Here is a 57,005-nt window from a genome sequence, read left to right on the forward strand (position 1 = left end):
GGCCGCGATTTCGTGGTCGGTGATCTGCACGGCTGCATGGATGCGCTGCGCTTTCTTCTGCACGAAATCGGCTTCGATGGTGCACGGGACCGGCTGTTCTCCGTCGGCGATCTGGTCGATCGCGGCACGGATTCGCTCGCGGCCATCGATCTCATCGACAAGCCGTGGTTCCATGCGGTGCTCGGCAATCACGAGGAAGCGCTGATCTCGGTCGCGACGGGCGAAATGCGCCGTCAGTCGTGGTATGCGATCGGCGGCTCGTGGGCCGACACGATTCCCGACGATGAACTCGCCGTGCTCGCGACGCGGCTCTCGACGTTGCCGCTCGTGCGCATCGTCGGCGAGGGCGAGCGGCGCTTCAACGTGCTGCACGCGGAATTCTTCGGCAACGACGCCGAACTCGACGCCGGCGATTTCCACGACGACGTGCGCAACCAGATTCTGTGGGGCCGCGGCCTCGCGCTCGGTCACGCGGACCCGCAGCAACAGCTCGGTCTCTCGCCCACTTACTGCGGCCATACGCCGACGCGCACGGTGAAGCAGATCGGCTCGCAGATTTACATCGACACCTGCGCGTTCGCGCCGGAAGGCCGGCTGACGATCGTCCAGGCCGGCACCGAGGAGCGCTGGTCCGTGAAGGAGCGCTGGGCCGCTTCCGAAGGCGCGCGCGAACTCGCGCTGCCCTGACCGCTCCCGCGACCCGGCACGCACGTTGCTCGAAGCTTCGCCATGAATCGAAGGTCAATCAGGCGAGGCGCGCGGTGGCGAGAATCGGAAGGAACAACGAGACGGGCGGCGGAGCCAGCGACGGTTTGACGGGCGGCGTGCAAGGTTGCCCCGAGGATCTGCCGCCGGGCCTGCGCTACATGGACGACTCGCGGCGCGGCTACACGCGCGAGTGGATCGACGGCGCGTTCGCCTTCTTCAACACACAAGGCAAGCGTATCGACGACGAAGCCGAGATTCGCCGCATCAACGCGCTCGCCATTCCGCCCGCCTATATCGATGTCTGGATCTGCCCCGATTCGCGCGGCCATCTCCAGGCGACCGGGCGCGATGCGCGTGGGCGCAAGCAATATCGCTATCACGCGCAATGGCGCGAAACCCGCGACGCCAACAAGTACGAGCGCATGCTCGCGTTTTCCGTGGTGCTGCCGAAGCTGCGTTCACGCGTGGCGCGCGATCTGAAGCTCGACGGCATGCCGCGCAACAAGGTGCTCGCGACCGTCGTGCGCTTGCTCGACACGACGCTCATCCGCGTCGGCAGTGAGGAATACGCGCGGGAGAATCGCTCGTATGGACTGACGACCTTGCGAAAGCGTCATCTGAAGGTGTCGGCGGGGACGCTCAGGTTCAGGTTTCGCGGCAAGAGCGGCATCGAGCACGATGTCGCGGTGAGCGACGCGCGTGTCGCGCGCATCGTCAGGCGCTGCATGGACTTGCCGGGGCAGGATCTTTTCCAGTATCTCGATGCGGACGGCACGCGCCATACCGTTTCCTCGTCCGACATCAACGAGTATCTGCACGAGATCACGGGCGCGGACTTCACCGCGAAGGACTATCGCACGTGGGCCGGCAGCGTGTTCGCGCTCGCGGCGCTCAGACGGTTGAAATGGGAGACCGTGACGGAGGCGCGCAGGCATGTCGTCGGCACGATCAAGGAAGTCGCGCAACTGCTGCGCAACACGCCCGCCGTGTGCCGCAAGTGCTACGTGCATCCGGCGGTGATCGACGCATTCGAGGCGGGCGAGCTTGCCGAGACGATGTCCGCGTCGCGCCGGCATGGCCTCAGGACGGACGAGGCCGCGCTCGCGATCTTCCTCGAAAAGGACGCCAAACGCCGTACACGCGAGGCGGCGCGCAGGAATCGCAAGGGCGAGGCGCCAAGCGACACGCGTCTGACGCGGCTGCTCACGGAATCGAGCCGCAAGGCGCGCGCCGGCGGGCTCAAGTCGAGCGCCAAGAACGCGGCTTCGCAGGCGCTGGAGCACGTCGCGAAGAAACCGGCGAGGAAGGCGGCGCGACCGGCGTCGAAAAAGCTCGCGCGTACCCGCACCGAAACGGCAATCGCGATCCGCTGAAGCATGTGAAACGTTTGCTTTTCAGCCGACTTGATTCAGCTCGAATACGGAGTCGATCGTCTCGCCGTTCCAGTTGTATTCCAGATAGGCGGCGTGGCGGCAATCGCGCAGCATTGTCGTGCGCAGGGCGGCGAGGCATTCGCCTTCCGGATCGCGCACCGACGGATACACGATCCCAGGCGCGTTCGCCGCGCGCACCGCGTGTCCGAGCGACTTGCCGGGTGCGTAATCGTCGGGCGCGAGAATGCGCGGATCGAGGCCCGCGCGAGCGATCGCGTCGCCACGCAAATCGACGACTTCGCCATGCGCCAGCACCGTGTAGAGACGCATCTGCTGGCGCAGCGGCGCTTCGTTCGTCGCCGCGAGAAAGAGGCCGGCGTGATAGCGCGTTTCCGCGATCGCGGTCCGCCGTTCCCGGCCGCAATAGAAGACGCCGTAGCTGCCGTCGGAAAAGCGGCTGCCGTTCGGGTTCAGATGCGTGAACGCGGCCATGATCGGCCCGCAGCCCGGCCCGAAGCAGCGTTCGTCGGGCGGCACGAGATCGAGTTCGCCGACTTCGGTGCGCAGGCGGTCGTTGGTCATCGCTTCGAGCGCGTAGAGGGCTTCGAAATCCTGCGGCGACGCCACCCGATCGAACAGGTTGACGGCCGGAAAACGCGTGGGAATCACGCGATACGCGGGCGTCCAGTCGATCAGGCTGTGCGGCCACTGCTCGCGCCAGTTCGGTGTGTCCTTGCTGAATGCAATCCCCATCACGCCCAGCCGCCTCGCATTGCGTCGAGATACTGGCGCACGGCGACCAGATCGCTGATATTGCCCGCCAGCAGGCGATCGAGCGCCGGATGCCCGCCGAAGGGCGGCGCGGCGTTGGGGCGGCGAATCCAGGTATCGGCGGCTTTCGGGTCGGGCAGAAGGATTTGCAGCGCCTTGTAGATGCCGAGAATCAGCGAAAGGCGCTCCAGCGTGTCGCGCGCGAGCCGCGCGGAGTGCGGCGCGGCCTTCCATTTGAAGAACGTGGAGCGGCCGGGCGAGCCGAGCAGGGTGATCTGCTCTTCGGCCGACAGCCTCCAGTCGCGGGCGATGTTGAAGAACGCGCGCAGGCCGGCGGCGGAAAGATCGCCCGAATCCAGCGCCGGGCGCGGCGCCGGATGGCCGGCCGGCGCGAGTTCGGCGCGTGCGGCGTTGGACATATCGTTAAGTCTCCAAAGGAACTTGTTTCACATATTAGTCCACATTTGGATTAATACAAGCGCGTCATGATTGTTTTTGCTGGCAGCGCCGGATCAGCCGTCATCGTCGGTCGGACCGTAGCGGCGGCCGGGCACGTGCGATTTGAGCGCATCGGCGATCTGCGACGGCGTGCAATCGGCGGGAAGCACGCGGCGCTGCACGCGCTGATCGTTCTTCAGCACCCATTCGACCATGCGATACGCCGGTCCCCACGGCGGTTCGACCGGCAAGGAGAGACGGCATTCGCGCAGCGTGAGCGCGTACTGTTTTCGCATCGTCGGCGCGAGATTGGCGGAGCTTCGGCGCGCGGCAGTGTTGGCTGGCATGACACATTCCTCACGGTGATGACCCAGCCGTCCGATGCGGACGGCGGCAATTGAGCCGGATCGCGAGACGAGTGTGTCGGTCGAGAATTAAGAGCGACTTAATCGCGAGCGATGCCGCATCGACGCGCGACGATATGCCGCCGCAGGCGGTCCGCAACGCAGGTCAAGAGGCGCTTCGGCATTTTCACCACGCGGTGCGCCGCCTGTTTGCCGCAGCGGCGGCTTACTGTATATTCGTACAGCTTGTCTGCAACAGGGAGCTTGCCGATGATTTCACCCACCGATCCGCTCGAAGCGGCTGCGCTCGAACGTTTCATGCGCGCGACGCGCGCGGTCAACGCGGCGTTCGACGCCACGCGAGGCGAGCCCGATTTCATGCAGGGTGGGCAATCCGTCGCGCGCTCGCTCGAGCGTCTCGACGCCGCGTTGCGCGAACTGGAAACCTCCGAGCTGTCGCTCGACGCCATTCTCTCGCGCAGCGCGGGTCACTAACCGTTGGAGCGAATCACTTGAAGCGCGTATTCCTGATCGTCGTTCTTCTGATTGGCTCGTCGTCGCTCTTTGCGGCCGAGCGCTACACGGAAGTCTGGAATCCTCCCGAAGCACAGTCCGTCAAAGGCAAGAGCAAGGCGCACGCGGCCACGCAGACCGCGGCCAGGAAGAAGCACAAGAGCGCGACTTCGGTGAAGCAGGTCGCGGATAAAGCCGCCATCGAACAGCCGTCGGTGACGCCGCGTCCGAAGTCGGCATCGCCGAAGCCGGCCGAGCCAATGATCCCGCGCAAGATCGAGCCGAACGGCCAGGTGATGCGCGTGTAGAACGCGTGCGCGAGGCACGAACGACAAAGGGGCGCCCGGACGGAGCGCCCCTTTTTTTCGGCGGCCGACCGCGCCGCACGACGTCACAACTGGCCCATCAACAACAGAACGATCACCACGACCAGCACGACGCCGACGATCCCGCTCGGCCCGTAGCCCCAACTGCGGCTGTGCGGCCAGGAAGGAATGGCGCCGATCAAGAGCAGGATCAGGATGATCAGCAGTATGGTTCCGATCGTCATTCGATTTCTCCTTGTTCAAATGACCGCGGGACGGATCGGCGTCCGGCGCAGCCTCCCAACTGTCATCGACAGTCATGCGCCGGAGGGGCGGCGGTTCGTGGCCGCCGGCAGATCAGTGGTGCGATCGACGAGAGGAGAAGAGCAACGGCCGTGCCAGCGAGCCCGAAGGCCGTGCCGCAAGGCGTCCGGCGCGTCGAACGGACGCGCGCCTGAGCAGACGATTGTCGAAAGGGAGAGGCGAAGCGGGACAGGGCGGGCAAAAGTTGCACGGCGCGGGAAAGCCGCCGTGCATTCATCGCGAAAACGGATCAGAAGATGCCGCGGAACGCCCAGAACAAGAGTCCCGAAAGCGCGATCGACACCGGCAGCGTCAGGATCCACGCGAGCGCGAGGCTGCGCACGGTGCGCCATTGCAGGCCGGAGCCGTTCGCGGCCATCGTGCCCGCGACGCCCGACGACAGCACGTGCGTCGTGCTGACCGGCAGACCGTAGACATCGGCGGCACCGATGGTCAGCATCGCCACCAATTCCGCCGACGCGCCTTGCCCGTACGTCAGATGCGTCTTGCCGATGCGCTCGCCGACCGTCACGACAATGCGCTTCCAGCCGACCATCGTGCCCAGGCCGAGCGCGACCGCGACGGCGACCTTCACCCACGTCGGAATGAATTTGGTCGCGTGGTCGAGCTGCTTCTTGTAGTTGGTGAGCACGGCGTCATCGTCGGCGGAAAACGCGGGCGCCTTCTGCTTTTCCATGATGCGCAGCGCTTCGGACGCGATGTACATCTCGTTGCGCACGTTTTTGACCACGCCCTGCGGCACGGCGGCGATCGTCTCGTGCGGCCGCACCTGCGATTCGATCGAATCGACCACGCTCTTCAGCGATGAAATCGTGTCCGGCGCGAGCGTCTTCGTCTGCACGTACTTTTCGACCTGGTCGCGCGGGTTGGCCGCGGGCGGCGCGCCGTTGCTGTAGCGCTGCAGCACGTCGGACGCGCTGTGGCTCACCGCGACGAAGTTCTGCGTCTCGTTCGCCGTCACGGCCTTGTTGAGCGCGTAGGCGGTCGGCACGGTGCCGATCAGGATCAGCATGATGAGGCCCATGCCCTTCTGGCCGTCGTTGGAGCCGTGCGCGAACGACACGCCCGTGCAGGTGAGAATCAGCAGGCAGCGGATCCAGAACGGCGGCGGCGTGTTCTTTTCCGGCTCCTTGTAGAGCGCGGGCACGCGCACGACGAGCTTCAGCACATACAGCAGAAAGCCCGCCGCGACGAAGCCGACGATCGGCGAAAACAGCAGCGACTTGCCGACCGACATCGCCTGGCTCCAGTCGACGCCCGACGTGCCGTTGGTGCCATGCAGCATCTGGTTCATGAGGCCGACGCCGATCACCGAGCCGATCAGCGTATGCGAGCTCGAAGAGGGCAGGCCGAGCGCCCACGTGCCGAGGTTCCAGATGATCGCCGCGATCAGGAGCGCGAAGACCATCGCGAAGCCCTGCGAACTCCCCACGCCGATGATCAGTTCGACCGGCAGCAGTTGCAGAATCCCGAACGCGACCGCGCCGCTCGAAATCAGCACGCCGATGAAATTCCATGCGCCCGACCAGACCACCGCTAAATTTGGTGTCAAAGAGTGCGTGTAAATTACAGTGGCGACGGCGTTCGCGGTGTCATGAAAACCGTTGACGAATTCGAAGCCGAGCGCGATCAGGAGCGCGATGCCGAGCAGGACGTACGGAAATGCCGAGGTCTCGCGCACGGGCGCGAGATCTTCGAACAAATGCAGAATGCAGTACACCGCGCCCACGCCGATGGCGAGCAGGAAAAGCAGCAGCGCAAGCCGTTGTCCGAGCGTGCGGCCTTCTCGTGACTGGGGAAATGCCATCTGGTTCATGTCGCGTCCTTGTATGGTTTTGCGCGAGGCCGTGTCGGAAGGTGAAAAGCAGACGAGAAGTATTTCGGAAACTCAAATGGCCATGTTTCCCGGCGCGTGTGTCGATTTCATGAATCGGGAAATACGAGCTTTTCGTATGAATTGACGGGCGGCGCGAGCGCTTCGGGAGACTTCATGACGATGTGGGTCGAGGTGACGCTGCAATCGAATCGATCGGACGACGGATCGATCTGCTCGCTGGCGGAAACGTTGCAGCGCATCGGCGCATTTGCGGGCGCGACACCCCTCTCGACGCGCTTCGCGACGCGCGAAATCGCACTGGAAGCGCCGGGCTGGCGGCTATCCGTCGAAACGCAGGAAGGCGCGCGCACGCTCTGCGCCGTGCAGGCCGAAAGTGCGCCGATGCCCGGCTTCACGCGATACCGGACCTTCGCGCGGCCGGCGGGCGAGAATCTGGCGGCGTCGCTGATCGAATTCGCTCAAGCCGACGATGCGTTGCGCGCGCCGCTCGCGAAGGCGTACCGGTTTGCGGATCAGGACGTTCCGGCGGCCGAGCACGAGTTCGAAACCGAGCGCATCGAATGGCGCATCGACGCGAGCGGCGCGGACATTCTCGCGACGCTCGAAACGTCCGCGCAAATGCTGCCGACGCTGCGGCTCGCGGCGCCGTCGGTGAACGGCGCGGTCGATGCCGTCTTCAGCGTCGCGGGCGAGGTGATCGACGCCGCGCCGTTTTCCATCGTGCCGGACGACGAACACGCGCCGGATGCCGCACCCGTGCATGCGGCGACCCTCGATCTTCCGCGCTCCGCCACGCGTCGCGAAGCGTTTGTCGCGATCGCGTCGTCGGTGGCGGGGCAGTGGTTCGGCAACGGCGCGGCATCGCGCGCGGGTCTCGGCGACGAGCACGTGCACCAATTGCGCGTCGCGCAGCGGCGGCTCAAGACACTGCTGAAACTCTTTCGCGATTATGTCGACGATGACTGGAACACGCGCATCGCGCCGGATCTGGAGTGGTTCGGCGATCTTCTCGCCGATGCGCGCGATTGGGACGTGTTCGTCGACGACACGCTGCCCGCCTACGCCGAAGCGGACGACAGCGCCGAGCGCTGGCAGACGCTCATCGCCGCCGCCGACGTGAAGCGCCGCATCGCGCGCGACACGGTGCGCGACGCGCTCGCGTCGAAGCGCTACGCGCGTCTCACGCTCGCATTCGTCGAATGGCTCGCCCGTTTCGCCTCGCACGAGGACGATTCACCGATGTCCTTCGTGAGCTATGCCGAACAGCGCATCCGCAAGGACTACCGGCGCATCGCGTGCGTGCCCGATCTCGTGTCGCTCGAAGCGCACGAGCGGCATCGCGTGCGCATTCATGCGAAGCGGCTGCGCTATGCGCTCGAATTTTTCCGCTCGGTCACGTCGCGACGCACGCGCGAAGACACCGCGAAGCTGCTCGGCCAGTTGCAGACGGCGCTCGGCGAGGCCAACGATGCGGCCGTCGCCGCCGACCGGCTCGCGTCCCTTCCGGAAGCGAGCGAATATCAGCGCGGATTTGCGCGCGCGTGGGGCGCGGCATCGGCGAGAAAGGACGCACAGGAGGGCGAGCGGCTGCTTCGTTCGATACATCGTCCGCGGGTGAAGGCGTCGATATAATGCGTCACGCGTTCATTGATGCGGCACGATTCCGAGGCGAAAAATGAGTAAGACAGCACCGTCGAACGTGCGCGATTCGCTGGAACTCGACGGCTCCGTATGGCTGCGAAGCGGCACGGAGACGCTCGGCGGCGCGGCGCGCATCGCGCTTCTGGCCGCGATTCGCGACGCGGGATCGATCACCGGCGCGGCGAAAGCCGTGGGCATGAGCTACAAGGCCGCATGGGATGCCGTCGATACGATGAACAACCTGGCCGGCGAGCCGCTCGTGACGAGCGCGGCCGGCGGCAAGGGCGGCGGCGGCACGGCGCTCACGCCGGCGGCGCTGCGGCTCATCGGCACGTACCGCGCGATCGAACGCGAGCATCGAAAATTTCTGGAACGGGCGGGCGCGGCCATCGAAGGCTTCGCCCATGACTGGCAACTGATCGGGAGACTGGGCATGAAAACAAGCGCACGCAACCAACTGGCCGGCAAGGTCACGAAAGTCACGCGCGGTGCCGTCAACGATGAAATCGAACTCGGCTTGCCGGGCGGTCAGACGATCGTCGCGGTCGTCACGCATGAAAGCACGCAAGCGCTCGGGCTGAAGGAAGGCGGCGACGCGTTCGCGCTCATCAAGGCGTCGTGGGTCATGTTGATGGAAGACACGAACGCGAAGCTGTCGGCGCGCAATCAGTTGCGTGGGACGATTGCCAGTGTGACGAAGGGCGCGGTGAACGCGGAAGTGTCGTTGTCGCTCGACGGCGGCACGACCATCACCGCGATCATCACGAACCAGAGCGCCGACACGCTCGGCCTCGCGCAAGGTCAGAAGGCCGTGGCGGTGATCAAGGCGTCGAGCGTGATTATCGGCGTGAACGACTGAGCGGCGCACCGCGAGCGCGGCGGCTGCATCAGGCGGCCGCGCGCTGTTCCGGCGGCAGTTTCAATTCCGTCCGGCGATCGGGCGCGCGATAGGTCTTCGCCTTCCAGCTCGCCCGCACGTAAGGACGTTCGTGGCCCGACAGCCCGAGCGCGATTTCCGTGATCCAATGTTGCGTCGGCACGGGCACCCCATGCAAGGTGATGACGACGGCGGCCAGACTCGCGGCCACCGGTGCGGGCGAGAGCCTGCCGGACTCGGCCCTCCACGCGATGCCCATGAACGCGAGCGCGACCACCGCGCCGAGCGCGCAGCCGGCGACCACTTCCGAGACCGAATGCGCGTCGAGCACCACGCGCGACACGCCGACCCACACGCCCAGCGCCAGACCGAACGCGCCGCCGATGGCACGCACCGCGCCGCGCGTGGGCAGCAGCGCGACGAATATCGCGACGGGCAGGACCGCCGTCGACATCAGCGCATGTCCGCTGATGCCGGTGAAATCGAGATGACGCACGCCGATTCCCCAGCCGATGAACGCGATCTTGCTCAACGCGACAAGCCCGCTTGCCGCGCCGAGCAGCGCGAGCCACGCGCCGGCGTATTTCCAGCGATAGCCGAGCGCGAGCCATGCGGCGACGATGAGCGCCACCGGACCCATGACGCCGACGCTTCCGAGCGCGGTCACGAAAATCCAGGCGGAAAAAGGTAGGTCCACGTTCATTGATATTTTGGGAATGAGGGTTGCTGCAGTGCGGCGGCCATGCGTGCCTTGCTCGCGCGCCTCTGTTACGCCGCCGCAAAACAACGCAAGTATAACGCTTGGGATCATCCTGAATTATGCGACCTTCCCTAAAGCGACTTGTTCGTTACATCGCGTAACTTTCGTCTAATTTTGGCTATTTTGTTGAATTGCTGTTAATTAATCCCGATATGTAAGACGATGGCGCGCGTCGTGCAGCCGTTTTGATGCTATTGTGCAATGCACAACCGGCGCGGTTTTTCGACGCGCCATCCGATTGCATGTTTGTGGAGGACCCAGCCGAATGTCAAAAAGCCTTACCAAGCTCTGGCTGCGCGGCTTGAGACGTCTGGTCACCAGCCAGGTCGAATCGATTCGCGCACCGAAGCCCCGCGCGGCGGCCAAGCCCGTGCGCGCGAAGACCGCGAAACCGGTCAAGCCGAAACTCAAGCCGGGCACGGCCGCGAGAGCGACCGGAGCGTCCCGCGCCGAAGCGCGTCCGGCGATGCGAGAGTCGCGCGTGCGTCCGCGCGCGTCTGCGTGGGCGCGCGGGAAATGGGCGCGCTCGTATCACTCGGCGCCGCCCGTGGCCGGCCGGTTCGTGAATCACATGTCGTACGCGCTCTATACGCCGCCGAAGACGGGCGCCGAGCCCATGCCGCTCGTCGTCATGCTGCACGGCTGCAAGCAGAACGCCGACGAATTCGCGCAGGGCACGCGCATCAACCTGCTCGCCGACCGCTACGGTTTCGCGGTGCTGTATCCCGAGCAGTCGAAGCACGATCACGCGCACCGTTGCTGGCGCTGGTACGACGATTCCGGGAGCGGCGGCGGCGGCGAGGCGGCGTCGGTCGTGTCGCTGGTGAATTCGGTCGTCGAGCAGCACGATCTGGATGCGGAGCGCGTGTATCTCGCGGGGATGTCCGCCGGCGCGGGCCTCGCGGCGCTGCTCGCCGTGCGTTATCCGCACATGTTCGCGGCCGTCGGACTGCATTCCGGCGTGGTTTTCGGCGAGGCGCGCTCGGCCATCGGCGCGATGGACGTGATGCGGCGCGGCGCGCGAAGCGATCCCGTCGCGCTGATCGACGCCGCCGTCGACGTCCGCGATTATCCGGGCATGCCGGCGATCATCGTGCACGGAGAGCTGGATTCCGTGGTCACCGCCGCGAACGCAGCGCAACTGGCGAAGCAGTTTCTGCGGCTGAACGGTTTCATCGATGCGGCGGGCAATCGTCGCGCGGGCGAAACGCGCGAGGAAACGCATTCCGATGGCGTCGTGACCGACTATGTCAAGAACAGCCGGCGCGTTGTGAAGACGTCGATCGTGCGCGGCCTCGGCCACTCGTGGGCGGGTGGCGACGATACCGTCGCATTTCATTCGTCAAAAGGGCCGGATTCGGCGGCGGTCATGTGGGAGTTCTTCAAGCATCAGCGCCGTCCGGGCGAGGCCGCGCGCAATGCGTACGTCGCCTGAAGAACTCCGGCGGTGTTTCGAGTGTTGCAAATAAGTGTTTAGTATCAGCGTTCTAGCATGCAGGGCTGGTGTTTGATCAGGGATTACCCTATACTTCGCTTCATAGGTAGTAACCCTAGTATTCACGCGAGGCCCACCATGTTCCTGCTCAGCCGCATTTTCCTGTTCCTCACCAAGTCCGCTGACGAGCGCGATCGTGCGCGCGACGACGCCTATCTCGCCGAAGCCACGGACATCTACGATCTCGAATATCGTATGAAAAAGCTGGATCAGCGCTCGGCTGCGCGTCATCCGTCGTGGATGTCGAACTAAGCTTTTTGGTTTGAAGCGCGCCGCGCATTGTCGCCGGCGTGCTGAATGTGACAGTGAAATGCCGGCTTTCGAGCCGGCATTTTCGCTTCCGTTGCTTCAGATGACCTTCACGCGCACATCCACGTTGTTGCGCGTCGCGTTCGAGTACGGACAGACCTTGTGCGCGGCGTCGACCAGCGCGCGTGCTTCCGTCGCGTCGAGGCCCGGCAGCGAAACGCGCAGTTCGATATCGAGTTTGAAGCCGCCGGCATCGTTGGGGCCGACGCCCACATCGGCGGTTACCGTCGTCTCGGCGGGAATCGCGCGCTTTTGCTGACCGGCGACGAATTTCATCGCCGAAAGAAAGCACGCCGAATAACCCGCGGCGAACAGTTGCTCAGGGTTCGTTCCGGCCGCGCCCGAGCCGCCCAGTTCCTTCGGCGCGCTCAGTTTCACGTTCAGTTGCTCGTCCGAGGAAATCGCGCGGCCATCGCGTCCGCCGGTGCTCGTCGCCGTTGCCTTGTACAGAATGCTCATCAGTTTTCTCCGTTGGTTCGGTTGTCAGATCGACACTGCGTTCACCACGCCGCAAATATATCGCACTAATAATTATCGTACAAATTAAAATATGGCGATCGATTCATTAGCGAATCGCTATGACCGGCGCATCACTGATCGATGTATTCGTTGATCGATGCCCGCAGGCGCACGAGGTCGGCGCGCAGACGCAGTATCGCGTCGATATCGGAGCCCGACGCGCAGTAGATTTCAGTGGGAATCGCCCGGGCGGATTGCCTGAGCGCGCGGCCGGCGTCGCTCAGCCGGACGTGAACCTGACGCTCGTCCTCCACGCCGCGCACGCGCTCGACGTAGCCTTGCGCTTCGAGGCGCTTGAGCAGCGGCGTCATCGTCGCGGAATCGAGCGAGAGGCGCGCGGCGATTTCCTTGACGGTGAGATCGTCGGTTTCCCAGAGCACGAGCATCGCCAGATATTGCGGATACGTCAGGTTGAGCTTCTCCAGCAGCGGCTTGTACGCTTTCGTCATCGCGAGCGATGTCGAGTAGAGCGCGAAGCACAACTGCTGATCGAGTTCTAACGGAAAGTCCTGCAAAGCGTCGGGCGAAGTCATGGCGAAGGCGCGGCGGAAGGGCCGTGGCGGCCGATGCCGCTAGTGTACGTGCAATGCTTCGCGCGCGAAGGATCGCCACGCCCGTTCGATGGGCGCGGCAATCCGGTCAGGCATTGGGCGTGCCGGGCGCGTCGGGAATGTCCGGCGAATCGGACGACTGCACGCCGAAGCAGCCGCGATAGGTCGCGTAGAACGAGCAATACAGCGCCGTCGTGACGATGATCGACGCCGGCATGAGCACCGCGAGCGCCATTTCCTGACCCGCGCCGAGCGCCTGCATCAGCGCGGTCAGGCCGAACGACACCGCGAGCGCGATGGCGATCCACAGCACGCCGTAGTAAATGAACGCACCGCGATTGCGCCAGCACGACACCAGACTGAAGAACAGCGCCTTCGCGGGCGGCACGTCGTGCCATGCGACGAGGATCGGCGCGAACCAGAAGAGCATCGCGATCGGGACATAGCATCCCATCGCGACGAGCACCGCGAGCGGGCTGAAGCTCGCCGCGACCGTTTCCGGATCGCCGCTCGGACCGTCGCCCATCATGATGCTGAGCAGCGTGCCGCCATCGACGAGCGCGGACGCCGCGAAAATCAGCGCCATCGCGACGATATACAGCGCGCCCAGCGCCAGCAGCCGCCGCGCGACGACGCTGCCGTACGAACGGAATCCGTCGACGAGAATGGTCGGCCAGACGGGCTTGCCCGCGATCGTGTTGCGGCACGCCGCCATGAAGCCGACCGCGATGCCCGGAATGAAGAGCAGCGGCAGCAGCGGGCCGACGAGCGGCACGCGCGAGATCAGCGTCATCACGAACAGGTAGGCGAAGAACACCGTGAGAAACGCAAACGGATTGCGGCGGAACAGCCAGATGCCCTGACGGAACCACACGTAGCCGGCTTTGGCGGGAACTTCGATCAGTCGCATGTCGCTAGGTTATCGATTGACGGGAGAAGCGGCTTTGACGCGTTCGCGCAGAATGCGTTCGAAGTGGCCGGGATCGTGCGCTTTCAGCATCTCTGCCTCGCGCGGGCGATGGAAGTCGAAAAGGCGCGAGACCCAGAAACGCATCGCGCCTGCGCGCAGCATGTCGTTCCAGTGACGCTCCTCTGCGGGCGTGAACGGGCGCACGGTCTGATAAGCGCGCAGCATCGCGTCGACGCGCGATGGATCGAGCGCGCCCGTCGCGAGGTCGATGCACCAGTCGTTCACCGTCACGGCGACGTCGAAGAGCCACTTGTCGACGCCCGCGAAGTAGAAGTCGAAGAAGCCGCCGAGGCGCGCGTGCTCGCGGCCGTGCGCGAACAGCACGTTGTCGCGGAACAGATCGCAATGACACGGGCCTTCGGGCAGCGACGCGTAGTCTTCCGAGCCGAAGAACGCCGCCTGATGCGCGAGCTCGCTCTCGAACAGGTCGCGCTGCTCGCGGCTCAGGAAATCGACGATCGACGGCGCCTTCTCCTGCCACCACGAAAGGCTGCGCAGATTCGGCTGATGCTGCGAAAAATCGCGTCCCGCGAGATGCAGGCGCGCGAGCATCTGGCCGACTTCGATGCAGTGCGCGGACGTCGGCGCGAGTTCGGGCGCGCCTTCGAGCTTCGTCACGATGCTCGCGGGCTTGCCGTGCAGCATGCCGAAGAGCGAGCCGTCGCGGCGCGGCATCGGATCGGGAACGGGCACGCGATGCGACGCCAGATGCCGCATCAGATCGAGATAGAACGGCAGTTGCGTCGCCGTGAGATTTTCGAAGATCGTGAGCACGTACTCGCCGTGCGTCGTCGTGAGAAAGAAGTTGCTGTTCTCGATGCCCGACTGGATGCCGCGAAATTCGACGACATCGCCGAGATCGTAGTCTTGCAGCCAGTCGCCGAGATCGGCGTTGGTGACGGGAGTGAAGACAGCCATGCGGGAAAACGTCGGTCAGGTTGGACGGCCGGAAGACGGCCTGTGAACGGTGACGCCGGGCAAGGAGCCACGGTGCCGCGACCCGCCCGGAAAGAGCGGGTCCGAAGCGATCTTGCGGGATCAGTAATGCAGGTTGATCGATGGCAGGCGCGTGCTCGCCTTGCCGTTGTCGCGCACTTGCGGCGATGTGTCGGCCGGCGAGCTCATCTGATAGCGCGTGCCGAAATTCGAATGCACATCGATTTCGACCGGCTTGCCCTTGTCACGAAACTCGGTGATTTCGGTGCCGTTGGTGCTCAGTTCGTGATAACTCGGCGTGCGCGGCGGCGAAATCTCGACTTTCGAGCTGACATTCGCGGGCGGACGATTGATGGACTTCAGATCCGGAAGGCCCGCGGCCTCTTCCGGCGACATTTTCTGGGCCGCCGGTTGCGGCGCCGCGCTGACTGATTGCTGCGCCGGCTGTGCGAATGCGCCGAAGCTTGTTGCGGCGAGGACTGCCGCGGCGGCGGCGCAAAGGTGCGGCTTCATGATGGATCTCCAGACGATGGCCGGATTCTAACAAAACGGTTGCGGACTCAGTGACTCACGCTGGGTCAACGCCTTATTTTGCGCCGGTTTCACGTTTTTTGACTGCGGAAACCAAAAAGGTGTTGCGAGGTGTGATCGCACGCACTCACACGAGGAGGGACTTCATGGTTCGCGCATTCTTCCGTGTTAATGTCGATTCACTACGAGGGCACTGAAGAAAGACACAAGATCATGACAAACGACCGGACTCAAAGTACACAGGGCACGCCTGCCAGCGATTTTCCGACCGAATCCTTCGAGGATCCCGCCGCGGCCGTCGCGCGCCTTTCGGCGATCTATGAAGCGAACACGGCGTTTCTGCGCGACGCGTTCGCGCGTTATCGGCGCAACGAGCACTTCACGCATCGCGTGCGCGCGTGCTATCCGTTCGTGCGCGTGCGTACCGAGCTGAACACGCAGATCGATTCGCGGCGTTCGTATGGCTTCGTCGCGGGTCCGGGCATCTATGAAACGACGCTCACGCGCCCCGATCTCTTCGGCGATTACTATCGCGAGCAATTGCGGCTGCTCACGAAGAATCATCATGTCGGCCTGGAAGTGGGCGTGTCCGCGCATCCGATTCCGATTCACTTCGCGTTCGCCGAGGGCATTCATCTCGAAGGCGATCTCGATCGCGACCGGCTGCTCGCGATGAGAAACATCTTCGATACTCCGGACCTCGCGCTCCTCGACGATCGCATCGTCAACGGCACGTACGAGCCGGGTGCGGGCGAGCCGCATCCGCTCGCGCTCTTCACGGCGGCGCGCGTCGATTTTTCGCTGCATCGCTTAAGGCACTACACGGCGACCTCGCCCACGCACTTCCAGAATTACGTGCTGTACACGAACTACCAGTTTTATATCGACGAGTTCGTGAAGCTCGGCCGCACGATGATGTCGCGTGCCGACGACGAAGAAACGCGTGCGTATCGCAGCGCGTATTCGTCGTTCGTCGAACCGGGCGATGTCGTCAGGTACAACGCGAATCTCGGCGAGCAGCCGGAGGAAGGCACGCCGTCCGCGCGTCTGCCGCAGATGCCCGCTTATCACTTGAAGCGCGCGGACGGCAGCGGCATCACGATGGTGAACATCGGCGTGGGGCCGTCGAACGCGAAGACGATCACGGATCACATCGCGGTATTGCGGCCGCATGCGTGGATCATGCTCGGGCACTGCGCGGGCCTGCGTAACACGCAGCGTCTGGGTGACTACGTGCTTGCGCACGGTTACGTGCGTGAAGACCACGTGCTCGATGACGATCTGCCGCTGTGGGTGCCGGTGCCGGCGCTCGCGGAAGTACAGGTTGCGCTGGAGCGCGCGGTCGCGCAGGTGACGAAACTCGAAGGCGTCGAACTCAAGCGCGTGATGCGCACGGGCACGGTCGCGAGCGTCGATAACCGTAACTGGGAATTGCGCGATCACCGCGAGCCGGTGCGGCGGCTGTCGCAGAGCCGGGCGGTGGCGCTCGACATGGAAAGCGCGACGATCGCGGCGAACGGGTTTCGCTTTCGCGTGCCGTACGGGACGTTGCTATGCGTGTCGGATAAGCCGCTGCATGGCGAACTGAAGCTGCCTGGAATGGCCGATCAGTTTTATCGCGCGCAAGTGGATCAGCATTTGCAGATCGGCGTGAAGGCAATGGAACTGCTGCGCGAGAACGGGTTGTCGAAGCTGCATTCGCGCAAGTTGCGCAGCTTTGCGGAAGTGGCGTTTCAGTAATTCGCCGAGACTAAAACGATGCGAGCGTTCTATTAAGACCGCTCGCATCGAGTCTCGATTACAAATAGAACATCCGATCTTCGTCCGACTTGCTCTCCGCCGGCTGCTCGACGGAGTCTTCGCGGTCTTCATAGAACCGCAGCACGGCATCGAGCACCTGATCCGGATCGTCGATCACTTGCATCAGATCGAGATCCTTCGGGCTGATCACGCCGTTGGTCAGCAGCGTGTTCTTGAACCACTCGAGCAAGCCGGCCCAGAACTCCGCACCGACGAGCACGATCGGCACGTGACGCGACTTCTTCGTCTGAATGAGCGTCAACACTTCGGCGAGTTCATCCAGCGTACCGAAGCCGCCCGGCATCACCACGACCGCATCCGAATTCTTCACGAACGTCACCTTGCGCGTGAAGAAGTGGCGAAAGCGCAGCGAGATGTCCTGCCACTGATTGCCCGATTGCTCGTGCGGCAATTCGATATTGAGGCCGACCGAAGGCGACTTGCCCGCATGCGCGCCCTTGTTCGCCGCTTCCATGATGCCCGGCCCGCCGCCCGATATGACGGCGAAGCCCGCGTCGGAGAATTTCTGCGCGATTTCGATCGTGAGCTGATAGTACGGCGACTCCGGTTTCAGGCGCGCCGAACCATAGATGCTGATGGCAGGGCGGATCTCCGAGAGGTACTCGGTCGCCTCGATAAACTCTGCCATAATCGTGAACATCTGCCACGATGCGCGAGCCTTCTTGGCCGTCGCGCGCTCTTGATCTGCGAGTGATCGCAGACTCGGAATCACTTTTCTCTTGTTCATAATGCCTGAAGAACTAAGTCTTGAAGGTAAGACCCTGCTATTGGTCGACGGTTCTAGTTACTTGTACCGGGCCTACCATGCGATGCCGGACTTGCGAGGCCCCGACGGCGGCCCCACCGGCGCTCTGTACGGCATGATCAACATGCTGCGGCGCTTGCGGCGCGAAATCAATGCAGAGTATAGCGCGTGCGTATTTGATGCCAAAGGCAAGACTTTCCGCGACGACTGGTACGCGGAGTACAAAGCCAACCGGCCCTCGATGCCGGAAGACCTGTCCAGACAAATCGAGCCCATCCACGTCGCCGTGCGCGCGCTCGGCTGGCCGCTCGTGATGATCGAAGGCGTCGAGGCCGACGACGTCATCGGCACGCTTGCCGTCGCGGCCGAGAAGCGCGGCATGAAGGTGATCGTGTCGACGGGCGACAAGGATCTGGCTCAGCTCGTGACGGATCATGTCACCCTCATCAATACGATGACCAACGAAACGCTCGACCGTGCCGGCGTGCTCGCGAAGTTCGGCGTGCCGCCCGAGCGGATCGTCGATTACCTGTCGCTCATCGGCGATACCGTCGATAACGTGCCGGGCGTCGAGAAGTGCGGTCCCAAGACGGCGCTCAAATGGCTCACGCAATACGAAACCCTTGATGGCATCGTAGAACATGCGAGCGAGATCAAGGGTGCGGTAGGAGACAATCTGCGCAAGGCACTGGACTTCCTGCCGATGGCGAGAAAGCTCGTCACCGTGCACACGGAATGCGACCTCGCTTCGCAGATCGAGTCGATCGACGGCACGCTCGTCACGCGTCCCGAATCGCGCGACGAACTGCGCGACGTGTTCATGCGTCATGGCTTCAAGACATGGCTGCGCGAAGTCGAAATCGCCGATGCCGTCGAAGGTCCGGCCGACACGCCGCCTGCCGAAGTCACCGAAATCGAGCATCACTACGAGACGGTGCAGACGTGGGAACAGCTCGACGCGTGGCTTGCGCGCATCAACGAAGCGGAGCTCACGTCCTTCGATAGCGAGACCACGTCGCTCGACCCGATGACCGCGCAGATCGTCGGCATGTCGCTCTCGGTCGAGCCGGGGCATGCAGCCTATATTCCGGTCGCGCATCGCGGGCCGGATGCGCCCGAGCAATTGCCGCGCGATGAAGTGCTCGCGAAGCTCAAGCCTTGGCTCGAAGATGCATCGAAGAAAAAGGTCGGTCAGCATCTGAAGTACGACGAGCAGGTGCTCGCGAACTACGGCATCGAAATGCGCGGTGTCGAGCACGACACGCTGCTGCAATCGTACGTGCTCGAGTCGCATCGTCCGCACGACATGGACAACCTCGCGTTGCGGCATCTCGGCGTGAAGACGATCAAGTATGAAGACGTTGCGGGCAAGGGCGCATCGCAGATCGGTTTCGACGAAGTGCCGCTCGACAAGGCCTCCGCCTATGCCGCCGAAGACGCCGATATCACGCTGCGCCTGCATCGCTCGCTCTATCCGCAAGTGGCGCAGGAGGAAGGGCTTTTGCATGTGTATCGCGACATCGAAATGCCGACGTCGCGCGTCCTGCGAAAAATGGAACGCAACGGAGTCCTGATCGATCGCCGGCGGCTCGATTCGCAGAGCAGCGAGATCGCGAAGCGTCTCATCGATTTGCAGGCGCAAGCCTATGAACTCGCGGGCGGCGAATTCAATCTCGGCTCGCCGAAGCAGATCGGCCAGATCTTCTTCGAGAAGCTGCAACTGCCGGTCGTGAAGAAGACGCCGAGCGGTGCGCCTTCCACCGACGAAGAAGTGCTGCAGAAGCTCGCGGAAGACTATCCGTTGCCGAAGGTGCTGCTCGAACATCGCGGGCTGTCGAAGCTCAAATCCACCTATACGGACAAGCTCCCGCGCATGGTGAATGCATCGACGGGACGTGTGCATACGAACTACGCGCAGGCCGTCGCGGTGACGGGGCGGCTGTCGTCGAACGAGCCGAACTTGCAGAACATTCCGGTGCGCACGGGCGAAGGGCGGCGCATTCGCGAGGCGTTCATCGCGCCGCCGGGCAGGAAGATCGTGTCGGCGGATTACTCGCAGATCGAGCTGCGCATCATGGCGCATATTTCCGGCGACGAATCGTTGATGCGCGCGTTCAAGGAAGGCGAAGACGTGCACCGCGCGACGGCATCGGAAGTGTTCAGCGTCACGCCGCTCGAAGTCGATAACGATCAGCGGCGCATTGCGAAAGTCATCAACTTCGGTTTGATCTACGGCATGAGCTCGTTCGGGCTCGCGTCGAATCTGGGCATCACGCGCGATGCGGCGAAGCTTTATATCGACCGCTATTTCGCGCGTTATCCGGGCGTTGCCGCGTACATGGAAAACACGCGTGTGAGCGCGAAGGCGAACGGCTTCGTCGAGACCGTGTTCGGCCGGCGTCTGTGGCTGCCCGAGATCAACGGCGGCAGCGGGCCGCGCCGTCAGGCCGCGGAGCGCGCCGCGATCAACGCGCCGATGCAGGGCACCGCCGCCGATCTCATCAAGCTGTCGATGATCGCGGTGCAGGACTGGCTGGAAACGTCGGGCATCGGCGCGAAGATGATCATGCAGGTACACGATGAACTCGTGCTCGAAGTGCCCGAGGAAGCGCTGCCCGAGGTCAGGAAGCGCTTACCTGAACTGATGTGCGGCGTGGCGAAGCTGAAGGTGCCGCTCGTCGCGGAAGTCGGCGTGGGCAACAACTGGGAAGAAGCGCACTGAAATTCTTTGCGCAATGCATACGCGGCGCGTGTCGCGTATGTCCGACATCTCGGTGACGCGCTTGTGACTGTCACCGAAGGTCTTGCACAATGAGTCGATCGAGGAAAAAACGCACGCAGGCCGATCCAATATAAAAGCACAGGGAGAGTTCCATGCATCGCTTCATCATCGTCGGCGGAGGGGCTGGCGGCCTCGAACTCGCGACTCGTCTGGGCGACCGTTTCGGCTCGACGGATGGCAAGGCCCCGCCGAAAGCGCAAGTCACGCTCGTCGACCGCAATCCGACGCATATCTGGAAGCCGCTCCTGCATGAAGTCGCGGCGGGCAGCATGGACCCGTTCACGCAGGAACTCGAATACGCGGCGCAAGCCCTGTGGCACGGCTTCGAGTTTCAGCAGGGCGAGCTCGTCGGGCTGGATCGCGCGGCAAGGCGCATCGTGATCGGCGCGTTGCGCGACGAAGAAGCCGGCGAGCTTCTGCCCCAGCGCGAGCTGGAATACGACACGCTCGTCATCGCGATCGGCAGTACGACGCATTTCTTCGGCGTCGAAGGCGCGCAGCAGAACTCAATCGCGCTCGATACGGTCGGTCAGGCAGAACTCTTCCGCAAGCGTTTGATCGCGGCCTGCATGCGCGCGGAGCACTTCGCGCCGGAGCCGGTCGCGGCGGGCGTCGACGACGGCGAGGACGATCCGGGTGTCGATCCGGTGCCGCGCATCCAGGTGGCGATCGTCGGCGCGGGCGCGACGGGCGTCGAATTGTCGGCGGAACTGCGCAATACGGCGCAGGTGCTTTCCGCATACGGATTGCACAAGCTCGATCCGAAGCACGATATCGGCATCGTGCTCATTGAAGCCGGGCCGCGCATTTTGCCCGCGCTGCAGGAGCGCGTATCGCTCGCGACCGCCGAACTGCTCACCAAGCTCGGCGTGAAGCTGATGACCGGCGAAACGGTCGCGCAGGTGTCGCGCGACTCGATCCGCACGGCGAGCGGCAAGACCATTCGCGCGGATCTCACGGTCTGGGCGGCGGGCATCAAGGCGCCCGCGATCCTCGCCAATCTCGAAGGTCTGCCGACGAACCGCCTCGGACAGTTGATCGTGCGCCGCACGCTGCAGACCGAAACCGACGACAACGTCTTCGCCCTCGGCGATTGCGCCGCTTGTCCGTGGCCCGGCAACGAGCGCAACGTGCCGCCGCGCGCGCAGGCCGCGCATCAGCAGGCGAGTTTTCTGTTCAAGTCGTTCGAGCGGATGTTGCAGGGCAAGCCGCTGCACGAGTACACGTATCGCGATTTCGGCTCGCTGGTGTCGCTCGGGCATTACAGCGCGGTCGGCAATCTGATGGGCGGGTTGATCGGCGGCAACATGCTGATCGAAGGGCTCTTCGCGCGCTTCATGTACATGTCGCTCTACCGGCTGCACGTCGCCGCGCTGCACGGTTACGCGCGCATGGTGCTCGATACGGTCGCGCACTGGCTGCGCCGTTCCACCGCGCCGCGCGTGAAGCTGCACTGACACGGAATAGAACGCCTGCGTCATTCGTTCAAAGCTGTTTAGAATGGGCGGCGCGCCGAATCCACGGCGCGCGTTCATCGTCATGCAGCGCCGCGCCGCGTGCAGCCTTGGGTACGTCGCGCGGTTTCGAGGATCCACGCCGTCGCATTCACAGCAAAAATGACGCGACGGCCCTGCCGCGGGAGCCATCCATGCTAGACCCCGAAGTCGATCGCCTCGTTCCGCACGTCCCGTTCAATCGACGCACCTTCATCAAGGCCAGCATCGGCACCGGTTTTGCCGCCGCGGTGCTGCCGGTGTCCGCGCAGACCATTCATACCGACACGAACGGCCTCGAAGCCGGCGAGATCGGCTTTCGCGGCGCGGACGGCACGCTCGTGCCGGCGTATCGCGCGCAGCCGAAGGGCAAGACGCATCTGCCGGTCGTCATCGTGGTTCATGAGATTTTCGGGGTCCACGAGCATATCGCCGACGTGTGCCGGCGCTTCGCGAAACAGGGCTATCTCGCGATCGCGCCGGAATTCTTCACGCGTCAGGGCGATCCGAAGGCATATTCGTCGATACAGCAACTGAACGAGCAGATCGTGTCGAAAGTGCCGGATTCGCAGGTGATCTCCGACATCGATCAGGCCATCAAATGGGCGGGCGAGCACGGCGGCGACACGAAGCGCGCGGGCATCGTCGGATTCTGCTGGGGCGGGCGATACTCATGGCTGTACGCGGAGCACAACCCGAATCTGAAGGCGGCGGTCGCGTTTTACGGGCGGCTCGTCGGCAACAAGACCGAGATGACGCCGAATAATCCGCTCGATCTCGCCGGTCAGCTCAAGGTGCCGGTGCTCGGCCTCTACGGGCGGCAGGATCAGAGCATTCCGCAGGACACCATCGAGCAGATGAAACAGGCGCTCGCCAACGATCCGCCGCCCGCGAAGAATTCGCAGTTCGTCGTGTACGACGACGCGGGGCATGCGTTTTTCGCGGATTATCGTCCGAGCTATCGCAAGGCCGACGCCGAAGACGGCTGGAAGCGCGCGCTCGCGTGGTTCCGCGAGCACGGCGTCAAATAACGGCGCTCAGGGATTCGGGCCGGTCGCGACGGGCCTGCCCGGATCGGCGCTCCACTCGCTCCACGAGCCGGGATAGAGCGCCGCGCCGTGCAAGCCGGCGATTTCCATCGCGAGCACGTTGTGACAGGCCGTGACACCCGATCCGCATTGCAGCACGATGCGGTCCGCGGGCGTCGCGCCGACCAGCGCGCCGAACGCCTCGCGCAGTTCGTGCGCCGTCTTGAAGCGGCCTTCCGCCGTCAGGTTGTTCTTGAAGAAATGATTCAGCGCGCCGGGAATATGCCCGCCGACGGGATCGATCGTCTCGTTCTCGCCGCGATAGCGGTCGGCGGCGCGGGCGTCGATCAGCAAATGGTCGCGCGTGCCGATGCTGCGCTCGATCGCCTGCGCGTCGATGGTCACCTGAAGCGGCGCGCCGGCCTTGAACGTGCCCTGCGTCTTCGGCGGCGCCGCGCTGTCCAGCGGATTGCCCGCGGCTTCCCACGCTTGCAGGCCGCCGTCGAGCAGCGCGACGGAATCGTGGCCGAGCCAGCGCAGCAGCCACCAGAGACGCGCGGCGTACATGCCGCCCTGCGCGTCGTAGGCAACGACTTGCTGGCCTTCGTTCAGGCCGAAGCTCGCCAGTTTCGCGACGAGCGCGGCGCGCTCGGGCAACGGATGACGCCCGTTCGTGCCGGTCTTGGCGCCGGACAAATCGCGATCCAGATGAAGATATTGCGCGCCGGGAATGTGCCCTTGCGCGTAGGCCGCTTCGCCCGAGTCGGGCGCGGCGAGATCGAAGCGGCAATCGAAGACGAGAATGCTGCCGGGCGCGGCGGCGAGCCGTTCGGCGAGGTTCGTCGCCGAGATGAGCGTGGTGTAGTGAGTGTGCGGCATGACGGCTCCTGAAGCGGCGCAAGGCGGGGATGAGCCAATAGTCTAAAAGAAAAAACGGGCTCGAAAGCCCGTCTTTTCCCGATGACTGAACCGCGTTCAGATGGTCCCGAGTTGATGCCGCAAGAACTCGTGGAAGTGCTGCATGCCGGATTCCATCGGACTCTGGTACGGCCCGACCTGATTCTCGCCGCGCGACATCAGCGCGCGCCGGCCGGCGTCCATGCGCTCGGCGATTTCGTCGTCCTCGCGCGCGGTTTCCATGTACGCGGCACGTTCCGCCTCGATGAACTCACGCTCGAACAGCGCGATTTCCTCGGGGTAATAGAACTCGACGATGTTCGTCGTCTTCTGCGTGCCGTGCGGAATGAGCCACGACACGACCAGCACGTGCGGATACCACTCGATCATCAGACCGGGGTAATACACCATCCAGATCGCGCCGAACTCGGGCGGCGTGCCGTTGCGAAAGCGCAGGACTTCGTCATGCCACTTGCGGTACGTCGGGCTGCCCGGCTTTTCCAGATTCTTGTGGACGCCGACGGTCTGCACGCTGTACCAGTCGCCGAATTCCCACTCGAGGTTGTCGCACGACACGAAGCTGCCGAGGCCCGGATGGAACGGCGCGACGTGATAGTCCTCCAGATAGACCTCGATGAAGGTCTTCCAGTTGTAGTTGCACTCGTGCACTTCGACGTGATCGAACATGAAGCCCGAAAAATCGAAGTGACGCGCCGTGCCAAGTCTCGCGAGATCCGCGGCGACGTTGCGGCCCTCCGATTCGAACAGCAGGCCTTGCCAGTTCTGGAGCGAAGTCTTGCCGAGGTTCAGGCAGGGCTTGTCCGCGAAATGCGGCGCGCCGAGCAACTGACCGTCGAGATCGTACGTCCAGCGATGCAGCGGGCAGACGATATTGCTCGCGCTGCCGCGACCGTTGAGCATGATGGCCTGCCGATGGCGGCACACGTTCGACAGCAGTTCGATATTGTTCTGCTGATTGCGAACGAGCACGCGACCTTCGTTCTCGCCAGGAAGCGCAAAATAATTCCCCGAATCCGGCACCATGAGTTCGTGCCCGATGTAACGAGGACCTTGCTTGAAAAGTGTGTCGAGTTCGCGCTGGAGAAGCGCTTCGTCAAAGTAAGCCGTGACTGGCAGTTGGCTATGAAAAGCCTTCAACTGCAATGCATTGCTCAGATTGGACATTCCCACTCCCGATGAAGACGTGAAAGCAGTGAACAACCCAACCATCGAAGTTTCGATTTAGGGGAGCCCGCGATTATACCGAAATCCGCATCCTTGGGGTGCTTAAGGTCTTGATTTGGGTATAAATTGTCGCGAGAGTTCCTCGCAATCGTCACGCAAACGAACGCGGACGGCACGCTCGGCGACGATTGGCGGACAATCGGGCAAATGCACCGGTAGCGCTTGCGCGCGGACGGGATGCGGGTCGAAAATTTGTCTTTTGCCGTAGAATGTGCGACTTGGTTCCAAAAATTCAATTGCACATCCACGATTCATGGCGAAGACCGCTGTCCAGGAAACAGGCGAGCAAAGCGCGGACGCCGCGCAGCTTCCGGAGAATTACGAGGCGGCGCTGGCAGAACTCGAATCGCTCGTCGCGCGCATGGAAGAGGGCGCGCTGAGTCTCGAGGAATCGCTTGCGGCTTATCGCCGCGGCGCGGCGCTTGTGGGCTTTTGCCAACAGCAGCTCGAAAAAGTCGAGCAGCAGGTACGCGTTCTCGATGGCGAGACGCTCAAGCCGCTGCCCGCCGAGGTACAGCGCGCCACCCAGGGTGCCGGAGCAACAAACGACAACGGGGACGACGACCTATGAACTTCGAACAATGGATGCGCGTAACGCTCGATCGCGTCGAGACGGCGCTCGAACACTATCTTCCGGGCACGGATGTCGCGCCGGCGCGTCTGCACGAGGCCATGCGCTATGCGGTGCTGGGCGGCGGCAAGCGCGTGAGGCCGCTGCTCGTCCACGCGGCGGGCGAGCTGACCGGCGCGAGCGCGCCGGCCGTGGAAGCGGCGAGCGCCGCGCTCGAGATGATTCACGTCTATTCGCTGGTGCATGACGACATGCCCGCCATGGACGACGACGCACTGCGCCGGGGTAAGCCCACGGTACACATCCAATATGACGAAGCGACGGCACTGCTCGTCGGTGATGCGCTGCAGTCGCAGGCGTTCGTCGCGCTGACGGCCGAAGGCAATGGCCTGAACGACGGCCAGCAGGCTGCGCTCGTGCGCGAGCTGGCGGTCGCGAGCGGTTCGCTCGGCATGGCGGGCGGGCAGGCAATCGACCTCGAAAGCGTCGGCCGCAAGCTGTCGCGCCCCGAGCTCGAGACGATGCATCGCAAGAAAACGGGTGCGCTGCTGCGCGCGTCGGTGCGCATGGGCGCGCTCGCGGGCACGCATCCGGGCGCGGACGCGCTCGCGTCGCTCGACCACTATGCCACCGCGATCGGCCTCGCATTCCAGGTCGTCGACGACATTCTGGACGTCACCGCCGATTCCGCCACGCTCGGCAAGACCGCCGGCAAGGACGCGCAGCACGACAAGCCCACTTACGTGTCGATCATCGGGCTCGACGCGTCGCGCGAACTCGCCGCGCAGCTCGGCCGCGACGCGCACGCCGCGATCCAGCCGTTCGGCGCGCGCGGCCAGCGTCTGGCCGAGCTTGCCGACCTGGTCGTGAACCGGGTGAATTGATTGTTGAACGCGTGACGAACCCCACGGCGCGAAAGGCAATAATCGCGCTGAACGAATCACGCCAGTTTTCCTAAAATGGGACGACGATGTACGACTTGCTGAAAACCATCGACGATCCGGCCGATTTGCGTGCCCTCGATCGCCGCCAACTGCAACCGCTGGCCGACGAGCTGCGAGCCTACGTGCTCGACAGCGTGTCCCAGACGGGCGGCCATCTGTCGTCCAATCTGGGCACGGTCGAGCTGACGATCGCGTTGCACTACGTGTTCGATACGCCTAATGACCGCATCGTCTGGGACGTCGGTCATCAGACGTATCCGCACAAGATCCTGACCGGCCGCCGCGATCAGATGCCGGGCCTGCGCCAGCTAGGCGGAATCTCCGGCTTCCCGCGCCGCGCCGAGTCCGAATACGACACCTTCGGCACCGCGCATTCGAGCACGTCGATTTCGGCGGCGCTCGGCATGGCGATCGCCAACAAGCTGCAGGGCGACAACCGCTATTCGATCGCCGTGATCGGCGACGGCGCGATGACCGCGGGCATGGCCTTCGAGGCGATGAACAACGCGGGCGTCGCCGACGACGTGCCGCTGCTCGTCATCCTCAACGACAACGACATGTCGATTTCGCCGCCGGTCGGCGCGCTGAATCGCCATCTCGCGCGCCTCATGTCGGGCCGTTTCTACGCCGCCGCGCGCGCGGGCGTAGAACGCGTGCTGCGTCACGCGCCGCCGGTGCTGGATCTCGCGCGCAAGCTCGAAGAGCACGCGAAGGGCATGATCGTGCCGGCCACGCTGTTCGAAGAGTTCGGCTTCAATTACATCGGGCCGATCGACGGTCACGATCTCGATTCGCTGATCCCGACGCTGCAGAACATCAAGGAACTGCGCGGCCCGCAATTCCTGCACGTCGTCACGAAGAAAGGCCAGGGCTACAAGCTCGCCGAAGCCGATCCGGTGCTCTATCACGGTCCCGGCAAGTTCAATCCGGCGGAAGGCATCAAGCCGTCGACGGCGCCGTCGAAAAAGACTTACACGCAGGTGTTCGGCGAGTGGCTGTGCGACGCCGCCGCGCAGGATTCGCGCGTGGTCGGCATCACGCCGGCCATGCGCGAAGGCTCCGGCATGGTCGAGTTCGAGAAGCGCTTCCCCGAGCGTTATTTCGATGTCGGTATCGCCGAACAGCACGCGGTCACGTTCGCGGGCGGCCTGGCGGCGGACGGCATGAAGCCCGTCGTCGCCATCTATTCGACCTTCCTGCAACGCGCCTACGACCAGTTGATCCACGACGTCGCGCTGCAGAATCTGCCGGTGGTGTTCGCGATCGATCGCGCGGGCCTCGTCGGCGCGGACGGCGCGACGCACGCGGGCAATTACGATCTCGCGTTCCTGCGCTGCATCCCGAACATGACGGTGATGGCCGCATCGGACGAAAACGAATGCCGCCAGATGCTCTACACGGCGCTGCAGCAGCCGAATCCGACGGCCGTGCGCTATCCGCGCGGCGCGGGCACCGGCGTGGCGACCGTCAAGCAGATGACCGCGATTCCTGTCGGCCGTGGTGAGATTCGCCGCGAGTCGTCGCAGAAGCTCGGTTCGGGCAAGCGCGTCGCGATCTGCGCGTTCGGCACGATGGTCGCGCCGTCGCTCGCCGCGGCGGAAGAACTGGATCTGACGGTCGCCAACATGCGTTTCGTGAAGCCGGTCGACGCCGACCTGTTGCGCGAACTCGCCGCGACGCACGACGCCATCGTGACCATCGAGGAAGGCGCGATCATGGGCGGCGCGGGCTCCGCGTGCGTCGAAGCGCTGCTCGCCAGCTCGGTCGTGAAGCCCGTGCTGCAGCTCGGCCTGCCCGACGTCTTCATCGATCACGGCGATCCGGCCAAGCTGCTGTCGAGTGTCGGCCTGGATTCGGCGGGCATCGTCAAGTCGATTCGCGAGCGCTTCATCGACGCCGTCGAAAGCGCGCATGCCGGCAAGCTGACCAAGCGCGTCGCCTGACGACGCATCGCTCGAACGGCGCGCTCGGGGTGCGCCGTGCATTGACGCTTTGGCACACGGCGCGGGCATCGTCCCGCGCCGTGTGCGCTTGAACGTTTCGAACCGCCCGCACTCCCCGTGACGCGCGGCGCATAAGGACAAAACAAATGAATCAGATGAATCCCGCCTTCGTGATGCCCGATGTCCAGAGCACGTCCGACACGCGTCAGATCGCGATTCAGCGCGTCGGTGTGAAGGGCGTGCGGCATCCGTTGTCGGTGGTGACGCAAAGCGGCGTCAAGCCGAGCGTCGGCGTGTGGAATCTCGACGTGCATCTGCCCGCCGACCAGAAGGGCACGCACATGTCGCGCTTCGTCGCGCTGCTCGAAGAGAATCGCCATCCGCTCGATCAGCACGCGCTGCGCGGCTTGCTCGCGGTGATGCTGTCGAAGCTCGAAGCGCATTCGGGGCGCATCGAGGTCACGCTGCCGTATTTCGTGATGAAGACCGCGCCCGTCTCCGGCGTGCAGAGCCTCCTGGACTACGAAGTGACGTTCATCGCAGAGCGGCGCGACGGCGACACGCGCATGTCGATGAAAGTGCTCGTGCCCGTGACGAGCCTGTGCCCGTGCTCGAAAAAAATCTCGCAGTACGGCGCGCATAACCAGCGGTCGCACGTGACGATCACGGCTGAAGTCGCCGACGAGATCGCGGTCGAAGAGCTGATTCGCATTGCCGAGGAAGAGGCGTCGTGCGAACTGTGGGGCTTGCTGAAGCGCCCCGACGAGAAGTTCGTGACCGAGCGCGCGTATGACAACCCGAAGTTCGTCGAGGATCTCGTGCGCGATATCGCCACGCGCCTGAACGCCGACGAGCGCATCGTCGCGTACGTGCTCGAAGCGGAGAACTTCGAGTCGATCCACAATCACAGCGCGTACGCGGTGATCGAGCGGGACAAGCGCCGCGACGCTTGAGCGCGGCTTCAGGCAAGCGCTATTTCCGACGACGGAACGTGCGCTTGCCGCACCGACGCCATCACCAGCGCCGCCAGCCGCTCGACCGGCGGCGACGCGCTCCCCGATGCGCGATGCAGCGCGAGCGGAATCGAAGGCAGCGCCGGCAATTCCCATTCGCCGGCGTGGAGCGCCCGAACCGTCGACGGCAAACCGTAGCGCGTTCGCACCGTGACGCCCAAACCTGCCGCCGCCGCCGCCCATAATCCCGACAGGCTCGGGCTCGTGAACGCCACGCGCCATTTGATGCCCGCGCGATCCAGAGCCGCGACCGCCGCGCTGTGAAAGAGACACGGACGATCGAATGCGATGAGCGGCAAGGGTTCGTCGGCGCTGAACTGCCACGGAACCGTCGACGACGCGATCCAGCGCATCGGCGGCGCGGCGATCGGTTCGGCGATCATCGCGGCGTTGCTGTCGTCGGTCACGCCGGGCGCGCCCCACACGAGCGCGAGATCGAGTTGCCCGGTGTCGATGCGCTCCAGCAACTCGGTATTGCGCGCCACGCGCGCCTCGATCCGCACCTTCGGATGCGCCCGCGCGAAGCGGCCAAGCACATCCGGAAGCACGACTTCGCCGAAATCCTCCTGCAAACCGAGCCGGATCCAGCCTTCCAGATCGATGCCGCGAATCGCGACGGCGGCTTCGTCGTTCAGTTCGACGAGGCGCCGCGCATAGCCGAGCATCACCTCGCCGGCGTCGGTGAGCGCGAGCCCGCGCCCGGATTTGCGAAAGAGCGTCGCGCCCGCCTGTTCCTCCAGCTTGCGCAACTGCGCGCTCACGGCCGATGTCGAGCGCCCGACACGGTCCGCCGCCTTCGCGAAGCTGCCCAGATCCATCCCCGCGACGAAGCTGCGCAGCACCGCGAGATCGAATGTCGTCTGGCTCATGGAAATCGTCCTGATTTTATGAATGATCGATGAAGAACTTTGTGATTTTCAGGACGATCCTAAGCCTTCAAACTGGCCGCAGTCAACTTCGATACGGACTGCATGATGGCCACTTCTCTTGTAACAGGCGCTTATCGATCCGGCGATGCACATCGCTGGAAAGTGCTCGGCGTCGGCGTGGCGGCCAACGCCAGCTTCTCCGCCGCGGCGGCGGGCATTCCGACCACGGCCGTGTGGATGCGCGGCGCTTACCACCTGAGCAACGGCGAACTGGGGCTCGCGCTCGGCGCGCTGGGGCTGGGCGTCGCGCTGTCGGAACTGCCGTGGGGCGTGCTGACGGATCGCTGGGGCGATCGTCCCGTGTTGCTGACCGGCTTGCTCTCGACCGCCGCCATGCTCGTCGCGATGAGTCTGTTCGCGGTGCCGTCGGCGGCGACGCTCGGCTGGCTCGTCGCCGCGATGTGCGTGCTGGGTCTGTTGGGCGGCAGCGTGAACGGATCGAGCGGGCGGGCGGTGATGGCGTGGTTCGCGGACGGCGAGCGCGGCCTCGCGATGAGCATCCGGCAAACGGCCGTGCCGCTCGGCGGCGGCATCGGCGCGGCGTTGTTGCCGTGGCTGGCGTCGTCGCACGGCTTTGCGGCCGTCTATGGCGCGCTGGCGGCGATGTGCGCGGTGTCCGGCGCGTTCGCGTGGCGCTGGCTGCATGAACCGTCGAGCGCGGCGCATCGCGCGCCCAGGGCCAACGGCGCGCCGCCTTTGAAGAACGCGCTGGTCTGGCGCGTGGTGCTCGGCATCGGCATCCTGTGCGTGCCGCAATTCGCGGTGCTGACCTTCGCGACCGTGTTCCTTCACGATGCCGGGCGCTTCGGCGTCACCGCGATCAGCGCGACGATGGGCGCGATCCAGCTCGGCGCGATGGTCATGCGCGTCTTAAGCGGCCGTCACACGGATCGTCGCGGCAACCGTCGCGGGTATCTGCGCGGGTCGGTGATCGTGGCGTCGGCTTCGTTCGTCGTGCTGGCGGCGGCGATCGCGGGCGGCGCGGCGCATGCGCCCTGGCTGCTCGCGGCGATGTTCGTTGTCGCGGGGATTTGCGTGTCGGCCTGGCATGGCGTCGCGTACACCGAACTGGCGACGCTCGCCGGCACCGAACGCGCCGGCACTGCGCTCGGCATGGCGAATACGGCCGTGTATGCCGGCTTTTTCGTGACGCCGCTCGTCATTCCGCATGTGCTCGCGGCCGGTTCGTGGCCGATCGTATGGCTCGCGGCGGGCGTGTGCGCCTCGTTCGCGCTGCTGTTGTTTCCGAGGCCCGCGCGACCTTAAACTGGCCGTCCGAGAAATCGCCCACGGAGCGCATCTTGATTCTCATCGGCCAATTCGATTCCCCGTTCGTGCGGCGCGTCGCCATCGCGCTGAATCTCTACGGCATGGCGTACGAGCATCGCCCGTGGTCCGTGTTCGGCGACGCCGGCAAGATCGCGCCGTTCAATCCGCTGATCCGCGTGCCGACGCTCGTGCTCGATTCCGGCGATGTGCTCGTCGAAAGCGCGATGATCCTCGACTGGCTCGACGAACAGGCGGGCGAGCGCGCGATGATCGCATCGAGCGGCCCCGTGCGGCGTGAAGCGCTGAAGGTCTGCGCGCTCGCGACGGGTCTCGCCGACAAGGCCGTCGCGCTCGTCTACGAACGCGTGCTGCACAAGGAGAAATCGCAGGCGTGGCTCGATCGCTGCACGGGGCAGGTCGAACGCGTGCTGAACGCGCTGGAAGCGGACCGCGCCCCGCGCGCGACGCAGTACTGGTTCGGCGATGCGATCGGCCATGCGGACATCGCCGTGGCTTGCGCGTTGCGCTTCGCGCGCGAGGCGCACGCGGAGATCTTCAGTTCGACGCGCTGGCCGACGCTCATCGGCCATAGCGACCGCTGCGAGACGCTGCCCGTTTTCAAGGCGATCGTGCAGCCTTTCAATCCGCCGCGATGAATGCTCAGGCGCGCGCGAGCGACGTGAGATCCCAGCGCGGCTTCACGGTGAACGCGTAGTCGCGCACGGCCTGCTCGGGCCAGCGCGACAGCCGCAGCGCGCCGGCGAGCGCGATCATCGCGCCGTTGTCGGTGCAAAGCGAGAGATCGGGGTAATGCACGTCGAAGCGGCGCTTTTTCGCCGCCGCCGACAGCGCTTCGCGCAACTGCCGGTTCGCGCCGACGCCGCCCGCCACGACGAGCCGTTTCAGGCCTGTCTTCTTCAGCGCGGCGAGCGATTTGGCGACGAGCACGTCCACCGCCGCATCGACGAAGCCGCGCGCGAGATCGGCCTTCGCCTGCTCGCAGACGTTGTTGCCGAGCTTGCGGCTATGCGTGAGCACGGCCGTTTTCAGGCCGCTGAAGCTGAAATCGAGATCGCCGGAATGCAGCATCGGACGCGGCAGCGCGACTGCGCCCGGCGTGCCGAATTCCGCGAGCCGCGACACTTCCGGCCCGCCCGGATAGCCCAGGCCGAGCAGTTTCGCGGTCTTGTCGAAGGCTTCGCCGGCGGCGTCGTCGAGGGTTTCGCCGAGTGTCTCGTAGACGCCGACATCGGTCACGCGCATCAATTGCGTGTGTCCGCCCGACACGAGCAGCGCGACGAACGGAAACGGCGGAGGCGCATCGACGAGCAGCGGCGACAGCAGATGCCCTTCCAGGTGATGAATGCCGACAGTCGGCTTGTCCCACGCCATCGCCAGCGAATTCGCGATGCTCGCGCCGACGAGCAGCGCGCCCGCGAGTCCCGGCCCCTGCGTGAACGCGATGGCGTCGATGTCGGCGCGCTTCGCGCCGGATTGTTCGAGCACCTCTTCCAGCAACGGCAGCGCGCGCCGGATGTGATCGCGCGAAGCCAGTTCCGGCACGACGCCGCCGTAATCGCGATGCATCGCGATCTGCGAATGAAGGGCGTGCGAAAGCAGGCCGCGCTCGGTGTCGTAGAGGGCGAGGCCGGTTTCGTCGCAGGAACTTTCGATGCCGAGAACGAGCATGGATTCAACGCGTCAGAGGTAACAGAAAAGTATAGCAGCGGGCGTCAATGAACGCGCCGAAGGTAAAATACGCGCCATGGAATCCTTCGATATCGCCGTCATCGGCGCGGGCGCGGCCGGCATGATGGGCGCGGCCGTGGCCGCTCAAGCCGGGCGCCGCGTCGTGCTCATCGACCACGCCGAGCGGCTGGCCGAGAAAATCCGCATCTCCGGCGGCGGACGCTGCAACTTCACCAACATCAACGCGCAGCCGGCCAATTTTCTGTCGGCGAATCCGCATTTCTGCCGGTCCGCGCTCGCGCGCTATACGCCGCGCGATTTTCTCGCGCTTCTCAAGCAATATCGCGTCAAGTGGCACGAGAAGCACAAGGGCCAGCTTTTTTGCGACGACTCCAGCGAAACCATCATCGACGTGCTGAAAAGCGAGTGCGACGCCGGCGGCGTCGCGTGGCGGCGTCCGGTCGCCGTGCGTGAGATCCGGCACGACGGCGCGCGCTTCACGCTCGATACGACCGCGGGCGAGATCGGCACGGCGGCGCTCGTGATCGCGACGGGCGGCCTGTCGATTCCCAAGATCGGCGCGACGGACTTCGGCTATCGCGTCGCGAAGCAGTTCGGCCACACGCTCGTCGATACGCGTCCGGCGCTCGTGCCGCTCACGTTCACGTCGGCCGACTGGGCGCCGTTCGCCGCGCTCTCGGGACTGTCGCTGCCGGTGCGTATCGGCGCGGGCAAAGGCAAGACGCGCGGCGAGTTCGACGAAGACCTGCTGCTGACGCATCGCGGCGTGTCGGGGCCGGGCGTGCTGCAGATTTCGAGCTACTGGAACACGTCGGAGCCGATTCACGTCGATCTCCTTCCCGACGCCGACGCCACCGAAATGCTGCTCGAAGCCAAAGCGGGCTCGAAGAAGCAGATCGGCAATTTTCTGGCGGAGCACGTGCCGGCGCGTCTCGCGCACGCGTGGCTCGAAGCGCAGCACGTGTCCGTCGATGCGCGCCTAGCCGATTTGCCCGATCGCACGCTGAAGGCGGTCGGCGCGTCGTTGTCGAGCTGGACGCTCACGCCGAGCGGCACCGAAGGCTATCGCAAGGCCGAGGTCACGCGCGGCGGCGTCGACACGCGCGAGCTTTCGTCCGCGACGATGATGAGCGAACGCGTCGCGGGGCTCTATTTCATCGGCGAGGCCGTCGATGTCACGGGCTGGCTCGGCGGCTACAACTTCCAGTGGGCGTGGGCCTCGGGCGTCGCGGCGGGCAAGGCCGCCGCCGAGTTCGCGCGAGGCGCCGCGACGGCCGCCTGAGCGCGTCCGGCCGGGGGTTTTGGCGAGTCTCGAAACGCAAACCCGTTTGCTATACTCGAATGGTCATCGGAGGATTCTCTCCGCTCTGGCAGGCGCTGGAACGGTCAGCGCGGCAAGGGTCGCCGCATCGCTTTGCCGCATCGGCACGGCTCGCGAAAAGTCCCGCTTGAGGAGGCGTTCCCAAGCGGGTTTTTGCTTTCGCGGCATAACCGGGCGCCAGCCGGAATCCACATTTTCGCAATTGCACCGGGTGAACGATGAGCCTCAAAGACCAGATCAACGACGACATGAAGACTGCCATGCGCGCGAAGGAAACCGAGCGCCTCGGCACGATTCGGCTGCTGCTCGCGGCAATCAAGCAGCGTGAAGTCGACGATCGCGTCACGCTCGACGACGCGGGCATCACCGCCGTCATCGACAAGATGATGAAGCAGCGCAAGGATTCGATCAGCCAGTTCGAAGCCGCCAACCGCACCGATCTCGCCGACAAGGAAAAGGCCGAGATGGCGGTGTTGTCGGCGTACATGCCCGAGCAGCTTTCCGCCGATGCGATCGCCGCCGAAGTGCAGGCCGCCGTCGCCGCGACAGGCGCCGCCGGGCCGCAGGACATGGGCAAGGTCATGGGCGTGCTGAAGCCCAAGCTCGCGGGCAAGGCCGACATGACCGCCGTCTCCGCGCAGGTGAAAGCCGCACTCGCCAAGTAACTTCCACCGCTTTCGATTCGGTGATTCCGCACGCTTTCCTGCAGGATTTGCTCAACCGCGTCGATATCGTCGACGTGGTGGGCCGCTACGTCCAGTTGAAAAAGGGCGGCGCGAACTTCATGGGCCTCTGCCCGTTTCACAACGAAAAGAGCCCGTCGTTCACGGTCAGTCCGACCAAACAGTTCTATCACTGCTTCGGTTGCGGCGCGCACGGCACCGCGATCGGCTTTCTGATGGAGCACACCGGCCTCACCTTTCCCGAAGCTGTCAAGGATCTCGCGCAAGGCGCGGGGCTCACGGTGCCGCAGGAGCCATCGAATGGCTTTCGTGGCGGCAGCGGCGGCGAGAGTGCGCCGAGCAAGGCGGTCAGCGTCGCGCTGACGGAAGTCATGCAGACCGCGTGCGACTTCTATCGCAAGCAACTGCGCGGCGCGCCCGATGCCATCGCCTATCTGAAGAAGCGCGGCCTGACCGGCGAAATCGCCGCGCGCTTCGGGCTCGGCTACGCGCCGGACGGCTGGCAGAACCTGGAATCGGCGTTTCCGGATTACCGGAACGACAACCTCGTCGAATCGGGCCTCGTGATCGTCAGCGAGAAAACTGATTCGCAGGGACAGGCGCGGCGCTACGACCGCTTTCGCGAGCGCGTGATGTTCCCGATCCGCAATGTGAAGGGCAATGTGATCGGCTTCGGCGGGCGCGTGCTCGACGGCGGCGAGCCCAAGTATCTGAACTCGCCGGAGACGCCGCTCTTCAGCAAAGGCAGCGAGCTTTACGGATTGTTCGAAGCGCGTCTGGCGATTCGTGAACTGGGCTACGTGCTCGTCGTCGAAGGGTATATGGATGTCGTCGCGCTCGCGCAGCTCGGCTTTGCGAACGCCGTGGCGACGCTCGGCACGGCCTGCACGCCGATCCACGTGCAGAAGCTCTTTCGTCAGACAGACACCGTGGTGTTCAGCTTCGACGGCGATTCGGCCGGCCGCCGCGCGGCGCGCCGGGCGCTGGAGGCGGCGTTGCCGCACGCGGCGGACAACCGCACCGTCAAGTTTCTCTTTCTGCCGAAGGAGCACGATCCGGACAGCTACGTGCGCGAATTCGGCACGGACGGATTCGGCGAGCAGGTCGATCGCGCGATGCCGCTGTCGCAATTTCTGCTGAACGAGGTGCTGAACGACAAGGAACTGGAGCAGCCCGAAGGCCGCGCGAAGGCGCTCTTCGACGCCAAGCCGTTGCTTCAGGCGCTGCCCGCGAATGCGTTGCGGGTGCAGATCCTGCATATGCTCGCGGACCGGCTCGACACGCCGTTCACGGAAATCGCCGCGCTGTGCGACATCGATTCACGCGCGGCGGCCGTCGCGCGCGCGAACGTGCCGAAGAGCGAACGCCGGCGCGTGACCGGGCAGGAACAGCGCGCGCTGCGCAATCTGGTGATGTATCCGGGCATCGCGGCGTCGCTCGATCAGGACAGCGAGCGCACCCTCGTGACGATGACCGAGCATGGCGAATTGTTCAGCGAGGTGGTCTCGCACGCGCGCGAACTGGGCGATGCGGCGGAATTCCAGTTGCTGTCCGAGATCTTGAGAAATGCAGCAAACGCGCCCACGTACGACGATATCTTCCAGGAAATTCTCGCCTATGATGAAAACGTTCGCGATTTGTTGATGCGCGACCCGTCCGACGAGGGCGCGGCGCAGCGAGTCGAGGAACAGAAGCGCCTGCTCGCGGAAGAATTGCAGGCGACGGTATTGAAGTTGCGGCACGACAGCTATCGGGCGCGGCTCGATCAACTGGCGCGGCAAAGCAGCTTGTCGGCGGAAGAGGTGGCGGAGTTCTCTGATCTCTCGGCGAGAGTCGCGCAGATCAAGGCGGGGCGGACCGCAAGCCCGGATGCCGGAAAGTGAGAATGCTATAATAAAAAGTTCAAAATGACTTGTTTTTTGTCAACTGTTCAGGCGTTTTTGTCGGTCTGAAAAGGCTTGAGCAGACGTACGGAAGGAAGCACGAAGAAGCAGGAAGTCGCTGGCAAAGTCGGTACGCTGGAATGCGGCACGATCGTTTGTGGTGCGCGCCGCATAAATCTTACAAAAGAGGCCGATAAGCACGCCGACGAACAGACGGGCATAAGGGAAGCGGCTGCTATTGAGGGTAGGGCGAGGAGACGATTCACACTCGTTCGAACCGCGATGGCGCCCCGGGCAGGGCACGCAGGACGAAGCAGCGTGCGCGTATTGGGTATTCACGGTTCCATCGGCTGTCGTCCAGCAGCCGCGAGTCGAGACTAGAGCCGGTATGGCGAACTCCATGACGAAAAAGCTGAACGATGTATCCGTCGAAGACGACGCAGTGCAAAACGCAGAGTCTGGCGCCGCGCCTGCGGCGAAGGTCGAAAAGGCCAAGGCTCGCGACCGCCGCGCGAAAGAAAAAGCGCTGCTGAAGGACGCGTTCTCGTCGAGCGCGCCCGGCACCGTAGAGGAGCTCGAGGAGCGGCGCTCGAAGCTGCGCGCGCTCATCAAGCTCGGCAAGGAGCGCGGATTCCTGACCTACGGTGAGATCAACGATCACCTCCCGGACAATTTCACGGAGACCGAGGCGATCGAAGGCATCATCAGCACGTTCAATGACATGGGCGTGGCGGTGTACGAGCAAGCGCCGGATGCCGAGACCCTGCTTCTGAACGACAACGCGCCGAACGCCTCGTCCGACGACGAAGTCGAGGAGGAAGCCGAAGTCGCGCTTTCCACCGTCGATTCCGAATTCGGCCGCACCACCGACCCGGTCCGCATGTACATGCGCGAGATGGGCACGGTCGAGCTGCTGACGCGCGAAGGTGAAATCGAGATCGCGAAGCGCATCGAGGACGGCCTGAAGCATATGGTCATGGCGATCTCCGCGTGCCCGACGACCATCGCCGACATCCTCGCGATGGCCGAGCGCGTGCAGAACGAAGAAGTGCGCGTCGATGAACTCGTCGACGGCCTGATCGATCCGAATGCGCAGGACACCGACGGTTTCTCCGAGCAGGAAGCGGAGGCGATCGAATCCGAGGACGAGGAAACCGAGGAAGAGGGCGACGAGGAAGAGGAAGAAGAGGACGACGGCAGCGCCCAGGCCAGCGCCAACGCCGCGCAACTCGAAGCCCTGAAGGCGCAGTCGCTCGAGAAGTTCGCGCTCATCAGCGAATGGTTCGACAAGATGCGCCGGGCCTACGAGAAGGAAGGCTACAAGTCGAAGGCTTATCTGAAGGCGCAGGAAGCCATCCAGACGGAACTGATGAACATCCGCTTCACGGCGCGCACCGTCGAGCGCTTGTGCGACACCTTGCGCGCGCAAGTCGATGAGGTGCGCCAGGTCGAGCGGCAGATTCTGCATACGGTCGTCGACAAGTGCGGCATGCCGCGCGCCGAGTTCATCACGCGCTTCCCCGGCAACGAAACGGATCTCGAATGGTCCGATAAGGTTGTCGCGGAAGGTCACGAGTACAGCGCGGTGCTGGAGCGCAATATTCCGGCGATCCGCGAGCAGCAGCAGCGTCTGCTGGACCTTCAGGCGCGCGTCGTGTTGCCGCTGAAGGACTTGAAGGAAACCAATCGCCAGATGGCGGCGGGCGAGCTGAAGGCGCGTCAGGCGAAGCGCGAAATGACCGAGGCGAACCTGCGTCTCGTGATTTCCATCGCGAAGAAGTATACGAACCGCGGCCTGCAGTTCCTCGACTTGATTCAGGAAGGCAACATCGGCTTGATGAAGGCTGTGGACAAGTTCGAATATCGTCGTGGCTACAAGTTTTCGACGTATGCGACGTGGTGGATTCGTCAGGCCATCACGCGCTCGATCGCGGACCAGGCGCGCACGATCCGGATTCCGGTTCACATGATCGAGACGATCAACAAGATGAACCGCATCTCGCGGCAGATTCTGCAGGAAACCGGCCTCGAACCGGATCCGGCGACGCTTGCCGAGAAAATGGAGATGCCGGAAGACAAGATCCGCAAGATCATGAAGATCGCGAAGGAGCCGATCTCCATGGAGACGCCTATCGGCGACGACGACGATTCGCATCTCGGCGATTTCATCGAGGATACGAACACGGTGGCGCCGTCGGATGCCGCGCTGCATGCTTCGATGCGCGATGTCGTGAAGGACGTGCTCGATTCGCTGACGCCGCGCGAGGCGAAGGTGCTGCGGATGCGTTTCGGCATCGAGATGAGCACGGATCACACGCTCGAAGAAGTCGGCAAGCAGTTCGACGTGACGCGCGAGCGGATTCGCCAGATCGAGGCGAAGGCGCTGCGCAAGTTGCGGCACCCGAGCCGGTCGGACAAGTTGAAGTCGTTCCTCGAGGGCAATTGACGGGACTTGTTTTGAGAGGCGTTGTGAGGCAAACTCGCAAACCTTCGTAGTTGTCTTGCGCAATGTTCGGAAGTAACAGAAAGCGCCGTTAGCGGCGCTTTCTTTTTGTGCTTTTGCGGTTTTGCGTGCTAAGGGCCGGAAGCTTAATTGGTATAAGCTGTCGACTCATAATCGACCGATAGTGGGTTCGAATCCCACCCGGCCCACCAGTAAATACTGCGTAGAATCAATGGTCTATGTGCCGTTAAGCATAAAATGGCCACCTGGACAGGTTATGCTTTATTGTCCGATGGGCCATTTTATGGTTTATCGGCTGACGCCCACCGCCCGTGTGGAGGCAAACTCGCCAAGACTGCCCCGACCCTCGCGGGCACGATGACCCGCACGTCGTCCACGCCGTGGCTAAGCGGCCCTGCCACGCAAAGTCACCAAAATTGTCCGCGGCGCACGCCCGCACGAGGCAAGGTCACCAAAATTGTACGGTCCGGGCAGGACGCCCGTGCGTTGGTGCCCGAATCCAGCGATCCTTGCAGGCCGAAAACCCAAACGCGGCTCTCTCGTCGGCCGTAGCCATCGCCGGCAGGACATTTTCGGTGACCTTGCTCTCAGCAACTCCACATGCCGCAAACCGACCACTGGCGGCGAAAGCCCTTCGCCGTCCTGCTTCACAATCCCGCCTTCCTCTTCTAAGCGGCTCTACACGCCCTCCAGCCTCCGCGCGTCACGAGACCTCCCGCACCAGCCTCGCCAACCTCCTGTAGCCGTTGTAACGCAGCCTCGCCGTGAATTTCGACTGCCCCCACCTAAACCTTGCCAATACCGCATGCTGAACCAGCCTGCGAGCTTCTGTTCCGTAGCACTGTCATGATGTCGTCTTCTCACACAGAGTCACCCCGCGGTCGGCGAAAGGCTCGTTCAACTAGGCTGGAGTCTCGGCGACCGTAACCTCAAGCGCCTACGCCCATCCATGACAGTCAGCGCCAGCCCCGTTACCAGCCGTTTTCAGATGTCGTCGTCGCCCCATTGATTCGGACCGGTTTCTTTGAGGTCGTCGTCTCCCAATTGATTCGGACCGGTTCCTTTCCAAGAATTGCGGAACTCGTATGGAAAGAATTCCGCTTCTCCACCGAAACAGAGAGCGCCTTGAGTGGCCATTGCGATAAATGTCTCAGCATAACGGTATTGGTTATAGAACGCATCGTCGGCATAGCAACGCGCACGCTCATCCCAGTCATCGAAATCCTTTTGCAACTTTCTGGCGACTTGAGGCCCGAAAGGACCCCCCGCAATCCATATCGGAGCAATTCGAAGAACGGCGGCGGCGTGTTCGGTGTCGTCATCTCCTGGTCGTGACCGACCATCTCAGCCAGTTTAACGAGAAACGACAAATATCCGTTTTCCGCGCAAGTTACGTCGAAATCATATGATTCTTCCCACGAGTAGATAGCACCGACTTCAAGTCCTGCGCTGAGTTGCGAATACTCAGGCAGTCCGTCAAAACGAATGAGCCCTTCGCGTCGCTTGCCTGATTGCGGGTCGAACAATGCTGTAACCGGCGCCCCGGCGTCCGCACGCTTCTTCAGACCGCAATAGGCAACGTAGTATCCAAGAAAAAATTCGTTTGCCATACCGTATTCAAAAAATGCTTGTTAATTAGTTGGAGAGTTTGACGCATCGGGTTGATTTCCGAGGCGTCGGAACAGATCTCGGTTGAATTAGCCTGATGCAACGGCCAATCGATAGTAGAATATATCATAAATTTCTCTATATTTTTCAATAGGTTGCGAGAATTTTGATAATCGTGAAATATACCTACTAAATTAGCGTAGTTTTTTGGATTCTGGGTCTTGTGCGCCTGGATTTCGTTCGGAAGGCGGACCTTTTCGCGCCTCCCAACCGGGCCACGGACGTTTTGGCCCGCACGACTATTTCTCGTGGAATTGCCCACAGCCCCAAGTGCACGGCGAAAACCGCCCAAAAAACCTCTCAAAATCGCCGCCGTCGCCATGTACGGACGAGCATGACGGACCTGTCGATGGCGCTCATCGAGGCACATGTGAGCACTCAGCAGCATCGGAAGGGCCGCCGATCTCTGTTTTAGAATGATCCCTCTAATTCCAAAATGCGTGCCTATTCACTATCCGTTTTTGTTTTCCACTGATCGGCGGCGTGAGCATTTGAGTTTAAGGCTCTTTCCCATAATCCATTCGCACTTTAGAATGCGCTTATCTGATTGAGCAAGGCCATAAAAACCAGTTCCCTCTCGGACGGGGACTACGTGATTGGCCGTGCTCGATAATAATTTTCTCGAACACACTTTCAACCAAAGAGAGAGGTAGTTGTTGTGAGCTGAATCCATTTGATCTGTCGCGCCGTGCACTTGTCCGTGCTTTCGTGCGCGATTTCGACGCTAGTGTCGATAATTCAAACTATTCGGAGTGCAACAATGTACATGGAAGGATATTTCCTCATTTCGCCGGCAATAGAAAAAATTGAGGGGCCATATTCAAAGGACATGGTGGACCCGGAAACGGGGGAACCACTGTGGGTTGACGAGGAAATGGTTGTGGTTGCACCTCCCGATTATCCGCAGCTAGCCGCAGGGCTTGAAATCGGAGCTCTTTATCGAGCGGTACGACGGCCCAATGGAAGCAGTGGATTTTTGCACGGCCTCGATTCGCTGCAGGAATATTACGATTGGTGCGAGAAGCTGGTTAGCCTTGTGACGAACGGGAAGAAGTTGAAAGAACGTCCAAATAACGAGGTCGAATGGTCCAATCAGCTTTCAGGACTCGTCGAAGATAGCGAGAAGTATCCCGAAACCGGAGGGCGGGGACCGTTCTGGGAGCTGCTCCGCTACGGTCTTCGCGGGATGACGTTTGGTCCGGTCGTCTGCCAGAGGCTCGCAGCGGATTTTAGAAAATGGCAGTCGGCGGCCCATGCATTGGATGATTCGAATTTTTCCGGCTGGTATTCCCATATCTGGTCGACGTTCGCGATGGCTGACGAAGCCGGAATCGTCACGTATGGATGGTGCTGGACCGAAGACATGGAACCGAAACTCGGAATAGAAACGCTCAAGCTGTTCGAAGATTGACGACCTGACGAGCTCTGAGCCGGGCGGTTTGCTCAGGTAACCAAGCGAGCACAGCACATGTTGCGCTCGCTTTTTTGCTTCTACGCCAGCGATCCGGTCGGCCGTCAGGCCGTCTTCACAGACCGCCGACGGCAGAACTGTTTCTTCGGTTGGCGACTTGCGCCAATTTTGCGACGCCTGGTCGGAGAGCCGCTCAGCCTTTGCAACCGTTTCCGCCGAGCTTTCTTGCGAATGCTGAAGTCCTAATCTCCGACGTGTTGGGCGGTGCCGGCCATCGACGCCGCCAAAAAAGAAAGCCCGCCATCTCTGGCGGGCAAACAAGAGGGCGGGCGCTATCCAAGCGCCCGACTAAAGTTTCCACCGCCGCACGGCTCAGTACAAGCGCCGCGTTGAAATGCTGCATTTCGCGATCAAGGGCGTTCGGAATTCCGCGCGGAAACTGATTCGCATGAAAGCTTCGATTTTCTCGCTGGCGCACTGTGTTTATACGCCAGCGATCCATTCCGGCCATCGCAGACCGTTGCTTCTTTGCTTAAGAACTCGCCGCCCCCGACCGTGAGATGTTTGACCGTCGGAGCGAACCGTCCTGGCTGGGATGGATGCAGCAGCCAGGCACCAGATGCGACAGCGATCCTTCCAGCTGAAGACACGGGTGCGCCGAAATCCGTGGTTAGCTGCGCGGAGTTTTCGGATACGAGGCGAATCTCGTGGTTTCAGCGCAGGTTGGCGGTGCCGCTTCATCACGGCGCGGAACAAAACCGGTGCGAGCGTCGCAATTCAACAGGAATAGCCACGCCATCACGCGTGGTCAGCGGCAGCGAAGGCTCTGCTAGGCGCGTCAGCGATTGACGAGATCGCAGAACTCGCTCGAATGGACAAGCACGAATCCAGGACACCCATCACCTGGTTGCGGACCATCGAAAGCAGCGCCCACCTTGTCGTAGTGTGTACAACCCTCGAACCGAGCGTTAAACGCGCCGCCGTCAGTCGTCGGATTAACCCCTCGATAGACGATCCTGCCTTTCTCGGTACCCGTACGCAACCTCAAGGACGAGTTACGCCGTTCGGGACGTCGCATCCCCTTCGCACTACGACCTCGCGGGTAATCGGATCAATGCGTTCGACCCACCCGTCCTCCATCTCTGCGAGAGGGACCTGGATAAGCTCAATTGCCGCACAACTAGCGAGCCGTCCTCGCACATCTTTTAACACCTGTCCCCGACTGCGCTCAAGCCCTCTCTCATCCAATTCTCCTTCGTAACCGTGCACGTACGTTGCATGGACGTCGCCGTTTGCGGGATCGAACGCGACGATAACGACTGCGGAGAAAGCCGCGCCACTCGGACTCCGGGACATTTTGATCATCGTTGGCTCCGTCAGCTCAGGAAGTAGAAGGACCACCCGCCCATTCCAGTCGCAACGTCTAGATCCAGCGCGATGGTGACCGACACGCAGCGATCAACTTCCAGGAAGCTGGAAACCGCCTCTAGCTCCGTCTCCTGCATAAACCCGTTGCCGTCAAGGAATTCAAAACGTTTGAACGTGGCAACCGCGGTCCCGACTCTGCCGTCTTTTTGACCGATACTGACTTCGGCGAGATATGCGGACGCCACGATGTGGGGGAGGCCCGGAAAGGGGATTCGAAAGTAATGCGTCTGGAGATCGCTCGCGTTGACGATGGGGCCCCAAGTGAAGGTTTGAACGAATTCAACTGCCATGTGACCTCCGGTCGCATAACCACGCTGCCACCTAACAGGTATTTAACGGATCCGCCCGTCCCTTACTATTGAAATTATCAAGGCATCGCGAAAAGCGATCGTGACTCATTTATAGCTTGGAGGTTCTTGGATTTCCACCTGTATATGTGAGGATAGGGGTATCCGGAACTTCGTGTGGAAACTCATTCGCACGAAAGCTTCGATTGACCTCCCCGAGGCTGTCCAGGACCGGAAGTACGGATTGGACAATCTCGGGTCGGCAGACCTACCCCGAGACAGCGCCGGCTCGACGTCATGCTCAGTTGACGAAGCGGCATCGCGTCAACACGGCTGCTTCGGGCAGAAGCCGATCCGTTTCCTCTCGTCGCCCCTCCCGAAAACTGCCGTTCTCGGTAGCCAACAGTCGCTTCGCGATGCACTGCGATCGCTAGCTCGCCCCCCCGTCGCCTCAGGTCACTGAAAGAAAAAGCGGGTCTTTCGGCTCTTGGCTTTCCGCCAATCTTTGCAACGCCTGCTCGAAGAGCTGATCCGCGTTCGCGAATCGAAGGCGCTCGCCCTCGAAAACCGCTTCGATGTCTTCCCTCGAAAGGACGAGAACCCCGGTCTCGGCCGCCGCGCGATGGTCCGCCTTGATTTCGTCTCTCGTCATCGCCGTCACGATGACCGGCAAAACACGAACGTGTTGAAGGCCCGACGTAGCGAGCATCTTACGCAGCGCCGCTTCGCGAGCGCTCAATTTCGACAGCTTGCTCTCCGCGCGAAGAAGCCCGAGCGTGCACTCGACGACAACGAAATCGCCCCGCGGGCTAACGGCCACAATGTCGAACACATCGCGCGTCTTGGGACTCATCCCGAAACTGACGGGCGCGAATCCTAAACCCCATAGCACCCAAGCTACAGCCGACTCGAAGTCGTCTGCCGCTTTGCCTCTCGGCGGAAGCTCAGGGAGCAAATATCCCCGCAACAACGTTCCAGTCTGATCCACGCTCGAAAGGACCGCCGCTCGGGCATTTTGATACGTATGCGGATCGGCGAACCAGCGTAGGTGATGAGCATGCCCGGCGTACGAAGCGATGCACTGAATTACTGCGCCGTGCGGCGCCTCCAGCGATACGCGTCCGACGACATCGCCAGACCGTTCACCCCAATGCAGTTGGTCGCCGTCGACCGACCCGCGATTGACCACGATTCCCTTGTCCAGAATTCGATACCCCAGCCGCGCTTTCGAACGGTCGAGGTCTGGCGCCAGCCAAAGCCCCAAAGCTGCATTCCCGTCTTTGACGCTCGACCCAACCCAGACCTCAGCCGCGGCGTGTGCGACCACTTCGAGGATCGTCTGCGTGTTTGGGGCGGCGCCGAGACCGTATTCGACGCTTAGCTCAGTTAGCGAGTCGAAAGGCCGAGCGGCTGCTTTGAGCATCCAATCTGTTTGCGGCTGCGGGGCGAGCATGTCCCGTCTGCCGCCGCACAGCGTCAGAACCGCAAGGCGATTTCCTTGGCTAAGCCCCTCATGGTGAAGGAGGTCTGGCGGTCCAACGGAGATGTTCTGGTTGTCGTCGGAACGAAGAACGAGCTTGCCAGGGATATAGAACCCATCGGGGGAGGCAATTTTCTGAATGGTTTCGGCGAAAGCCACAACGCCGCCTGAGAGCTCAACTTGGCCTGCCACAACTTCGCCGGTCTCAAACCAGTCCTTCTGGGGCTCCCTGAAACTCGCGGAAAGGAACATGCGGGCAGCCAGAATCACGAGCGAATCGTCGCGCTTGACTGCGATAAAGCTCAGACTCGCTTTGGAATACGCGGACTTCCACGGCTCGATCGCCGCGAAGAATTCGGCGATCATGTTGTGCACATGCTGATTCACTTGTTCTCCAGACGGGGGCGGCAACTACAGTAACGGCGTTTCGACGGGCATGCAGGAAAGGGGGCGAGAGCAGGCTCATCGCGCGCGACACTTGCAGTCCCTGGCTGCCCGTGCAGGGGACCTCGCGTTCGGACGAACTCGTTGCTCAAACCTTGCGTCCACAAACGTGCCGAAGCATCCCATCTGAATGCTGACCGATGTGACCAATAAAGCTAGGGGGTGACCAGCTCGGCAAGCTTGGCCGCGACGTCTGCCATCGACCCTTCTGCAGTGCTCAAGCCGCTTCGCGAGCCGAGCAGCGGGCTGACATCCCGGAGGGCCTCGTACGTCGTGTCGTGCACGATGGGAACGAGCAAGTCACGCGCTAGGAGTGCCGAAAGTTCTTTTTCGGCGATGCCCTCTCCCTGGACGCGGCGCAGGAGCGCAGGGGTAACCAGCACGATCCCGACTCTCGATTTCGCCAGGCCCTTGTCGATTTCGCGGAGCAACGACGTGCCGAGGAGGACGTCCTTCTCGCTAAACCAGACCGAGACACCATGCGACTCGAGCAGATCGTGCAGCTCTTTGGCAGCCCCTTTCCTGTCGTCCCACGCGGGACAAAGAAAGACGTCCCGAAGATCCGGCACGGATGCTCGTTTCTCGACGTTCTCGCGGACCGGGGTGAGCGTCCGCACTTCGGCGGGCGTGTACACCACGGACGAACCTGCACGCGACCAGCGTGCCCGTACGCTGCTGCCGGACCCACCGGTGCTGCTCCGACCGCCCCCGCTGCTCCCCGACGAGGAGTAGGGTGGGGAGTAGGAGGAGGGCGAAGAATATGAGTATGACCGGTAGCTGCTATAGCGGCTGCTACATGCGGGGCAGGCCGCTGCCGCGCTCGCTGTGCGATGGCCCTGTACGGGTGCTGTGCATCTAGCCATGTGGTAATCCTTTCCTTTGTAATCGCTCTTTCTCATAGAGGATGAGCAGCCGTTGGTACTAGGTACCATCGACTGCTTTCTGGTCTCACCGCAAAGCGCCGCGCAATACGGCTGGAAAAGCAGCGAGGAGCATCCAATGCGCGACGGAGCTTACTTTTTCGGCTTACCCGCGCCATTGTGAGCCGGGCGGTCCATGGTGTAGCTCTGTCCCGGCTTCGGCGTAGGCGGCATCGGCTTGCCTTTCACCGCGGTCCGCTCCTCCCCGGTCTTGCCACCTCGCGGGCCCACGACGCCATACTCACCGGATCGCGGCGCGATTTGTCCGGGCTTCAATTTCTCTGCGATTGCTTAACACTACTAACCACATACGACAGCTTGACTCCAGCGGATCGCCGGCTTGCTGCCGCGCACTTCCCAAGAATCAGTCGCCTACTCAGCAACATCTCGGCGGCTGGCCAGTGGCGTCACCCCGCACTTCTTACCCCGTTGTGCAATCACGGGTAAACTCTACCACATACGAACCGTCTGATGTACAAGATAAGAGGAAAAACCTGTCGCCGACCACAATATCTTGTGTGTGTTGTCTCCGCCGGCATTCGCGATTTATCTGGCCCTTAATTTGGCGCCGACAACATTTGCCTTGTTGAGCAGCGGGGAGGTAGTCGCGATGTCGACTAGACTTGGTTTTGGGCGCACCCACCGCGCCGCTGAGCATATGGAAGCCGCTCGCGATCGCGAACGTCGCACGCCCGGCATAACCGCAGCCAAGGCACAATTCCGGTTACCTCGCTGCGGAATGCAGCGCGGGGCAGATGTCACGGGCGACCCGCTTCGGATCGAAATCGGCGAAGCTACTTCTTGAGGTTGGGCATCAAGATGCCGACCCGACCCCAGCCGGCCTTGCCGCGCAAAGTCACCAAAATTGTCCGCGGCCCAAACTTCCTCGAGGCAAGGTCACAAAAATTGTACGATTTCGCCTCCGCACCCGTGTATTGGCGACCAAATTCAGGGAGATTCGCGCCGAAAAGTCGATCGCGACTCTATCGGATGGGCCACAGCCGGCGCAGGCAGCACAATTTTGGTGACCTTGCGGCGAGGCGTCGGACACCACCGCTGGCGGCATGCACGCTTCAGCACAGAGAGTCCGCCGGCTATAGCGCAACGGCCTGAAGGCTGAGGTCTTCCGCGCGCCCTGGTAAAGCTCCGAGCCGCTCTCTGCGCTGCAGGCTTGGCGCGTCGTTGTCTCAACTGCGCTCCTTCATGTTTCGAAGCAAGTCGAAGAGGTTCCGCACTTTAATCGAGCTTTCTTCGGGTGCATGTGCAAGTATCTCTCGAAGATTAACTGCCTTTCCCTCTGCGACAATTTCCGGATAAACTCTTTCGATAAGCTCGCGCGTCTCTATCAAATTTTGCTCGTTGCGGCGTTGCACCTGCTGTTTTCGTCGCTCAGTAATGGCGTCAGTTTCCTTTTTCGCGTGCCGGTAGAGATCGCGCTCGTGGATATTTAGGCTTCGCGCAGCATCCTTTATGCTCGTAACGCTAGGCAATTCGGCTGATGCTGCTAATGTCGCGCGTATTTGACGCCAGTCGTGGCGTCGACCCTGGGCTCGCTTTTCAACCTCTGGGAATAGTGCGTTCAATTCATAGATTTCTGCTGATGCGGGCGTCCAGTTGGCCAAGTTGCCAATCAGCAAGTCGGGCAGCGTCAATCCGGTTTGCGAGACGATACGCAGAAGGGCGGGAAGTGTGGGTATGCCATCGCCCTTAAGCCAGTGGTGGACGGTTGCTTTACCGAGCCCAATGCGGCGAGCGAACATTGCGCTCTTTCCATCGTCCAAGCGTTGCACCAGCACGCGAATTCCTTCAATCAAAACTTCGCGTGCACCGATAGAAGGCAAGGTGTTTTGAACACTCAGCATTGCGCCGACCTGCGATGCAATCCAGATTTCGGCTGGCGTCCCGGTCTCCGCATTGCAGTTTTCGCCGAGAAAGCAGCCGCAGGACGTACACCAGCCTGGCACGACGAACGAAGATTTATGGCGGACGTCGGTACCGCCGCAATCCGGGCACACATGCACCAGCCTGATTTTGTGTTTCGAGCAGGTGGTCACGGTTCCGATGTCCCACGCCAGACGAAAGTACGGCGTTGCGCCCGCAGCACGGTCCTCAGCAAGACAGTGCGGGCACCATCGGGAAGACGTGGGACGCGGACTAGATTGCGCGATGACGTGGCGCCAGGGAAGCATCGTCAGCCTCTCCAAATTTCCGACACTCGTTAATATCGATAACGCGCGCGCCCATTTCTCGGTCGCGTCCGACATTCCGCTCAGGTTGGCGCTAATCCATACGTACCTATCGGAAAACTCCCAATTCGAGGCATCAACAACTCTTCGCCCCAGGTTGTACGTGGAGATGCAATGAGACATAGCCAGCCGGCAGAAATAGCTCACCAGGCTTTCGACTTCCGGCGTTCCGACGCCGATCGGTGCGACGGGATTGAGCACCGAGCGCGTCATTAACAATTCTTGGGTCATTGGAAGGTCCATTTTTATGCGGCTGCACGCTTGAGTTTGGGCATCACACGCGTGAAGCTCGGCCCAATGGCGCTCTCTCCGTCGAGAATCTCCTCGAGAATTCGCTTGCGCTGCGCCTCAGTGAGGAGCGCGCGTTCCAACGAATCGACCGACCACGAGCCCGCGGCTTCCGCGAGTTTGGCGGCGCGGATGAGCACGCTGCTCAGAGTGCCGACGCACCCTAGCGTGTTCTCAAGCAGGCCTTTCGCGTATTGAGTGAGCTGACCGCCCCAAAGGTTGGGCAACGTTTTCTCGAACGCCAGCACGCAGCGTTCGAACGCCTTGACATCTTCAGGCCGGTCGTCACGGTAGCGTTCGAAATGAAGGACGTGCGTGCGTCGAGCAAGTTGGCCGGACAGCGACACCAATTCGTAAAGGTCGTAGGACCCGACGAGAACCATCTGAGTGCCACACTGGTTTGCCAACGACTTGAGGGTATCGAGCTGAATCTCGAGCCTATGCTTGCCGCGAGTCTGCCGGATGATGTGCGCCGCCTCATCGATGACGAGGAACTGCACCTGGCGCTCGCGCAGCCCGCGTTCAACGGCAGTCCGAAGGGCAGCCAGGCTGTTGCCAGTAGCGCCGCGTGGGCGTACGGCTCTTCCCGTCGCTTCATCGACGCCATAGAGCATCTTGGGCGCCTCGAGGTCGTCGCCGAGCTGCGTGAGAATTCGTCGATAAAAAAGCTTCCATGAGAAATCATTCTCGCCCGATGACGGGGCCTCAACGTAGACGGCGGGGATGACGCCACCGTTTGCTTCCATTTGCGAACGGCCTCGCTCGAGCGCGGATTCAACCATGGACCTCGACAATGTCGTCTTGCCTGCGCCGGTAGGCCCGCATACGAGAAGAATGCTGTCCTGGCTGCCAGCATAGATGAGCGTGTCGAGTTCTCGCATCACATCGGCAACGCGAGTGTGCTTGATGCGCTTACTTGAGAGTGCTTCAACCGCGTCAATTTCGGGTTGCAATGTTTCGTTGGGTTGGGACATGCTTTTATCGGAGGTCCTTCAAATCTTCGAATTGGATGACGTGCGTCCGGCGGGCCAGCTGCGCGGAATGCGACACCAATTGACGCACGTCATCCGTGCCGACCAGGACCAGCTGAGTACCACACTGATTCACCAGTGACTTCAGGGCGTCGAATTGAAGCGCGAGTTGATGCTTGTTGCGAGTCTGGCGAACAATGTTTTCCGCCTCATCGATGATGAGGAAGCGCACCTGCCGTTCTCGCAGACATCTTTCAATGGCCGTGCGGAGCGCTGCGAGGCTATAGCCGTTGGTTGCGCGCGGGTGCGCACCAAGCTTGTCGCCAAGCTGGGCGAGAATTCGGTGGTAAAACAGTTTCCAGGAGAAACCATCCCCTCCCGATACGGGCGCTAGGACATAGACGGCGGGAATGACGCCAGCCTTTGCGTTCGTTTGCGAAAGGCCTCGTTGGAGAGTGGTTTCCACCATGCGCTTTATCAGCGTGGTTTTGCCCGCACCTTCGGGGCCGCAAACCAAGACAATGCCGCCCTGGCTGCCCGGATGAGGGTTGAGTTCTTCCATCACGTCGATAGTGCGGGTGTGGTTGAGGCGCTTCGCTGTGAGCGCGTGGATGGACTCCATCTGTGATGGCTGTACGGTTTCGGTCTTTTGTGACATGGTTTTCTCAAAAATCGTCGAACTCTTCGAGCTCTTCGTATTGGTCGTCGGAATCCGGCCTCGTGACCGGATCGGTTGTTACTGTGTTCTGCGACTGCACTGGTGGCGTTGGTGATGGTGTTGGCGTCTTTTCTGCATCCTTCGCAAGGTTTGGTCGCATAGGCGCGACGACGGGCTCAACGCTCGCAAGGTCCAAGTCGCTGTACAAAAGCCTGTTCTCGGCCTGACGCTCGAACTCAGTCGCGAGAGCGCCTTCAGGCGTAAAAGTCTGAATGAACTCACGAAGTCGTTTTGTGTCGCGCTCGTTATCGGAGAGCGATCCGTGGCGGCGGTTGTATTCTTCTGAGAGCGCGCGTTTCTCGACTTCTGTGAGCAACCCTAGGCCATGCAGGTTGCGGCAAACCGCGCGAACCCACGTATCTTTGACACGCACATAGACGGACGACGCGTCCCACGGATCGTAGCGAACCTGTACGCTCTCGCCATCGAGATGGGCTGAATCGAATGCTCCATTCCAATAGAATCGCTGGTCCACTTTTACGCCGCGTTGGCGGTGAACTTGACGCGTGCCCGTGCGGTCAACTGGCGGACACGTTGCAATAAGAAAGTCTCGATTAAACTGGATATGCGTCTGCGGACGCTTGCCGTTCTCTCGCATGCCGCGCACGAAGGCCTCGCGCGGTGATTCGTCGAGCGCCGGATGGATGTTCTGGTCATAGAATTCGCATGCCCAGTGCTGAATACCTGCGTAAAGCGCCCCGATGGTCCACTCTGCGAGCTTCTGAGGCAGATGAGAGCCGGTGACCATACGAACGTTCTTCGTGGCTTTCGTGTTGCCCGCAAGGTTGTGGATGTACTCGGTGTTCAATCGACCAAACATACGCTCCAGCACCGCGCCATGCCTTGGCTGCCCGGCCGGACGAAAGCGCAGATGCGTACCCATGGCGCGCAGAAACGATTCAAATGCAGCCGAGAGGAAATCGCTGCCGTTATCGACAACGATAAATTCGGGAAGGCGATTGAACCGTCGCACCATATCCCGGACCGTCATCATTGTGGAGGTGTACGAAGGCGAATCGAACGTCAGGTAAAACCCCACGATGCGTCGCGACCAGGCGTCGACCGCGAGCGACAGCCAAGGGCGGCCGAGAGGCTTTCCGGTCCGGCTCGAGATGACCTCGATGTCGAGCTGCGTATGGTCGATGTGCACGTACTGGAACGGCCGGCTACCATGGACAGGCGAGTCGTGGTGCAGGACATCTATGAATGTGCTTGCCTGGTAGGCGATTCGTTTGCCGTATCGCGTGCGAACATCTCTGTTGGTTTCGCGCGATTTGATTCGCGCGATCAGCGTGGGATACGAAGGCGGTATTTCGCCCGCCTCGGTGAACGCGACCATCATCATGCGGTGACAAGTCTTGAAGTTGATAGCTTTGCTGTTGAGCCAATGCTCATCGATGACGTTGTCCATCAATTCAACCTGTTGGGTGCTCAATCGCGCTTTGCGGTTGCCCCTTCCGCCCGTATTCGGCACCAGCGCAAGCACCTCATTGGCGCCGTTTGCGAGAGCAATTTCTTGGCGCGCTTTCCAACGGCGAAGCGTGCGGCCAGATACGTTGGCGGGCTCGGATTCGGCCGCCAGCAATGCCTGCCTGCGAAGCGTGGTTTCGAAGTCGTCCTTCGAAAACCGACTAAGGTCGTGGTTGGACTGCTGGTCTTGCTGAGGGCATCGCACCTGGCCTTTGTCGTGCGCGTTCTCAAGCCAACTGCGTGTCAGCGTGATGGTCGAGCCGTCCTGTCCGTTGCAGACGATTGAGTCGCCGGCGACCATCACGATGGTGAGCTCGTTGCCTTCGAAGACGAACTTGGCGCCGTTGGCGATGTTGAGCGCAAAACGGTCGACACCTGGCAAGCTTCCCGAGCGCGTGTCCGCAAGCATGAAGTCGCGCAATGCTTCATCGCGGTAAAGGCGAAAGGTTCGTTTGTCGCCGAGCGATTGGCCATCCAGGTCGGTCACTACGCGGTTTCCCGCGATCGCCCGATTCAGCGTGTCGGCGTCGAACTCGTGTGGAGCTCCGAGCAGTTCCATGAATGTGAGCGAGCCATGCTCTTTCAGGGCTTCGTGGAGTCGGGCAAGAACATCCTCCGGGCACGTTTCTGCAAGGTGCAGGTAGTCGGCGAGGTAGAGCAGGTTGTCCACGCGCCGGCGGGGAATCGATGCATCGCTGACTACGCGGTAGCGAATGCCGAGGTCCGCAAGGTGCTTCTCGACTTGCGGCGCATACCATTCGCCATCGCTCCCCTTCGAATACCGCCAAGGGTATTTCTCAGCGAGTCGGGCGAGCTTTGACTCGGAGAGCCACTCTTCCAGAGTGAAGCCGTCGTTATTAATGGTGAGGAAATGCGGGATGTGAAGGATATTACGGATTCCGCCGGTCGACTCGTCGACAAGCTTTAGCTTCAGCTCGCATGGAGCGGTGTAGTACTCGAGCACGTTGGCTGAGTGTTCCTTGGTGACGGCGGCTGGAAACTCGATATGTCGGGTCTCCGTGCGAATATCGCGGCCCATCTTCTTGCTGGCCAAGATGGTAACCACGCTGCCGGCTTGTGGGTTGATGGGTCGCACGGGCGCTTGAGCGCGAGCATCGAGAATAAGTTGGCGGCCAGCGGGTGGCGTGCCGAGCCGGTCGAAGAGGGCAGTGAGTTGGGGCTTATCGAGCATTTACATCGTCAGGAACGAGAGGGTCATATTCCCGTTTAGGAAAGTCCCTTGACGATGATCGGCAAATCGGTCATATGCGACCGAAATCCAGCGTAATCAGGCTGTGATGTGTCTTGGCTGGAGAGGGGAAGAGGCGTAAGCGGACCGGCCGCCATCCCGCGAGGAATGCTGCGGGAGTTGGCTGGTGGGTTCTGGCGCGGACCGATCGCCCCGAAGGATGGGCACTAGCGTCTCAGCAGGTGTCGGCCACTGAACCGGTGGCAGTTGGTGAGGAGATCGTCGGATGTCTTGACGATGAACATCACGGCTTGACCAGTGTTGGTTGGACTGGCTGCCCGTGTCATTTTGGCCCGTTCCCTTCGTAACTCAATTGCGGTAATAGTCGGTTAACCGCTTCGATCATTTGTGGCAACTTATCCGACTCCCTGGACGGGATGAAACCACCGTGTTGCTCTCGAATGGCCAAGATTAGCTCCGCAGCTACCAATCCCGCCTGTGCACATTCCAAGAGGTCTACTTTGAGCCAGTGATCGTCATCAAAGTCGAAAAAGGCCGTGTAGATGGCGGGATTTTCGCCGCCAACGTAATGGAAGTTGTGGAAACTGTTGTAGACGTTGGCGTGCGCTGTCTGCTGATTGATCGCATCCTTCATGCGCTTGATCTCCGCAGAGTAAGACCGAAAATGCGTGTCGATCCAGGAGTAAGCAGCTCGCGATGCTTTCTGAGGGTCGTGCTTCTTGCCATCAAGCGTATCGAAATAGTTTTTGGTATCGACATGGACCAGGGAGTACGCGGCATGAATCGTAGACTCCAGAAAGTACCGCAACGTCATCTTTGCTTGAATGCGGTGCTGCCGGATCAGAGCCATCAGACTAAGCGTGTGAGATTTCTTCATCTGGGAAAGGAAGCGAATGAAGATGTCACAGTCTTTGGTGGGCCACGACATGATGTTCGACAGAAGCAAAGAGACATCCCTCGTTGCCGTAAAAAAGTCGCCGTAGCGCTCCTCCGCGTCGAGAACCATCTGGTGTTCGATATGCGAAAACTCTTCAATGCTCATCGTAAACTCCTTTCTACCGCTGAGCTGTCGTTGATTCTAGGTTTTGACTAGGATACGCCACATATGACCTTTGGCCGATGACATCGATGTTGTGCGGCGTGGCGCGGACTAGCTTCTTGCTGCAGACTCGAGGCTTTTAAGTGGCCGTTCCGATGGGCAAAGCTTCGCGCGTCACCAGTTATTCCTTCCCGAAGAAGGCGAGCGATCGACGAGCGCTCGGATGATAATGCTTGGTAATTCGAGCGATAGGGCAAGGGGAAACAGAATGTCGTTGATAGAAACCAAACAGCGTTTGATCCAAGCGCTCGGGGACAAGGAAAACAGGGTGATTGCCTTGTCAGGGAAGTGGGGAACGGGCAAAAGTCATCTCTGGCGCGACGTCCAGCGAGGCGCAGAGGTCGACGAGTCCGTGACGAAAGCAGTGTACGTTTCTCTGTTCGGATTGCGAGAGATGGGTGAGCTTAAGCTCAAAGCCGTCCAGAGCGCGATGTCTCAAGTCAGTGAGAAGACGGCTGGCGGCGAGCGCATCCGTACCGCGCTGCGCGGCGCCAAGAAAGTGCTTGAATCGGTCCATAAGGCCTTCTCGGCTCTCGACGAAATCGCGTTGCTCGCCGTCCCATCGCTCTTAAGTGAGAAGCTCATCGTGCTCGATGACATCGAACGCAAGCACGAAAAGCTCGGCCTCGACGAAGTGATGGGTTTCATCGACGAGTTCACGACGCAGCATGAAGCGCGGTTTGTCCTGATCCTCAACGATGACCAACTCAGCCAGCGTGCGCTCTGGGACACCCTGCGCGAGAAGGTCATTGACCACGAGATTAGACTAATCACGACCGTCGAGGAAGCATTTGGCATCGCAAAGGCGCTCACACCGACCCGCTACGCCAACGCAATAGAGAAGGCATCTACAACGTGTGGCCTGGAAAACATCCGCGTGATTCGCAAGACTATCCGTGCTGTCAATCAAATCCTCGGTGACCGCAACCTTGATGACGCCGTGCTCGCACGTGTCGTGCCGTCAGCAGTGCTTTTATCGGCCATCCATTTCAAAGGCCTCAACGACGGCCCCGATTTTCAGTTCGTGTTGTCGACAGGGAGCGTTTCCGACTGGGCGGAAATCCTCGCTGAAAAAGAGAAGGACCCTGATACTGCGGACAAGCGTAAGGCTCAATGGCGATCGCTGTTGGAAGAATTGGACATCCGCAGTTGTGACGAATTTGAGCAGGTAGTGGTCGATTTTCTGGAGTCCGGCCAGTTTGACATTAGCGCCGTGTCGACCATCGTCGCACGGTACGCAGCGGAGACCGAGGCCTTAAAGGCGAGGGACGCAGCGCATCGTTATATGCGTCAGCTGACGTGGGACACCGATGTCGACGAGGCCGAACTGGTGGAGATCGCCAAGACGTTGGTCCCGATTGCAAAGCATCTTGACGCATACGCAGTGACGGACCTAAGTAATGCAATATCGTCGCTGCCCGG

At 62.1% G+C, this 57,005-nt stretch carries 52 protein-coding genes and 1 tRNA gene (2 of these 53 cut by a window edge); 25 read left to right on the forward strand and 28 right to left on the reverse strand.

What is annotated here, in order from left to right; translation table 11 throughout:
• Positions 1-687, forward strand: the 3' portion of a protein-coding gene (locus NOV72_RS09880; RefSeq protein WP_106854419.1) for a metallophosphoesterase. The gene continues 51 nt to the left of window position 1, outside the view; 687 of the gene's 738 nt are visible here — the last part of the coding sequence; its start codon lies off the left edge, out of view; the stop codon is at positions 685-687.
• A gap of 74 nt (positions 688-761) precedes the next feature.
• Positions 762-2,081: a DNA topoisomerase IB gene (locus NOV72_RS09885; RefSeq protein ID WP_106854420.1), complete on the forward strand. Its 1,320-nt coding sequence runs from the start codon at positions 762-764 to the stop codon at positions 2,079-2,081.
• A gap of 21 nt (positions 2,082-2,102) precedes the next feature.
• Here the strand turns inward: NOV72_RS09885 and NOV72_RS09890 are convergent, their stop codons facing one another.
• The 4 genes from NOV72_RS09890 to NOV72_RS31875 all read right to left on the reverse strand — a co-directional run bounded on the left by NOV72_RS09890 (position 2,103) and on the right by NOV72_RS31875 (position 3,918).
• Entirely contained in the window at positions 2,103-2,834 is a 732-nt protein-coding gene (locus tag NOV72_RS09890) for an RES family NAD+ phosphorylase (RefSeq protein ID WP_106854421.1), read from the reverse strand.
• A complete protein-coding gene (locus NOV72_RS09895) occupies positions 2,834-3,271 on the reverse strand; it encodes an MbcA/ParS/Xre antitoxin family protein (RefSeq protein ID WP_106854422.1) in 438 nt (145 codons plus the stop codon). The genes NOV72_RS09890 and NOV72_RS09895 overlap by 1 nt, the downstream gene beginning before the upstream one ends.
• A 93-nt stretch (positions 3,272-3,364) precedes the next feature.
• Positions 3,365-3,637: a DUF2866 domain-containing protein gene (locus NOV72_RS09900; RefSeq protein ID WP_106854423.1), complete on the reverse strand. Its 273-nt coding sequence runs from the start codon at positions 3,635-3,637 to the stop codon at positions 3,365-3,367.
• Positions 3,638-3,735: 98 nt separating this feature from the next.
• The gene (locus NOV72_RS31875) at positions 3,736-3,918 is read right to left on the reverse strand and encodes a hypothetical protein (RefSeq protein ID WP_146149973.1); all 183 of its coding nucleotides are present in this window, start codon (positions 3,916-3,918) and stop codon (positions 3,736-3,738) included.
• Here NOV72_RS31875 and NOV72_RS09905 point away from each other — a divergent pair.
• Together NOV72_RS09905 and NOV72_RS09910 are read left to right on the forward strand one after the other, a co-directional pair.
• The gene (locus tag NOV72_RS09905) at positions 3,905-4,129 is read left to right on the forward strand and encodes a hypothetical protein (protein ID WP_245932972.1); all 225 of its coding nucleotides are present in this window, start codon (positions 3,905-3,907) and stop codon (positions 4,127-4,129) included. The two genes, NOV72_RS31875 and NOV72_RS09905, sit on opposite strands and share 14 nt — an antisense overlap.
• 17 nt (positions 4,130-4,146) lie before the next feature.
• On the forward strand, positions 4,147-4,455 hold the full coding sequence (locus tag NOV72_RS09910; RefSeq protein WP_106854424.1) for a hypothetical protein: 309 nt from the start codon (positions 4,147-4,149) through the stop codon (positions 4,453-4,455).
• A gap of 83 nt (positions 4,456-4,538) precedes the next feature.
• On the opposite strand, the gene NOV72_RS09915 is transcribed toward NOV72_RS09910, so the two are convergent.
• Together NOV72_RS09915 and NOV72_RS09920 are read right to left on the reverse strand one after the other, a co-directional pair.
• A complete protein-coding gene (locus tag NOV72_RS09915) occupies positions 4,539-4,697 on the reverse strand; it encodes a DUF3309 family protein (protein WP_075644535.1) in 159 nt (52 codons plus the stop codon).
• Between the two features lie 308 nt (positions 4,698-5,005).
• Positions 5,006-6,592 (reverse strand): inorganic phosphate transporter, encoded by a 1,587-nt coding sequence (locus NOV72_RS09920; RefSeq protein ID WP_106854425.1) that lies wholly within the window; start codon positions 6,590-6,592, stop codon positions 5,006-5,008.
• Positions 6,593-6,766: 174 nt separating this feature from the next.
• Here NOV72_RS09920 and NOV72_RS09925 point away from each other — a divergent pair, with 174 nt between their 5' ends.
• A complete protein-coding gene (locus NOV72_RS09925; protein ID WP_106854603.1) occupies positions 6,767-8,245 on the forward strand; it encodes a CHAD domain-containing protein in 1,479 nt (492 codons plus the stop codon).
• Positions 8,246-8,288: 43 nt separating this feature from the next.
• Complete coding sequence (locus NOV72_RS09930; protein WP_106854426.1) at positions 8,289-9,113, forward strand: TOBE domain-containing protein; 825 nt, start codon at positions 8,289-8,291, stop codon at positions 9,111-9,113.
• 28 nt (positions 9,114-9,141) lie between these two features.
• Here the strand turns inward: NOV72_RS09930 and NOV72_RS09935 are convergent, their stop codons facing one another.
• Positions 9,142-9,834 (reverse strand): phosphatase PAP2 family protein, encoded by a 693-nt coding sequence (locus NOV72_RS09935; protein WP_106854427.1) that lies wholly within the window; start codon positions 9,832-9,834, stop codon positions 9,142-9,144.
• Positions 9,835-10,156: 322 nt separating this feature from the next.
• On the opposite strand from NOV72_RS09935, the gene NOV72_RS09940 reads away from it, so the two are divergent.
• Complete coding sequence (locus tag NOV72_RS09940) at positions 10,157-11,326, forward strand: extracellular catalytic domain type 1 short-chain-length polyhydroxyalkanoate depolymerase (protein WP_106854428.1); 1,170 nt, start codon at positions 10,157-10,159, stop codon at positions 11,324-11,326.
• A gap of 138 nt (positions 11,327-11,464) precedes the next feature.
• Positions 11,465-11,638, forward strand: coding sequence for a DUF3563 family protein (locus tag NOV72_RS09945; RefSeq protein ID WP_106854429.1), 174 nt, complete (start codon positions 11,465-11,467; stop codon positions 11,636-11,638).
• Positions 11,639-11,734: 96 nt separating this feature from the next.
• On the opposite strand, the gene NOV72_RS09950 is transcribed toward NOV72_RS09945, so the two are convergent.
• The 5 genes from NOV72_RS09950 to NOV72_RS09970 all read right to left on the reverse strand — a co-directional run bounded on the left by NOV72_RS09950 (position 11,735) and on the right by NOV72_RS09970 (position 15,184).
• Complete coding sequence (locus tag NOV72_RS09950; RefSeq protein ID WP_106854430.1) at positions 11,735-12,154, reverse strand: organic hydroperoxide resistance protein; 420 nt, start codon at positions 12,152-12,154, stop codon at positions 11,735-11,737.
• A 131-nt stretch (positions 12,155-12,285) separates the two neighbouring features.
• Positions 12,286-12,747 carry a MarR family winged helix-turn-helix transcriptional regulator gene (locus NOV72_RS09955; RefSeq protein ID WP_106854431.1) on the reverse strand — a complete coding sequence of 154 codons (462 nt, stop codon included), beginning with the start codon at positions 12,745-12,747 and terminating at the stop codon, positions 12,286-12,288.
• 106 nt (positions 12,748-12,853) lie between these two features.
• Positions 12,854-13,675, reverse strand: a complete 822-nt coding sequence (locus tag NOV72_RS09960) for a BPSS1780 family membrane protein (RefSeq protein WP_106854432.1) — start codon at positions 13,673-13,675, stop codon at positions 12,854-12,856.
• 9 nt (positions 13,676-13,684) lie between these two features.
• A complete protein-coding gene (locus tag NOV72_RS09965) occupies positions 13,685-14,653 on the reverse strand; it encodes a homoserine kinase (RefSeq protein WP_106854433.1) in 969 nt (322 codons plus the stop codon).
• Between the two features lie 120 nt (positions 14,654-14,773).
• Positions 14,774-15,184: a hypothetical protein gene (locus tag NOV72_RS09970; protein ID WP_106854434.1), complete on the reverse strand. Its 411-nt coding sequence runs from the start codon at positions 15,182-15,184 to the stop codon at positions 14,774-14,776.
• A gap of 231 nt (positions 15,185-15,415) precedes the next feature.
• On the opposite strand from NOV72_RS09970, the gene NOV72_RS09975 reads away from it, so the two are divergent.
• Positions 15,416-16,942, forward strand: a complete 1,527-nt coding sequence (locus tag NOV72_RS09975) for an AMP nucleosidase (RefSeq protein WP_106854604.1) — start codon at positions 15,416-15,418, stop codon at positions 16,940-16,942.
• A gap of 58 nt (positions 16,943-17,000) precedes the next feature.
• Here the strand turns inward: NOV72_RS09975 and NOV72_RS09980 are convergent, their stop codons facing one another.
• Complete coding sequence (locus NOV72_RS09980) at positions 17,001-17,750, reverse strand: LOG family protein (protein ID WP_106854435.1); 750 nt, start codon at positions 17,748-17,750, stop codon at positions 17,001-17,003.
• Position 17,751: 1 nt separating this feature from the next.
• Between NOV72_RS09980 and polA the strand changes: the two genes are divergently transcribed.
• The 3 genes from polA to NOV72_RS09995 all read left to right on the forward strand — a co-directional run bounded on the left by polA (position 17,752) and on the right by NOV72_RS09995 (position 23,074).
• The gene (gene polA, locus NOV72_RS09985) at positions 17,752-20,490 is read left to right on the forward strand and encodes a DNA polymerase I (RefSeq protein ID WP_106854436.1); all 2,739 of its coding nucleotides are present in this window, start codon (positions 17,752-17,754) and stop codon (positions 20,488-20,490) included.
• Positions 20,491-20,642: 152 nt separating this feature from the next.
• Entirely contained in the window at positions 20,643-22,007 is a 1,365-nt protein-coding gene (locus tag NOV72_RS09990) for an NAD(P)/FAD-dependent oxidoreductase (RefSeq protein WP_106854437.1), read from the forward strand.
• A 191-nt stretch (positions 22,008-22,198) separates the two neighbouring features.
• Complete coding sequence (locus tag NOV72_RS09995) at positions 22,199-23,074, forward strand: dienelactone hydrolase family protein (RefSeq protein WP_106854605.1); 876 nt, start codon at positions 22,199-22,201, stop codon at positions 23,072-23,074.
• Between the two features lie 6 nt (positions 23,075-23,080).
• Here NOV72_RS09995 and NOV72_RS10000 read toward each other — a convergent pair whose 3' ends face one another.
• Together NOV72_RS10000 and NOV72_RS10005 are read right to left on the reverse strand one after the other, a co-directional pair.
• Positions 23,081-23,950: a sulfurtransferase gene (locus NOV72_RS10000; RefSeq protein ID WP_106854438.1), complete on the reverse strand. Its 870-nt coding sequence runs from the start codon at positions 23,948-23,950 to the stop codon at positions 23,081-23,083.
• Between the two features lie 96 nt (positions 23,951-24,046).
• Positions 24,047-25,153: an aromatic ring-hydroxylating oxygenase subunit alpha gene (locus tag NOV72_RS10005; protein WP_106854439.1), complete on the reverse strand. Its 1,107-nt coding sequence runs from the start codon at positions 25,151-25,153 to the stop codon at positions 24,047-24,049.
• A 313-nt stretch (positions 25,154-25,466) separates the two neighbouring features.
• Here NOV72_RS10005 and NOV72_RS10010 point away from each other — a divergent pair, with 313 nt between their 5' ends.
• The 4 genes from NOV72_RS10010 (at position 25,467) to folE2 (ending at position 29,624) form a co-directional block, all read left to right on the forward strand.
• The gene (locus NOV72_RS10010) at positions 25,467-25,784 is read left to right on the forward strand and encodes an exodeoxyribonuclease VII small subunit (RefSeq protein ID WP_106854440.1); all 318 of its coding nucleotides are present in this window, start codon (positions 25,467-25,469) and stop codon (positions 25,782-25,784) included.
• Complete coding sequence (locus NOV72_RS10015; protein ID WP_106854441.1) at positions 25,781-26,668, forward strand: polyprenyl synthetase family protein; 888 nt, start codon at positions 25,781-25,783, stop codon at positions 26,666-26,668. The genes NOV72_RS10010 and NOV72_RS10015 overlap by 4 nt, the downstream gene beginning before the upstream one ends.
• Positions 26,669-26,754: 86 nt before the next feature.
• The gene (dxs, locus tag NOV72_RS10020; RefSeq protein WP_106854442.1) at positions 26,755-28,671 is read left to right on the forward strand and encodes a 1-deoxy-D-xylulose-5-phosphate synthase; all 1,917 of its coding nucleotides are present in this window, start codon (positions 26,755-26,757) and stop codon (positions 28,669-28,671) included.
• Positions 28,672-28,817: 146 nt separating this feature from the next.
• Positions 28,818-29,624 (forward strand): GTP cyclohydrolase FolE2, encoded by an 807-nt coding sequence (gene folE2 / locus NOV72_RS10025; protein WP_106854443.1) that lies wholly within the window; start codon positions 28,818-28,820, stop codon positions 29,622-29,624.
• Positions 29,625-29,632: 8 nt separating this feature from the next.
• Here folE2 and NOV72_RS10030 read toward each other — a convergent pair whose 3' ends face one another.
• Positions 29,633-30,553, reverse strand: coding sequence for a LysR substrate-binding domain-containing protein (locus NOV72_RS10030; RefSeq protein ID WP_106854444.1), 921 nt, complete (start codon positions 30,551-30,553; stop codon positions 29,633-29,635).
• A 102-nt stretch (positions 30,554-30,655) separates the two neighbouring features.
• Here NOV72_RS10030 and NOV72_RS10035 point away from each other — a divergent pair, with 102 nt between their 5' ends.
• Both NOV72_RS10035 and NOV72_RS10040 read left to right on the forward strand, forming a co-directional pair.
• Positions 30,656-31,879 (forward strand): MFS transporter, encoded by a 1,224-nt coding sequence (locus NOV72_RS10035; RefSeq protein ID WP_106854445.1) that lies wholly within the window; start codon positions 30,656-30,658, stop codon positions 31,877-31,879.
• A gap of 35 nt (positions 31,880-31,914) precedes the next feature.
• A complete protein-coding gene (locus NOV72_RS10040; protein WP_106854446.1) occupies positions 31,915-32,538 on the forward strand; it encodes a glutathione S-transferase family protein in 624 nt (207 codons plus the stop codon).
• 4 nt (positions 32,539-32,542) lie between these two features.
• Here the strand turns inward: NOV72_RS10040 and tsaD are convergent, their stop codons facing one another.
• A complete protein-coding gene (gene tsaD, locus NOV72_RS10045) occupies positions 32,543-33,571 on the reverse strand; it encodes a tRNA (adenosine(37)-N6)-threonylcarbamoyltransferase complex transferase subunit TsaD (protein ID WP_106854447.1) in 1,029 nt (342 codons plus the stop codon).
• Positions 33,572-33,647: 76 nt separating this feature from the next.
• Between tsaD and NOV72_RS10050 the strand changes: the two genes are divergently transcribed.
• The 3 genes from NOV72_RS10050 (at position 33,648) to dnaG (ending at position 37,479) form a co-directional block, all read left to right on the forward strand.
• Positions 33,648-34,874 (forward strand): BaiN/RdsA family NAD(P)/FAD-dependent oxidoreductase, encoded by a 1,227-nt coding sequence (locus NOV72_RS10050; RefSeq protein WP_106854448.1) that lies wholly within the window; start codon positions 33,648-33,650, stop codon positions 34,872-34,874.
• A 257-nt stretch (positions 34,875-35,131) separates the two neighbouring features.
• Entirely contained in the window at positions 35,132-35,578 is a 447-nt protein-coding gene (locus tag NOV72_RS10055) for a GatB/YqeY domain-containing protein (RefSeq protein ID WP_106854449.1), read from the forward strand.
• Positions 35,579-35,598: 20 nt separating this feature from the next.
• The gene (gene dnaG, locus NOV72_RS10060) at positions 35,599-37,479 is read left to right on the forward strand and encodes a DNA primase (protein ID WP_106854450.1); all 1,881 of its coding nucleotides are present in this window, start codon (positions 35,599-35,601) and stop codon (positions 37,477-37,479) included.
• 39 nt (positions 37,480-37,518) lie between these two features.
• On the opposite strand, the gene NOV72_RS31880 is transcribed toward dnaG, so the two are convergent.
• A complete protein-coding gene (locus NOV72_RS31880; protein ID WP_146149974.1) occupies positions 37,519-37,818 on the reverse strand; it encodes a hypothetical protein in 300 nt (99 codons plus the stop codon).
• 49 nt (positions 37,819-37,867) lie between these two features.
• Between NOV72_RS31880 and rpoD the strand changes: the two genes are divergently transcribed.
• Positions 37,868-39,925, forward strand: coding sequence for an RNA polymerase sigma factor RpoD (gene rpoD, locus NOV72_RS10065; protein WP_106854451.1), 2,058 nt, complete (start codon positions 37,868-37,870; stop codon positions 39,923-39,925).
• A 132-nt stretch (positions 39,926-40,057) separates the two neighbouring features.
• Positions 40,058-40,134 (forward strand) — tRNA-Ile (locus NOV72_RS10070).
• Positions 40,135-40,914: 780 nt separating this feature from the next.
• On the opposite strand, the gene NOV72_RS10075 is transcribed toward NOV72_RS10070, so the two are convergent.
• Complete coding sequence (locus tag NOV72_RS10075; protein WP_106854452.1) at positions 40,915-41,553, reverse strand: hypothetical protein; 639 nt, start codon at positions 41,551-41,553, stop codon at positions 40,915-40,917.
• A complete protein-coding gene (locus NOV72_RS32235; RefSeq protein ID WP_181290961.1) occupies positions 41,505-41,999 on the reverse strand; it encodes a hypothetical protein in 495 nt (164 codons plus the stop codon). Before NOV72_RS32235 ends, NOV72_RS10075 begins: the two co-directional genes overlap by 49 nt.
• A gap of 372 nt (positions 42,000-42,371) precedes the next feature.
• Between NOV72_RS32235 and NOV72_RS10080 the strand changes: the two genes are divergently transcribed.
• The gene (locus tag NOV72_RS10080) at positions 42,372-43,022 is read left to right on the forward strand and encodes a hypothetical protein (RefSeq protein ID WP_106854453.1); all 651 of its coding nucleotides are present in this window, start codon (positions 42,372-42,374) and stop codon (positions 43,020-43,022) included.
• Positions 43,023-44,398: 1,376 nt separating this feature from the next.
• Here NOV72_RS10080 and NOV72_RS10090 read toward each other — a convergent pair.
• The 8 genes from NOV72_RS10090 to NOV72_RS10130 form a co-directional block, all read right to left on the reverse strand.
• A complete protein-coding gene (locus tag NOV72_RS10090) occupies positions 44,399-44,740 on the reverse strand; it encodes a hypothetical protein (RefSeq protein ID WP_106854455.1) in 342 nt (113 codons plus the stop codon).
• 448 nt (positions 44,741-45,188) lie between these two features.
• Positions 45,189-46,604 (reverse strand): hypothetical protein, encoded by a 1,416-nt coding sequence (locus NOV72_RS10095; protein WP_146149975.1) that lies wholly within the window; start codon positions 46,602-46,604, stop codon positions 45,189-45,191.
• Positions 46,605-46,816: 212 nt separating this feature from the next.
• On the reverse strand, positions 46,817-47,299 hold the full coding sequence (locus NOV72_RS10100; protein WP_245932974.1) for a toll/interleukin-1 receptor domain-containing protein: 483 nt from the start codon (positions 47,297-47,299) through the stop codon (positions 46,817-46,819).
• Positions 47,300-48,768: 1,469 nt separating this feature from the next.
• A complete protein-coding gene (locus tag NOV72_RS10110) occupies positions 48,769-50,058 on the reverse strand; it encodes a TniQ family protein (RefSeq protein ID WP_245932975.1) in 1,290 nt (429 codons plus the stop codon).
• 14 nt (positions 50,059-50,072) lie between these two features.
• Positions 50,073-51,089 (reverse strand): ATP-binding protein, encoded by a 1,017-nt coding sequence (locus NOV72_RS10115; protein ID WP_106854459.1) that lies wholly within the window; start codon positions 51,087-51,089, stop codon positions 50,073-50,075.
• Positions 51,090-51,093: 4 nt separating this feature from the next.
• Positions 51,094-51,744 (reverse strand): AAA family ATPase, encoded by a 651-nt coding sequence (locus NOV72_RS10120; protein WP_106854460.1) that lies wholly within the window; start codon positions 51,742-51,744, stop codon positions 51,094-51,096.
• 7 nt (positions 51,745-51,751) lie between these two features.
• Positions 51,752-54,466 (reverse strand): Mu transposase C-terminal domain-containing protein, encoded by a 2,715-nt coding sequence (locus NOV72_RS10125; protein WP_106854461.1) that lies wholly within the window; start codon positions 54,464-54,466, stop codon positions 51,752-51,754.
• Positions 54,467-54,806: 340 nt separating this feature from the next.
• A complete protein-coding gene (locus NOV72_RS10130) occupies positions 54,807-55,526 on the reverse strand; it encodes a hypothetical protein (protein WP_106854462.1) in 720 nt (239 codons plus the stop codon).
• 265 nt (positions 55,527-55,791) lie between these two features.
• Here NOV72_RS10130 and NOV72_RS10135 point away from each other — a divergent pair, with 265 nt between their 5' ends.
• Positions 55,792-57,005, forward strand: partial view of an NTPase KAP gene (locus NOV72_RS10135; protein WP_106854463.1) — the 5' portion only. It continues 514 nt past the right edge of the window; only the first 1,214 of its 1,728 coding nucleotides appear in the window; the start codon lies at positions 55,792-55,794; its stop codon lies beyond the right edge, outside the window.

This window comes from Caballeronia novacaledonica, assembly GCF_900258035.1.
GTDB lineage: Bacteria > Pseudomonadota > Gammaproteobacteria > Burkholderiales > Burkholderiaceae > Caballeronia > Caballeronia novacaledonica.

What these genes read in the sequence shown, in the direction of transcription:
- NOV72_RS09890 (WP_106854421.1), bottom strand. Translation starts at nt 2,834, where the DNA reads ATGGGGATTGCATTCAGCAAGGACACACCGAACTGGCGCGAGCAGTGG.
- NOV72_RS09895 (WP_106854422.1), bottom strand. Translation starts at nt 3,271, where the DNA reads ATGTCCAACGCCGCACGCGCCGAACTCGCGCCGGCCGGCCATCCGGCG.
- NOV72_RS09900 (WP_106854423.1), bottom strand. Translation starts at nt 3,637, where the DNA reads ATGCCAGCCAACACTGCCGCGCGCCGAAGCTCCGCCAATCTCGCGCCG.
- NOV72_RS09905 (WP_245932972.1), top strand. Translation starts at nt 3,905, where the DNA reads ATGATTTCACCCACCGATCCGCTCGAAGCGGCTGCGCTCGAACGTTTC.
- NOV72_RS09915 (WP_075644535.1), bottom strand. Translation starts at nt 4,697, where the DNA reads ATGACGATCGGAACCATACTGCTGATCATCCTGATCCTGCTCTTGATC.
- NOV72_RS09920 (WP_106854425.1), bottom strand. Translation starts at nt 6,592, where the DNA reads ATGAACCAGATGGCATTTCCCCAGTCACGAGAAGGCCGCACGCTCGGA.
- NOV72_RS09925 (WP_106854603.1), top strand. Translation starts at nt 6,767, where the DNA reads ATGACGATGTGGGTCGAGGTGACGCTGCAATCGAATCGATCGGACGAC.
- NOV72_RS09930 (WP_106854426.1), top strand. Translation starts at nt 8,289, where the DNA reads ATGAGTAAGACAGCACCGTCGAACGTGCGCGATTCGCTGGAACTCGAC.
- NOV72_RS09935 (WP_106854427.1), bottom strand. Translation starts at nt 9,834, where the DNA reads ATGAACGTGGACCTACCTTTTTCCGCCTGGATTTTCGTGACCGCGCTC.
- NOV72_RS09940 (WP_106854428.1), top strand. Translation starts at nt 10,157, where the DNA reads ATGTCAAAAAGCCTTACCAAGCTCTGGCTGCGCGGCTTGAGACGTCTG.
- NOV72_RS09945 (WP_106854429.1), top strand. Translation starts at nt 11,465, where the DNA reads ATGTTCCTGCTCAGCCGCATTTTCCTGTTCCTCACCAAGTCCGCTGAC.
- NOV72_RS09950 (WP_106854430.1), bottom strand. Translation starts at nt 12,154, where the DNA reads ATGAGCATTCTGTACAAGGCAACGGCGACGAGCACCGGCGGACGCGAT.
- NOV72_RS09955 (WP_106854431.1), bottom strand. Translation starts at nt 12,747, where the DNA reads ATGACTTCGCCCGACGCTTTGCAGGACTTTCCGTTAGAACTCGATCAG.
- NOV72_RS09960 (WP_106854432.1), bottom strand. Translation starts at nt 13,675, where the DNA reads ATGCGACTGATCGAAGTTCCCGCCAAAGCCGGCTACGTGTGGTTCCGT.
- NOV72_RS09965 (WP_106854433.1), bottom strand. Translation starts at nt 14,653, where the DNA reads ATGGCTGTCTTCACTCCCGTCACCAACGCCGATCTCGGCGACTGGCTG.
- NOV72_RS09970 (WP_106854434.1), bottom strand. Translation starts at nt 15,184, where the DNA reads ATGAAGCCGCACCTTTGCGCCGCCGCCGCGGCAGTCCTCGCCGCAACA.
- NOV72_RS09975 (WP_106854604.1), top strand. Translation starts at nt 15,416, where the DNA reads ATGACAAACGACCGGACTCAAAGTACACAGGGCACGCCTGCCAGCGAT.
- NOV72_RS09980 (WP_106854435.1), bottom strand. Translation starts at nt 17,750, where the DNA reads ATGAACAAGAGAAAAGTGATTCCGAGTCTGCGATCACTCGCAGATCAA.
- polA (WP_106854436.1), top strand. Translation starts at nt 17,752, where the DNA reads ATGCCTGAAGAACTAAGTCTTGAAGGTAAGACCCTGCTATTGGTCGAC.
- NOV72_RS09990 (WP_106854437.1), top strand. Translation starts at nt 20,643, where the DNA reads ATGCATCGCTTCATCATCGTCGGCGGAGGGGCTGGCGGCCTCGAACTC.
- NOV72_RS09995 (WP_106854605.1), top strand. Translation starts at nt 22,199, where the DNA reads ATGCTAGACCCCGAAGTCGATCGCCTCGTTCCGCACGTCCCGTTCAAT.
- NOV72_RS10000 (WP_106854438.1), bottom strand. Translation starts at nt 23,950, where the DNA reads ATGCCGCACACTCACTACACCACGCTCATCTCGGCGACGAACCTCGCC.
- NOV72_RS10005 (WP_106854439.1), bottom strand. Translation starts at nt 25,153, where the DNA reads ATGTCCAATCTGAGCAATGCATTGCAGTTGAAGGCTTTTCATAGCCAA.
- NOV72_RS10010 (WP_106854440.1), top strand. Translation starts at nt 25,467, where the DNA reads ATGGCGAAGACCGCTGTCCAGGAAACAGGCGAGCAAAGCGCGGACGCC.
- NOV72_RS10015 (WP_106854441.1), top strand. Translation starts at nt 25,781, where the DNA reads ATGAACTTCGAACAATGGATGCGCGTAACGCTCGATCGCGTCGAGACG.
- dxs (WP_106854442.1), top strand. Translation starts at nt 26,755, where the DNA reads ATGTACGACTTGCTGAAAACCATCGACGATCCGGCCGATTTGCGTGCC.
- folE2 (WP_106854443.1), top strand. Translation starts at nt 28,818, where the DNA reads ATGAATCAGATGAATCCCGCCTTCGTGATGCCCGATGTCCAGAGCACG.
- NOV72_RS10030 (WP_106854444.1), bottom strand. Translation starts at nt 30,553, where the DNA reads ATGAGCCAGACGACATTCGATCTCGCGGTGCTGCGCAGCTTCGTCGCG.
- NOV72_RS10035 (WP_106854445.1), top strand. Translation starts at nt 30,656, where the DNA reads ATGATGGCCACTTCTCTTGTAACAGGCGCTTATCGATCCGGCGATGCA.
- tsaD (WP_106854447.1), bottom strand. Translation starts at nt 33,571, where the DNA reads ATGCTCGTTCTCGGCATCGAAAGTTCCTGCGACGAAACCGGCCTCGCC.
- NOV72_RS10050 (WP_106854448.1), top strand. Translation starts at nt 33,648, where the DNA reads ATGGAATCCTTCGATATCGCCGTCATCGGCGCGGGCGCGGCCGGCATG.
- NOV72_RS10055 (WP_106854449.1), top strand. Translation starts at nt 35,132, where the DNA reads ATGAGCCTCAAAGACCAGATCAACGACGACATGAAGACTGCCATGCGC.
- rpoD (WP_106854451.1), top strand. Translation starts at nt 37,868, where the DNA reads ATGGCGAACTCCATGACGAAAAAGCTGAACGATGTATCCGTCGAAGAC.
- NOV72_RS10075 (WP_106854452.1), bottom strand. Translation starts at nt 41,553, where the DNA reads ATGGCAAACGAATTTTTTCTTGGATACTACGTTGCCTATTGCGGTCTG.
- NOV72_RS32235 (WP_181290961.1), bottom strand. Translation starts at nt 41,999, where the DNA reads ATGCTGCTGAGTGCTCACATGTGCCTCGATGAGCGCCATCGACAGGTC.
- NOV72_RS10080 (WP_106854453.1), top strand. Translation starts at nt 42,372, where the DNA reads ATGTACATGGAAGGATATTTCCTCATTTCGCCGGCAATAGAAAAAATT.
- NOV72_RS10090 (WP_106854455.1), bottom strand. Translation starts at nt 44,740, where the DNA reads ATGGCAGTTGAATTCGTTCAAACCTTCACTTGGGGCCCCATCGTCAAC.
- NOV72_RS10110 (WP_245932975.1), bottom strand. Translation starts at nt 50,058, where the DNA reads ATGACCCAAGAATTGTTAATGACGCGCTCGGTGCTCAATCCCGTCGCA.
- NOV72_RS10115 (WP_106854459.1), bottom strand. Translation starts at nt 51,089, where the DNA reads ATGTCCCAACCCAACGAAACATTGCAACCCGAAATTGACGCGGTTGAA.
- NOV72_RS10120 (WP_106854460.1), bottom strand. Translation starts at nt 51,744, where the DNA reads ATGTCACAAAAGACCGAAACCGTACAGCCATCACAGATGGAGTCCATC.
- NOV72_RS10125 (WP_106854461.1), bottom strand. Translation starts at nt 54,466, where the DNA reads ATGCTCGATAAGCCCCAACTCACTGCCCTCTTCGACCGGCTCGGCACG.
- NOV72_RS10130 (WP_106854462.1), bottom strand. Translation starts at nt 55,526, where the DNA reads ATGAGCATTGAAGAGTTTTCGCATATCGAACACCAGATGGTTCTCGAC.